Origin of the sequence: Vibrio sp. STUT-A16, from assembly GCF_026000495.1 — a bacterium.
Classification (GTDB): Bacteria; Pseudomonadota; Gammaproteobacteria; order Enterobacterales; family Vibrionaceae; genus Vibrio; species Vibrio diabolicus.
This window is the reverse complement of record NZ_AP026765.1, coordinates 1845490-1903160: the sequence shown is the minus strand read 5'-3', so window position 1 is coordinate 1903160 and position 57671 is coordinate 1845490. Positions and strand designations below refer to the sequence as shown.

Genomic DNA, 57671 nt, shown 5'->3' with positions numbered 1-57671 from the left:
TACGGCTGCTTTATGTTCGACATGTATTCATAAATCAGCCCGCTGACGTAGAGTTTTTCGCTGTGCGATTTCGCGGTGTGGTATCGATCTTGAAGCATGCTTAATGCTGAGTCAGGATTACTTCTCAATGTGGTTTGATAAACGGCGTGCCACTGCGTGATATTTTGTTCTGGCTCAATATCTTGAGTGTCACTAGCATATACCGGGGCGAGTAAGAGTGACGCAAGCAAAGGATAGAGCGTGCGCATATTTAAACGTGCCTTATGTTCTTTTGTTGCTTTGGAATTGGAGAATCATAGCGCTATTAATTAATCAGCGTTGTGATTGAGTTGGGTGTACGAAGAAAAAGAATAGGAAAACTATGCACTTGGTCGATATATCAAAAAAAGAGCATCAAAAGAAAGACCCCAACATAAAGTTGAGGTCTAGAAGTCGTTATGCAATGTAAAGCTTAGCTAGATCTTGAGGCTCCATTTCTTTGCCTTCTAGCTGATCGTTCCAGTTAGTACCAACAAGAACACCATCTTCTGCAAGAGTTAAAAGCCAATCTTCAACAAAGATATCTAGTGGGATTTCTAGTACAGTGAAGTCAGCCCATTCTTCAACATTGTGCGCTTCTGCATCTTCTTTCGAAGACCAGAAAGGCATGACTTCACTGTTTTCGAATTCAGTTGAATCGCAAGATAGCCAACCTTCTTCATTGCGTAAACCCCAAACCAGTTGGTTTTCTTTCGTTTCTGCAATAAAAAGGTCAAGGTTTGCTTGGATATCTGATGTAAGTTTGCTCATTTCAAAACTCTCGTTGTTATGACGCCGCTAGGGTAACACTAAAGTGCCGATTCCTAAAGCATAATACGGTTATTGCAATGAGTAAAAATAAAGGAGCCGAAGCTCCTTTTCTTATGTCGTCCTAGATTTATTAATGCTTGTTTGAACAAACATTAATACAGACATTTTTACCTTTCAGGGAGGGTAGTGAATATTGTCCACTCTTTTTTAATCTCGCCTTTATAACCAACGACAGAAGCAGTTACTCGGCGGTTTAAAGCGTGGCTGACTTCATCGGTACCTTGTTGCGCTAGGTGAGTATCTCCAAAGCCAACAATACGAACTCTGCTCGGTTCGATGTTGTAGCTCAATAGCGCCTCACGGACATTGCGTGCTCGTCTCTCTGATAGATCTTGGTTGTGCTGAGAGCCACCAACTTTACTCGCGTAGCCGTGCAGTTCGATCGACGTAGTAGGGTATTCTTTTAAAAAATCGGACAGTTCACGTACTTGTCTTCTGAATACGGGATTGATTTCATCAGAGTCATTGGCAAAAAGTATTCTCACTTGCATGTTATCTGATGCTTTAATGTATTCGCCGCAACCGTCATTGTCGACTTCTGAGCCTTCCGGTGTGCCAGGGCACATATCTCGAGCGTTGATGACGCCATCGTTATCTTCATCTTGAAGGTCAGCGATTTGCTCTGCATTTGGTACAGGTCGATAGTCATACTCGTCTTCAGCAACAACCTGTTGAGTAACGGCGAGAAGACTTAATATAAATAGAATTTTTATTGGTTTCATGATCAGTACTCCACCTTTTCATTCCATTCCGTAGGCACATCGACTCGCAAGGCATTTAACAATTGGCCGGTCGCATTCATTACACGGTATTTCGCGTATTGTTCTGAATATCGAGCATCCAAGTAGTTTTTTCTCGCTTCAAATAACTCGTTTTCAGTATTTAACAAATCCAGAAGGGTTCGTTTACCGATGCGATACTGTTTCTCGTAGGCGATAACAGTTTCAGATGCCGAATCTACGTGATCCGCCAGAAACTCTTTTTGCTGAAGCGTTAAATCTAGCGCGCTCCATGATAGACGAAGCCCTTCTTCAACGCTGCGGTATGCGCGTTCTCGTAAATCTTTGGCTTTGTTTAGTTGATAGGCAAAGTTTTCAGCATTGGCGACATCACTACCACCATTAAAGAGGTTGTAACGCATACGCAGCATCGCTGTCGTTTCATCACTGCTTCCTTCGATACCGCTTGCATCATCACGCCACGTTTGAGCCGCTTCTACAGATATCGTTGGATAGTAAGTTCCCTTAGATTGCTTATATTGGAACTTAGCTGAGTCTACATCTGCCATCGAAACTTTGATTACTGGATGCGATTCAAATGCCAAGTCAATTGCTTCATCTATGGTGTAGGGAATAAAGTTCTGGTCCGCTCGCGGAAAAATCAATCCTTGTGGGGACTGTCCGACAAGGCGTGTAAACGTGGTGTGGCTGTCATATAAGTTGTTCTGAGCCGCCACCAAGTTACCGTGAGCTTTTGCTAAACGAGCTTCTACTTGAGTTAGGTCAGCGGTAGACCCAAGTCCTGAGTTAACTCGCTTTTTAATGTCTTCGTAGATCTTCTTATGAACCTTCAAGTTGTTTTCTGAAAGTGTAAGAATTTCATAAGCTTTTACTGAATCTAAGTAAACCTTTGCCACTTCGAGTGCCGTGTCTTGAGCATCAGCGAGCAGTTGATAACGAACTGATTCTGCGTCAGCTGCTGTTCGATCCATATCGTTAAGTGTCGCAGAACCGTCCCATATCAGTTGGGTTAGTGTCACGGTGGCTTCTTTTCTTGTCAGATCCGTTGGATCTCGCCCTGTTTCTGCGGGGTTAATGCCTTCATAACCGATACCGGCGTCTAAATCTACGGATGGGAGGTAAGCACCGCCAGATGCTTCATTCACATACTGCTTGCTAACGAATTCATTGAACGCACTTTTGATGTCAGGATTGGTTTTTAATGTGTTTTCAACCGCTTGCTCTAGTGTTTGCCCAAAAGCATGACTAGCTGCGAACACACCAATGCAAAAGGCGTTGGCACGAGTCCACTTCACTGTGATTCTCCTAGATAATAATAAAATTTCTCGAGGTGAGAGGGCTTATAAGTGGGATACCTATAAGGGCGTCAATAATTTAGCGCACAATAACATTAATACACGATGAAGTAACCTGTTGATTCATTGTTCATTTGTTTCATTCTTGATAAATTAATTCATTTGGCGGGTCTAAATTTTGAATAAGGATCCCGATTTTAAAGTGAAATTGATGTTTAACAAGAGTTGAGCGTCTTTTATTAAAATAAGACAAATATGCGCCTGGATTCTTATTGATGTATGACACATAATTACTTAATTGAGCATCAAATTGCTGTTATTGCACTATATAATCAGGCAATATATAGCAAATTAGTATTGTTAGTCAAAAACTTGACAGTTATTTAGGGTTAAGATTTATATGGATCGTACAGCGTTAGTGTCACTCGGTAATCAAGTCGTCGTAATAGGTTTAGATGGGGAGCTGAGAGTCCTAACAGAAGGACAACAGCCCCTACCAGGTGAAGTGGTAGTGGCAACGACAGATGCTGCACCTCTAAATTTGAACATTCAACTAACTGAAGAGCAAGGCTCAAAAGATATTTCTGATGATGTGGCACGAATTATTGGTGCTATTGAGCAAGGTCAAGACCCTTCTATAGTTGATGAAGAACTCGCGCCGGCAGCGGGTGAAAACAGTGGTTCAAGCTTACAAAATAGTGCCACGATTGCACGGGATGGCACTGAAGTACTGGCCTCAACAAATTTTGAAACTATTGGCTTGGAATCCCTCGGTTTATCTGAAACACAAGCGTTGACCTTAAATGACTTTTTCGCAACAAATATAGAAACCAGTGGAGATGGCTCAAATAAACCGCTTACTAATTCTCCAGTGACATTAAGCGCTATCGAAGAAGATAGCGATCCCATCACGATAACTACCGAAGAACTACTATCAAATGTCGATATTGACGATGCTGATACTCTTATCGTTACAAACGTTACTATTGAGAGTGGGAATGGCACTTTAATTGATAACAACGATGGATCTTGGACTTATATACCAGAAGCTGATGATGATACTGAAGTGTCATTCTCCTATGACATCATTGATGACGATGGGGGTGTTATTAATGGCACTGCTAATTTAGATATTAAGCCTGTTAATGACGCGCCAATAGCGACTAACGATGCGATTCAAACTGACGAAGATTCCCAGGTTGTAATTGATGTGCTCGCTAACGACAGTGACATTGAAGGTGACGATTTAACCATTACCTCTGCTTCTGTATCAGAAGAGCAAGGTATCGTTGAGATTGTCGATGGTAAGCTTGTTTTCACTCCGGCTGAAAACTTCAATGGTAATGCAACTATTAGCTACACCATCTCAGATGGTGAGCTAGAGGATGAAGCTCAAGTCTCGGTAACAGTAAACTCAGTTAACGATGCGCCTATTGCCCTTAATGACACAACAATTACAGAGGAAGATACCTCAGTAACGATTGATGTACTGCCAAACGACACTGACATCGATGGCGATGCGTTAAGCATCGAATCGGCGTCTGTGCCGAGTGACCAAGGTCAAGTCGAGATTATTGACGGCAAGCTTGTATTTACGCCAACTGAGAACTTCAATGGCGACGCTGAGATCACTTACACCGTCACCGATGGTTCGCTGACTGACCAAGCGACGGTCACCGTCACCGTGAATGCGGTGAACGACACACCTGTGGTTGAAAGCAACATCGCAGACCAAACCTTGGCGGAAGATTTCACGCCATACACCATCGATCTAAATACCGCTTTCAGCGATGTGGATAACGCCGATGGCGAGTTAACGTTTAGCGTCTCTGGCAACAGCAACATTCAAGTGGCGATCGTCAATGGCATTGCTACGTTCACTCCAACCGCGGACTGGAACGGCTCAGAAATCCTAACGTTTACTGCCACTGATCCAAGCGGCGAAAGCGTTAGCCAAACGGTGAACTTCACGGTTGCGCCTGTGGCGGACATCGTGGCAGACAAAGCGACGGTTGTGGAAGACACGGCGACCATCATCAAGGTCTTAGATAACGACACGTTCGAAGGCGACGACAAAGTGGTGTCGCTTGATACCAATAACGGTCCAGCTAACGGCACGGTCTCGGTCAATCCTGATGGCAGCGTAACTTACACGCCAAACGACAACTACCACGGTACAGACAGCTTCACCTACATTGTCACGTCAGGCGGGGTATCGGAATCCACCACGGTGAGCGTTGATGTGACGCCAGTGAATGATGCACCAGTGGCAAAAGATGACACGGCGATTACTGACGAAGACACGCCAGTGACGATTGATGTCCTGCCAAACGACACCGATATTGATGGCGAGAAGCTGAGTGTTGAATCAGCCTCTGTACCTAAAGAGCAGGGCACGGTTGAAGTGGTGGATGGAAAACTCGTCTTCACTCCGGCAGAAAACTTCAATGGTGACGCTGAAATCACCTACATCGTTACGGACGGTGAATTGACCGACGAAGCGAAGGTGACCGTTACAGTAAATCCAGTAAACGATGCACCAACTATCAAAGTTGATGCCGTAGAAAGCATCACTGAAGATGCAGTGAACACGGATACGGTAGTCGCAACCTTAACGGTTCGTGATACTGATACGCCAGAAGACCAATTAACCGTTTCTTTAGAAAACAACTCAAACGGTTACTTTGTGTTAGTTGGCGATGAAGTCAAGCTGACTCAAGCAGGCGTCGATGCGGTTAACAACGATGAACTTAACCTAAAAGACCTGACTATCAGCGCGTCAGTATCGGATGGTGTTAATCCAACGGCTAACGACAGTGATAGTTTGATTGTGAATCGTGTTAACGATGCGCCGACTGTTGATAATGTCATCTCAGATCAAGTGCTATCGGAAGACTTCGCGACCTACACGATTGATTTAAACAACGCATTTAAAGACAGTGACTCCACACTTAACTTCTCAGTGTCCGGTAACAGCAACGTGTTGGTTTCGATTGAAAACGGCATCGCGACCATTTCACCAACAGCAGACTGGAACGGTTCAGAAACCCTAACGTTCACTGCTACCGATCCAAGTGGTGAAATCGTCAGCCAAGCGGTGAACTTTACGGTTGCACCGGTAGCTGACATTGAGGCAGACAGTGCGGATGTAGTCGAAGACACACCAACCATCATTAACGTCTTAGGTAACGACACGTTCGAAGGCACTGATAAAGTGGTGTCTTTGGACGCCGATAATGGTCCTAAAAATGGCACCGTCATTGTGAATAACAACGGCACGGTGACCTACACACCAGATGACAACTACGTCGGCAAAGATACGTTTACTTATGTCGTGACATCAGGCGGTGTATCCGAATTCACTACCGTTGAAGTCAATGTGACGCCGGTCAACGACGCGCCAGTGGCGAAAGATGACATCGCGACGACACAAGAAGACACTGTGGTTACTATTGATGTTCTGCCAAACGATACTGATGTGGATGGCGACAAGCTGAGTATTGAATCAGCCTCTGTACCTAAAGAGCAGGGTACGGTTGAAGTGGTGAATGGCAAACTGGTGTTCACACCGGCAGAAAACTTCAATGGTGATGCTGAGATCACTTACACCATCACCGACGGTGTGCTGACTGACCAAGCGAAGGTGATCGTTACCGTTAACCCAGTAAACGATGCACCGACTATCAAGGTTGATGCCGTGGAAAGCATCACTGAAGACGCAGTGAGCACTGATACGGTAGTGGCGACGTTGGAAGTCGCTGATTCTGATACGCCAGAAGACCAATTGACCATTTCTTTAGAAAACAACTCAAACGGTTACTTTGTGTTAGTTGGCGATGAAGTCAAGCTGACTCAAGCGGGTGTTGACGCGGTTAACAACGACGAACTCAACCTTAAAGATCTGACTATCAGCGCGTCAGTATCGGATGGTGTTAATCCAACGGCTAGCGACAGTGATAGTTTGGTTGTGAATCGTGTTAACGATGCACCGACTTTAGAAAATGCCATTGCAGACCAAGTGTTAGCGGAAGATTTCGATGCATACACGATCGACTTTAATGAAGTATTCAAAGATACTGATTCCTCGCTAAACTTCTCAGTGTCTGGCAACAGCAACGTGTTGGTTTCGATTGAAAATGGCATCGCGACCATTTCACCAACCGCAGACTGGAACGGCTCAGAAGCGTTGACGTTTACTGCCACCGATCCAAGTGGTGAAAGCGTCAGCCAAACGGTGAACTTCACGGTTGCACCTGTGGCGGATATTGAATCTGACCGCGCGACGGTTGTGGAAGACACGCCAACCATCATTAAGGTTTTAGGTAACGACACGTTACCAATAACGGTCCAGCCAACGGCACGGTCTCGGTCAACCCTGACGGCAGCGTGACTTACACGCCAAACGACAACTACCACGGGGCAGACAGCTTCACGTACATCGTTACCTCCGGTGGGGTCAGTGAGTCCACCACGGTGAACGTCGATGTCACACCAGTGAACGATGCGCCAGTGGCGACCAATGACAATACCGTTACTGACGAAGATACACCAGTGACGATTGATGTCCTGCCAAACGACACCGATATTGATGGCGATAAGCTGTCGATTGACTCGGCATCTGTGCCGAGTGACCAAGGTACAGTCGAGATTGTTGATGGCAAATTGGTCTTCACACCGGCAGAGAACTTCAATGGCGACGCCGAAATCACTTATACCGTTACCGATGGTACACTGACCGACCAAGCGACGGTCAACGTCACCGTGAATGCGGTGAACGACACGCCAGAGGTTGAGAGCAACATTGCAGACCAAACCTTGGCGGAAGACTTTACGCCATACAGCATCAATCTGAATACCGCTTTCAGCGATGTGGATAACGTGGATGGCGAGCTGAGCTTCAGCGTTTCTGGCAACAACAACGTGTTGGTGTCGATTGAAAATGGCATCGCGACCATTAGCCCAACCGCAGACTGGAACGGCTCAGAAATCCTAACCTTTACGGCTACCGATCCAAGCGGTGAAAGCGTCAGCCAAACGGTGAACTTCACGGTTACCCCTGTGGCGGACATCGTGGCAGACAAAGCGACGGTTGTGGAAGACACGCCAACCATCATCAAGGTTTTAGGTAACGACACGTTCGAAGGCGACGATAAAGTGGTGTCGCTGGATACCAACAATGGTCCAGCTAACGGCACGGTCTCGGTCAACTCGGATGGCAGCGTAACCTACACGCCAAACGACAACTACCACGGTACAGACAGTTTCACCTACATCGTTACCTCCGGGGGCGTCAGTGAATCCACCACGGTGAACGTCGATGTGACGCCAGTCAACGATGCGCCAGTGGCAAAAGATGATACCGCTGTTACTGACGAAGATACTCCAGTGACGATTGATGTCCTGCCAAACGACACCGATGTGGATGGCGATACGCTGTCTATCCAATCAGCGTCTGTACCTGAAACACAAGGTACAGTCGAAATTATTGATGGAAAACTGGTGTTCACACCGGCAGAGAACTTCCATGGCGATGCTGAAATCACTTACACCGTCACCGATGGTGCGCTGACTGACGAAGCGACGGTCAAAGTTACGGTGAATGCCGTGAACGATACGCCTGTGGTTGAGAGTAGCATTGCAGACCAAACCTTGGCGGAAGATTTCACGCCATACACGATCGATCTGAATACGGCCTTCAGCGATGTGGATAACGTTGATGGCGAGCTGAGCTTCAGCGTTTCTGGTAATAGCAATGTAAATGTCTCAATAGAGAATGGTATTGCTACCATCAGCCCAACGGCAGACTGGAACGGCTCAGAAACACTGACCTTTACCGCCACCGATCTAAGCGGCGAGAGTGTTAGTCAAACCGTGAACTTCACAGTTGCCCCTGTGGCGGACATCGTGGCAGACAGCGCGACGGTTGTGGAAGATACGCCGACCATCATCAAGGTTTTAGGTAACGACACGTTTGAAGGCACTGATAAAGTGGTGTCTTTGGGCGCCGATAAGGGGCCTGAAAATGGCACCGTCATCGTAAACAACGACGGCACGATAACCTACACACCAGATGATAACTACGTCGGTAAAGATACGTTCACTTATGTCGTGACATCAGGCGGTGTGTCTGAATCCACTACCGTTGAAGTCAATGTGACGCCGGTCAACGACGCGCCAGTGGCGAAAGATGACATCGCTACGATACAAGAAGACACCGCAGTTACTATTGATGTTCTGCCAAACGACACTGATGTGGATGACGATACGCTGAGTATTGAATCAGCCTCTGTACCTAAAGAGCAGGGTACGGTTGGAGTGGTGGATGGAAAACTCGTTTTCACTCCTGCAGAAAACTTCAATGGTGACGCTGAAATCACCTACATCGTTACGGACAGTGAATTGACCGACGAAGCGAAGGTGACCGTTACAGTAAATCCAGTAAACGATGCACCAACTATCAAAGTTGATGCCGTAGAAAGCATCACTGAAGATGCCGTGAACACGGATACGGTAGTGGCGACGCTGGAAGTCGCTGATACTGATACGCCAGAAGATCAATTAACCGTTTCTTTAGAAAACAACTCAAACGGCTATTTCGTGTTGGCTGGCAATGAAGTCAAGCTGACTCAAGCGGGCGTCGATGCGATTAACAACGATGAACTTAACCTTAAAGACCTGACTATCAGCGCGTCAGTGTCGGATGGTGTTAATCCAACGGTTAGCGACAGTGACAGTTTGATTGTGAATCGTGTTAATGATGCACCGATTGTTGAAAATGCGATTGCAGATCAAGTGTTATCGGAAGATTTCGCGACCTACACGATTGATTTAAACGACGCATTTAAAGACAGCGACTCCGTGCTTAGCTTCTCAGTAGCCGGTAACAGCAACGTGTTGGTTTCGATTGAAAATGGCATCGCGACCATCTCACCAACGGCAGACTGGAACGGCTCAGAAATCCTAACCTTTACTGCCACCGATCCAAGCGGTGAAAGCGTCAGCCAAACGGTGAACTTCACAGTAGCGCCTGTGGCGGACATTGAGGCTGATAAAGCGACGGTTGTGGAAGACACGCCAACCATCATTAAAGTTTTAGGTAACGACACGTTCGAAGGCGACGACAAAGTGGTGTCGCTGGATACCAACAACGGTCCAGCCAACGGCACGGTCTCGGTCAACCCTGACGGCAGCGTGACTTACACGCCAAACGACAACTACCACGGTACAGACAGCTTCACCTACATCGTTACGTCTGGTGGGGTATCGGAGTCCACCACGGTGAACGTCGATGTCACACCAGTGAACGATACGCCAGTGGCAAAAGATGACGCGGCAACAACACAAGAAGATACCGCTGTCACGATTGATGTTCTGCCAAACGATACTGATGTGGATGACGATAAGCTGAGTATTGAATCAGCCTCTGTACCTAAAGAGCAGGGTACGGTTGAAGTGGTGGATGGAAAACTCGTCTTCACACCGGCAGAAAACTTCAATGGTGACGCTGAAATCACCTATATCGTAACGGACGGTCAATTGGCCGACGAAGCGAAGGTGACCGTTACCGTTAATCCAGTGAACGATGCGCCAACCATCAAGGTTGATGCCGTAGAAAGCATCACTGAAGACGCAGTGAGCACTGATACGGTAGTCGCAACCTTAACGGTTCGTGATACTGACACGCCAGAAGACCAATTAACCGTTTCTTTAGAAAACAACTCAAACGGTTACTTCGTGTTGGTTGGCAATGAAGTCAAGCTGACTCAAGCAGGCGTCGATGCAGTTAACAACGATGAACTTAACCTTAAAGATCTGACTATAAGCGCGTCAGTATCGGATGGTGTTAATCCAACGGCTAACGACAGTGATAGTTTGGTTGTGAATCGTGTTAATGATGCGCCAACAGTTGATAATGTCATTACAGATCAAGTGTTATCGGAAGATTTCGATGCATGCACGATCGACTTGAATGAAGTATTCAAAGATTCTGATTCCTCGCTAGAATTCTCAGTCTCTGGCAATAATAACATCCAAATTTCTATTGTGAATGGTGTTGCTACCATCACTCCGACTGCGGATTGGAATGGCAAAGAGACAATTACGTTCACAGCTAAAGACCCAAGCGGTGAAAGCATTAGTCAAACGGTGAACTTCACGGTTGCGCCTGTGGCAGACATCGTGGCAGATAGCACGACGGTCGTGGAAGACACGCCAACCATCATTAACGTCTTAGGTAACGACACGTTCGAAGGCGACGACAAAGTGGTGTCGCTTGATACCAGTAAAGGCCCAGCTAACGGTACAGTCTCCGTCAACCCTGATGGCAGCGTAACCTACACGCCAAACGACAACTACCACGGTACAGACAGCTTCACCTACATCGTTACGTCAGGCGGGGTATCGGAATCCACCACGGTGAACGTCGATGTGACGCCAGTCAATGACGCGCCAATGGCGAAAGATGACACGGCAACAACACAAGAAGATATCGCTGTCACGATTGATGTCCTGCCAAACGATACTGATATCGATGGTGATACGTTACGCATTGACTCGGCGTCTGTGCCGAGTGACCAAGGTACAGTTGAGATTGTTGACGGTAAGTTGGTGTTCACACCAGCCGAGAACTTCAATGGTGACGCCGAAATCACTTACACCGTTACGGATGGTTCGCTGACTGACCAAGCGAAGGTCAACGTCACCGTGAATGCGGTGAACGATGCACCAACTATCAAAGTTGATGCCGTAGAAAGCATCACTGAAGATGCCGTGAACACGGATACGGTAGTGGCGACGCTGGAAGTCGCTGATACTGATACGCCAGAAGATCAATTAACCGTTTCTTTAGAAAACAACTCAAACGGTTACTTCGTGTTGGTTGGCGATGAAGTCAAGCTGACTCAAGCGGGTGTTGACGCGGTTAACAACGACGAACTCAACCTTAAAGATCTGACTATCAGCGCGTCAGTATCGGATGGTGTTAATCCAACGGCTAGCGACAGTGATAGTTTGGTTGTGAATCGTGTTAACGATGCGCCAACCATCGATAATGTCATCTTAGATCAAGTGCTAGCGGAAGACTTCGCGAACTACACGATTGATTTAAACGACGCATTTAAAGACAGCGACTCCGCGCTGAACTTCTCAGTGTCTGGCAACAGCAACGTGTTGGTTTCGATTGAAAATGGCATCGCGACCATTTCACCAACAGCAGACTGGAACGGTTCAGAAACCCTAACGTTTACTGCTACCGATCCCAGTGGTGAAAGCGTCAGCCAAACGGTGAACTTCACGGTTGCACCAGTAGTCGACATCGAGGCGGATAGTGCGGATGTAGTCGAAGACACACCAACTATCATTAACGTCTTAGGCAACGATACGTTTGAAAACACTGATAAAGTGGTGTCTTTGGACGCTGAGAATGGTCCTAAAAATGGCACCGTCATCGTAAACAACGACGGCACGATAACCTACACACCAGATGATAACTACGTCGGTAAAGATACGTTCACTTATGTCGTGACATCAGGCGGTGTATCTGAATCCACTACCGTCACGGTCAATGTGACACCAGTAAACGACAAACCTGACAGTGAAGACTTTACGCATGTGGCCGATGATCAGCTTACGCACGTTGTGTTTGATACCGATACGAAACCTCTGGGTAGCGGTGACTCTCAAGATCATATCGCGGATGTTGAAGACGATTTAAAAGGCAACGATCTACATGTCCGGATTACTGAACTGCCAACCTCAGGTACGTTGTTCTTTAAAGATAGTGATGGTGAGTTGCACGAAATTAAAGAAGTAAGCGATACGCTTTATGACAAAGACAGCCTTTACTATGAAGCTGATAATGTTGGCTTCTTATTAGGTATCAAAGATCGTCCTAATACGCCTAATAGCTCGGAATCTACAACAGATTTCAATAACTGGGGATTAAGTGAGGATGGTGGTTCATCACATTCCCGTACTGAGCATTTAGCAAATGGAGCTTCTATCACCATTTCTTCTGATAGCGGTGAGCTTGCGCAGTACAACCGCCAGGTGTCACACATCGGCAATGGTATCGCTGACAATGATGGGCAGGGTATTGAGAAAGGTGAAACGATTACGATCGATTTGTCTAATAATCCTGTGGGCAGCGTAAACCTTGGTCTAGATGGACTAGGTGGATTGTTTGATTACGGTGATGACAACGCAGCACTTATTACGGTTACATACTTAGATTCAAATAATGTCCAACAGACTCAAACGTTCGAGTTTTTGAAGCCTGAAGGCAACTTCATGCTATTCCAAGAAACAAGCGTTGGTTATGGGAAAGATCTAGCTCTTCCTGAAGGTTCGGTCATTACTCAGTTAGATTTTTCTACGAAAAATGAAGGTAACTGGGAGTTACGTTATGTAGAAGGTGTTCCTGCCGAAGACAGCTTTGGATATGTGGCAGTCGACTCTGAAAGTGGCGTTAGCGATCCATCTACAGTCAATATCGTTAATGAAATGCTAGATGGTAATATTGCTGAAAATGGGCCAAGCCTGTCTGTGGTCGGTGATAGCGTGACTGAGGGTGACAATGTCACGTTTTCGGTTGTTCTAGATGAAGTCACCAGTACTGCTGTTAAGTACCAAGTTGATATGCTTGTTCAAGGTTCTTCAGTTGATAAGAATGACGTAAATCTATCAAATGCAACCTACACAAATGGTGTTGTTTTCTTAGGTGGTTACTTGATTGTTCCTGCAGGTATAAGTAGCTTCGAAATATCGATTCCGACTATTGATGACTTGGTTGTGGAAAGCAGCGAAACGATCGTTCTTGAGCTCGGCGGTGAAACGGGGACGGCAACAGTTCTTGATAATGATAGTACAGAACTTAGCGTAGTAGATGCCGGCGATGTCATTGAAGGAACTGACGCAATATTTACCCTTTTACTCTCTAACCCTGTTCAAGAGACCGTTGTCGTCAATCTGAAGTCAACAACAAATGATAGCTATACTGCGGAAGATGTTGATCTAGGCACTATGGTAGTGACCTATGTGGATACTCATGGTCAAACTCAAACATTAGATATAGCGCCTAATGGAGACGTTACCATACCTCCAGGTGTCGCTGAAATTAAAGTCGCAGTCCCGACCAAACTAGATAATGTCCATGAAGGTGATGAGAGCTTTGGTCTGACGGTTACGGAAATCGGTAGTGTCACCAGTAATGGTATTGCAACTGGTAACGCAAATATTGTGGATTCTGAACCTGCACCTTTAGTTAGTATCAGTGCCGATCAAAACAGCGTAAATGAAGGTGAAACGGCAGGCTTTACGCTGACACTTGATAAAGTTGCAGATGAGAGTGTTACGGTTCATGTCGAATATAGTGGCGTGGCCCAAGATGGAAAAGATTTTGTTGGCGTTCTGAGTGTTGAAGTTCCTGCGGGTCAATCTTCAGCTGCTCTTGACTTACTGACGCTCACCGATGGTATTTATGAGGGCGCAGAATCTTTCACAGTAACCATTAAAGAGGTGGATGGCGCTGATGCGAGCATTGCTTCAAATAACAGCGCAAGTGTTGTGATCGTTGATGCCCAAAGTGCACCGAAAGTGACTATTAGCTCAGATCAATCCTCAGTTGATGAAGGTAGTGATGCAAAATTTATCGTCAACATTGACCAAAAAGCAGATGAAGATGTACTGGTAATATTCACAATCGGCGGGAATGTTGATGACAAAGATTATATTGCTCCAAGTACGTACACAGTCACGATTCCAGCGGGTAAAACGTCGGCGCCGATTGATATAAAAACTCTCTATGATGGTATTTACGAAGATCTTGAAAACCTAACTGTGACTCTAATTGATACGGTTGGTGCAGATTCGACGCTTGCAAGTGACTCGAATGAAGCAACAGTCTCTATTATAGATGCTCAGCACGCTCCAGAGTTTATTTCTGGCGGCGATAGTGCTGGTGACAAACCAAATGATGATGTTTACGACTTCGGGTCAGTTAACGAAAACACGGTGAGTGGGTCCGTTATTGGTACGGTCGTTGCTGAAGATCACGATAATGATGTGCTTGTATACCGCTTTGCAGATGGCTCGACCACTAATGGTATTTTTGATATCGACCCGACAAGCGGAGAGATTTCATTGAACAAGACAATCGATGATGTTGACTTGGGCGATTATACGCTTCAGGTTGAGGTTATCGATGGAACTGGCGGGATTGATACTGCCGAGGTCAATGTTTCTCTGGTAAATGTGAATGATGCTCCTGAATCTTCGCCTTCCGCGGTTGAGATGAGTGAAGATACCCAAGTGATGCTTGATTGGTCATCATTCGGTATTAGCGATGTGTCGGATAGGCGACACCTGTTACCAGATGCCGCCCTCCTAAGAACCGTACGTGCAACTTTCACTGCATACGGCTCAAGCCTCCACTAAGGCGTTATTGTTACCCAGCAACTCACAAAGCAGTGGCGACAGGATCAAACCATGAGTTACGACCTGTATTTTTCACCTTACGTTCATTGAGAAAACCTTCCCAAAAAGGATCGAACAGGGTCGCTTGACTCATGATTTTTACATGTCGCTTGATTGGCACTTGACCAATTTGAAACAGTCGGATCACGCCATACAGTCCATCCTTTTTAAACCAGCCATGGAAAATCCATTGCCCTTGATAGTTTAGAAAGTACTTGTGTGCGATCCATTTACGTCCCTTGTTTGGGTGACGCCTGACTGACCATCGCCATAACGCTAGAAACATCTGATGACCAACATAGCCGAAGGTTTGTTTAGCAACACAGTGGCGATAGTAATTCGCCCATCCTCGTAGCTTTGGATTCATCATCTTAATGAGATCGGCTACTGGGATTGTTGCGTGTTTTCTAATGAGGTCACGCATGTTTCGTAAGAATGATAATACGTTGGATTTGCTCGGTTTAATGAGCAGTTTCCCTTTGTACTTTCTGGCGTTGAAACCAAGAAAGTCAAAACCATCATTGATATGAGTAACGTGCGTTTTCTCTTCAGAAAGCGCTAAACCTCTTTCTTGTAAGAAAGCCATCAGTTGCGGCTTAATGTCATTCACTAGGACTTCCTTTGAAGACCCCGTGATAACAAAGTCGTCAGCATAACCTATAAAGTTTACTCTGCTGCCTGTCTTGCGAGCGATAGACTTAATTAACTTTTCTAGTCCGACAAGAGTGAGCAACATCAGGGTGGGTGAAATTATCCCTCCTTGTGGTGTTCCCTCTGCCGTTTTGTAGAATAGCCCTTTGTCTATATAACCACATTCCAGCCATTGCTTGAGCATCCTTTTGTCTGTCGGTACATTATCAAGTAGCCACTGGTGACCTATCTTGTCGAAACAAGCTTTGATATCCCCCTCAAGAACCCATTGTGCTGCTCCCTTTTTGCACAGGCATTTGAAGCACTGCTGTATTGCATCGGCTGCGCTTCGGTTAGGTCTAAAGCCATAGCTGTTAGGGTCGGCAATTGTTTCCGATATAGGTTCTAGTGCTAGAAGATGTAACGCTTGTTGCGCTCGGTCTATCATACACGGGATACCTAATGGTCTAAGTTTGCCGTTTTTCTTCGGGATATAGATTCTTCTGAGCGGTTTAGCTCGATAGCCTTTTCTGATCAGTAAGCTGACTGCCGCCATTCGACGTGCATCGGTGTTCCAGATGTCGCCGTCAATTCCTGGCGTTTTACTGCCTTTGTTTTGTGATACTCGACGAACAGCGAGAAGTTTTGCTGCTTTCGAGTGAGTCAGTATCCACTGTAGTGCTTTCGCCTTACCGTGTTTACCTTCTCGGATTGCTTTTGCAATGCGCATCTGGAGCCTTAACACATGGCGCTCAACCGCTTTCCAGTCGATGGATTGCCATTGGGCGCTGCCAGAAGGGGCACTCACTTCATGAGAAGAGATCATCTGCGTTCCTTCTTAAATAAAGTTTTCCAAATCATCTTGCAATGGGAGACCAGTTGGAAGTGGGCACACTTTCGTGTCAAACATCCGTTTGTATCTGCATCATTACAATGCAGCATTCGCTTTTTCCAACCTCCTTTACCAGCACCGCTATCGGCTCTCTTCACAGACAGCTTTCCCGAAGGAACGATACTGGCTTACCGTGTTCCGCATGTCGCGCAATATCAGGGTAGATGCCCACTATAGTGCGAGGAGCCTATCGATCACGAAAGAGTATTGTCCAACCTCTTTCCTACTCCCATCGCCGTTTGGCCACAGCGTATTAACCACTTCCGCTGCTTCACGTATAACGCACCTTACATGGATTCACTTTCGTTCATCATACTGATTCCCTAGCACTCACCCAATTCGTGGTTATCAGGAGGAGCATTCCCTCACGGTTCTGCTCCCGTTTGGCACAGTGCCAAACTTCGTTACATTGTCAGGCTCGCTGCTTTATTCAGAGCCTTAGGGTCGTCTGGTGATACAAACGGTTCACTCTTATCGCGGTGAACAGCGCTTCATGCGACTTCACGTCGCACGGACTCTAACGTATCAGAGCTCTCCGTCCAAATCACAACGCTTCCTAGCGATGGGTCATTAGAGTATAAAGATTCGCAAGGCGATTGGCAGTCTGTCCAAATCGATCAAGTGCTTGATAAATCGCTCTTTGATGAAAACAGTGTTCGTTTTGTACCTGAATTAAATGAGTCTGGCAGTGCCAGTTTCGGCGGAAATCAAGTCGGAGACCAGGAGTCTAGTTACGCTCAAATTGGCTTTAAACCAACTGATGGACAGAGTACCGGTCAAGAGTCAACACTGACAATAGACGTAAACCCTATCGCTGATAAACCGAACTTGATCGCAGTGACGCACGAGAACTCATTACCCCAACAAGAGTTTAACGTTACGACATGGAGTAATGTTCAAGTTGGTTCTAGTGATGGTATGGGGGTCAATGGAGAGACTCTAATCTCAGCGATCAACGCTCTTGATGAAGCCGATGGTACTCGATTGAGTTTGGCAAATGTAGAAGATTTAGGTACTAATGCGACCTTAGCAAATGAGGCCGTTCTCGTTACATCTCTTGTTTATCTGGAAGCTGGTTCGAGTTACGACTTTGTCGGTCAAGCCGATGATAGCCTTGCAATCAAGTTGGGTGGTACGTTACTTGATCAAGCTCGTTGGGGTAGCGACAGTGGTGATATTAAGGGTGCTAGCTTTACACCTTCGGTATCTGGCTTTTATCCAATTGAAATCTATCACCATAACCAAAGTGGTCCGGGTAACTTTAATGTGGATGTATCCATTAATGGACAAGCGCCTGTCAATCTGAGCAATAGTAGTCTTTACGTAGTTAGTGATGAAAGTGCACTAGAAGCAACTGATATCAGAACGTCTGAACTACAAGAAGTTAATGGTGTTGCGTTTTACGAAACATATCAGCTGAACGAAGGGTTACAAGATACAGCGATACCGCTCTCTGAAATTAAAGCAAGCTTAAATGATACAGATGGCTCTGAATCACTTAAAGTCACGCTAACTGGCTTACCTGTAGGTGCGATCCTTTCAGATGGAAACAGCTCTATTACTGTAGCAACCATTGATGAAGAACTGGACGTGACAAGTTGGGCATTAGATGCACTTACTGTGACTCCACCAGCGGGCTCCCATGATGACTTCACAATCAATTTGAAGGCAACGAGTACAGAACGCGCGAATGGTGATTCAGCAGAGTCTAACTTAGCGATCAATGTTGTAGTACATGAGAACTTACCGACGGAAACGGAAAGTGATATTGGGAAGACCAACGAAGATAATTCGCTACAGGGTAACGTATTGCGTAATGACTTTGATGACGACAACACCCTGATGGTTGATCACATTACTATTAATGGTACTGACTATGCGGTAGGTCAAAACGTATCTTTGACCAGTGGCACTTTATTAGTAAACCAAGATGGTAGTTACGTATTTGAACCTACCGAGCACTGGTCAGGTGATGTTCCGTTAATTAGTTACACCACAAATACTGGCGCAACAAATACGCTTGATATCAACGTTGTCGCAGTTGCAGATGCCCCTGCGATCACGATTAATGTGGGAGAGTTAGTAAAAAGAGATGCTGTTGATCCTAATCACAACTTAGCTACTTCTGCGATAGATAAAACGCCTACAGAGAATGAACTCGTCGCTGCTGATCTTGGTTTGGATGATGTCGTGCAAAAAAATCACTCATACGCCGGAGTGATGCTAGGAGACAACAACGACAGAAGTGATACCGATAGCTTATTCGTTGGGACTGATTACAATGACACCTTCTATGGTGGCGGCGGTGATGACGTATTTATTGGCGGTGGTAATAACGACTCTTTCTATGGTGATGATGCGTCCACTATTACAGATTATGATGGCCAAGATACGGTTTACTTAACTGGAAACTTCAGTGACTACAAAATGACCTTCAAAGACGATCATGGAGGTCAAGTTCCATATTGGATTTTGCTAGATAATCGTTCTATCGATTCGGTAAACGACCACACAGGTAGTGATGATCGTGGTGATCACTTATATGAAATTGAACGAATTGTTTTTGCAGACAAAGTCGTTGAATTGAAGCCCGACGGCACCTATGAAGTGCTTCAAGAGCGTTGGATTCCCGTTGATATTAACGTTGATTTGGTTGATGTCGATGGAAGTGAAAGCTTGGCGCAAACTGTTTTTGTGGAAGGTTTGCCGGATGGTGTAGAGCTGTATATCGATGGACATGCCGTTAATCAGGACGCAAACGGTAATTATCTTGTCACCCTGGATGCTAACGGTAAGGTCTCTTTAGATATCAGAGTACCGTTTGATTATGAAGGTAGTCTAGAGTTCCCACTAAGCGTTACCGCGACGTCGGTTGAAGAAGCAAATAATGATGCCGCTTCAACAACAGAGTCTGTTGAGCTTACAGCTCGTGACTATGTTCTAGAGTCGGGTTCACATGGGAACGATCAGATAACGGGCAGTGACGATCACGATATTATTGTTGGCGATGTCCAAGGGTTGGAGATCATTGCCGGTCAGGACTACAACATCGCCTTTGTTTTGGATACTTCGGGGAGTATGGGTAACTGGGTAGGAACTGCGAAGCAAGAAGTGCTAGATGTGTTTGATGAACTGTTAAGTGCTGCAAATCAGGGTGAGAAGCCTGGAACAGTGAATATTCACCTCAGTGAGTTTGCTTCAAGTGCGTCAGCAGTTATTTCCGTTGACTTGAGTTCTCCAACAGCAAGAGATGAGTTTGTAAAAGAACTGAATAGTGCTATAGGTGATGAGGGTGACGGCGGCACAAACTATGAGGCGGGTTTACAGTCAGCTGTTGAATGGTTTAGCAGTCAACCTAACCCTAATGGCCAAAATATCACGTACTTTGTTACTGATGGTCAACCAAATAGAGCAACGCATCTCTACCATTTAGCGCAGAATGAATTCTCGAAAGTGATTTTGGATGTCGATGATTCTGGCAAGCTTGTTACCCTGCAAGATATAGTTAGTAGCAATAATTATTCATACGGACAGACGGTTATCTACAAAGGTGATGTCGTTATAGATAGTTACGGTCAGGTATATTCACCGCTAACAGGCAGAACTCTAGGGGATATCGACAGATATTATGGTTCTATCCGTTACGATGATGAACGTGGCAGCTCAACACAAGCTCAACATATGTATCAAGTATTAGCAGCATTGTCTTCAGTAGAGTCGATAGGTCTTGGTAGTGGTGTTGATGAACAGACACTTAAGCAGTATGACACTGATGGTGTGGTAGAGTCAGATATCGATGTTACTAAGCTTGCTGAAACGATATTGGGTCAAGATGTGCCCCTAAAACAAGGCTCAGACACTATTCAGGGTGGAGAAGGTGACGATATCTTGCTGGGTGATTTAATTGAATTTGGCGGTAATGAGCAAGGTTTGAGTGCGATTCAATCACATGTGGCACAGCAAACGGGTCAAGATGTTTCTACCATTGATGGTGAAGACATCCATGAATACGTTAAAAATAACCTAGAAGAATTCAACCAATCTCACCAAGGTGATAAGTCGGATAACTTATCTGGTGGTGCTGGCAACGATTTACTGTTTGGTCAGGGTGGCAACGACATACTCGTTGGTGGTGAAGGTGATGATATTCTGATTGGTGGTTTGGGTAATGATATCTTAACGGGAGATGAGGGCTCTGACATCTTTAAGTGGAGTGAAGTGACCAACGAGGTTGATACCGTTACTGATTTCAACAAAGATGAGGATACTTTAGACTTCTCCGATCTGTTTGATGACTTATCTAAAGATGAAATTGGAGAGCTTCTTAATGATCTTCAGTCCGGTGATCATACTGGTGATGTCGGAGAGTATCACGTAGAAGTGGCACCAGATGGCGGCTCGGAAGCGAACTTGAGTATTACGAAAGGTGGCTCGACATTAGACATCCATTTTGATGGTGCAAGTGTCGATGATGTGACTCAAAGTCTGATTGCAAGTTTAGAAGCGCAATACAAAGACATGTAGCAGCCTAGCCACAGGTAAAATTGAACATCAAAAAAGGTCTAGCATTTTGCTAGACCTTTTACTTTTAAACTCCGTTCATTGCGATGTTAGCTCTTAGGAAGTGTCGTGAAAACGGTCCACTCTTTCTTCACTTCACCTTTGTGGCCAATCACCGTTGCGGTGACTCGACGGTTCAACGCATGGCTCACTTGGTCGGTGCCTTGTGTTGCAAGTACTGTGTCTCCGTAGCCGACAATGGTGACTCTATCCCCACTAATGCCATTCTTCAGGAGTTCTTTTCTAACGTTCTCAGCGCGGCGCTTGGATAAGTCGAGATTGTGCTCTGCAGTACCAGTCCGACTAGCATAGCCCTGAATCTCGATAGACGTATTTGGGTACTCCTTCAAGAAGTCGGACAACTCACGAATTTGTTGTGTAAAGATAGGATTGATCACGTCGGAATCGTTCGCGAACAGAACTCGAATTTGCATTTCTTGCGAGGAGTCGACATACGAACCGCAGCCATCGTTATCTATCTCGGCACCTAAAGGAGTACCCGGACACAAATCGCGCTCATTAATGACTCCATCAGAATCATCATCTATATGATCAGCCCACTGATCGGCAATTGGCGTATCAATATAATCATATTCATCGCCTTTATCGGATGAACTGCATGCCGAAATCATCAATGAGAGTGCAATAAGAGTTATGTGTTTCATAATTAATACTCCACTTCTTCTAGCCATTCTTTAGGCATTTCGACCCTTAAAGCACTCAACAGTTGACCTGTTGCGTTCATCACTCGATATTTGGCGTACTGCTCTGCGTATTTAGAATCTAAGTAGTCTTTACGTGCCTCAAAGAGTTCGTTTTCAGTATTCAATAGATCAAGCAGCGTTCGCTTACCAATGCGATATTGTTTTTCATACGCAATAACGGTTTCAGATGCCGAGTCTACATGATCTGACAGGAACTCTTTTTGCTGTAGGGTCAAATCCAGTGCGCTCCATGAAAGCCTTAACCCTTCTTCAACATTGCGATAAGCACCTTCACGTAAGTCTTTCGCTTTGTTTAACTGATAGGCAAAGTTTTCTGAGTTTGCAGCGTCACTGCCGCCATTAAATAGGTTGTAGCGTAGACGCAGCATGGCAAGTGTCTCATCACTTCGACCTTTTAAACCATCAGCGTCGTCACGCCATGTTTGCGAAGCTTCAATGGAAATGGTTGGGTAATTAACACCTTTAGACTGTTTGTATTGAAACTTAGCAGAGTCCACGTCTGCGAGCGCGACTTGAATGACAGGGTGCAGCTCAAATGCCAAACCTACCGCTTCATCAATGGTGTATGGAATGAAATTCTGATCCGCTCTTGGAAAGATCAACCCTTGCGGGGTTTGACCCACTAAACGAGTGAACATAGTGTGAGAGTCGTACAAATTATTTTGAGCAGCTGCCAAATTACCGTGTGCTTTTGCCAAACGTGCTTCTACCTGTGTTAAGTCAGCGGTAGAGCCGATACCCGAGTTGACTCGTTTTTTAATGTCTTCGTAAATATCTTTGTGAACAGCCAGGTTGTTTTCAGACAGCTTGAGTATTTCGTAAGCTTTTACTGCATCTAGATACACTTTGGTGACTTCAAGTGCTTTATCTGATGCATCGGCTAAAAGTTGAAATCTTACTGATTCAGCGTCAGCTGCGGTACGATCGATATCATTTAAGGTTGCACTGCCATCCCATATGAGCTGAGTTAGTGTTACCGAAGCTTCCTTTCGAGTGTAATCTGTATCCCCACGTCCCACCTCGTCAGAAGGGTCTAATCCTTCATACCCAATTCCCGCATCTAGATCAATAGAGGGCAAGTAAGCACCCGAAGAGGCTTCATTTACGTATTTTCTGCTCGTAAATTCATTAAATGCACTCTTAATGTCAGGATTGTTTTTTAACGTCAATGCCACTGCTTGCTCTAAAGTTTGACCGAAAACGGGTATAGACACCATTAAACTACAGCAGCAAGCAATATTTAGTCGGTTCCATTTCACGGTATTTCTCCTAAAAATTCGTGTTGCTTTTTGCTATTTCATCTCATAACTGAGACGAAACATCATAAATAACAGTGCTTGAGTAAGGGATTTATCAACCTACTGTTAAAACAAAGCTTTTGTTTCAAAAATCCAAGATTTCGCCTTTTAAAACCTTAGCACATATGTCGAATGTTGCTTAGCAACATAGCAAGTTTAGCTCGGAGAAAAGCTTGAATTCTTAATATCATAGCGTTTCACGGCCTGTGTCACTCTGCGCTTTTTTGTAACTCTGCCCCTAGAGTTATCAAACGTCCTACAAGCTACACATACAACGAAAATATGATGATTTTGACTAAACTATAGACGTAAATGTAGAGGTGACAAACTTTTGACTTGGTTTGAAGTGGGGCGAGGTAGATATGGATCGAGTAACTTTGAGCTCATTGATGGGCAACATCGTGGTTATCGGGCTGGATGGGGAAATCAGGACCCTAGAAGAGGGACAACTACCTCAACCAGGAGAGTTAATAATTGATGAGGTATCAGATACTTCTGAGCTTGTGATCGAGCAGGTGACACCACAAGGAAGTTCGATAAACGTAACTGATGATATCACAGCGTTAATTGAAGCAATTGCTAGTGGGGAAGACCCGACTGAGCTGGGTGAAGAGTTTGAGCCTGCTGCAGGTGAAGGAAACGGGTCTAGCCCACAGAATACGGGAGCTATAGCTCGCACAGGTGCTGAATTACTCGCCAGTACCAATTTTGAGACAGTGGGAACTGACGGAACAGGATTTTCAAGTACTCAGGTAGAGACGCTACTCGATATTTTCCAAATACAACCACCAGAACCAACAGCAATTCCCGTTCCTGCAACGATAATTGTTCAAGAAATATCTAGTCCGACTATCAACGAAGGTGATCAGGTTGTATTCGATATTACTTTAAACCAAGCAACAGAGGACAATACTGATGTCACTTTGTCGCTACTTGATGGCACCGCAAGTGGCGGTTCAACTGACGAGAGCGGAAGTGACTACGTTAATGAGCGTGTTCTCATAACATTTTCCGATGGCACAACAGAAGACATCTCAGTTGATGATAATGGTACTTTTACAGTCTCGGTCCCATTAGGTGAAAGTGGGTTTACGGTTTCTCTCGACTCTATAGATGACTCTATATTCGAAGGCCCAGAAACATTTACGCTTTCTGGCAACACAGAAGAACAAAGTACACCTGCAACTGGGATTGCAACCATTGTTGATGATGGTAGTGGGCCTGGTTTAAGTCCTGATGATGATCGTCCAACGGTAACGGTGAGCGATGCAGGGACGATTAATGAAGGTGAGTTAGCCAGCTTTAAAGTGTCTTTATCGAATCCATCAGCTACAGATGTTGAGGTCGAACTAAGTCTCAACTTAGGCGATACCGAAGCCGGAGATTTAGGCATCTTGGAATACAGCACGGGAAGTGGTTGGTTCACAGTACCAAACGATGGTGTGGTAATGGTGCCAGCCGGACAGACCGAATTTGATGTGCGCATTGCTTCTATTGATGACGCCGTTTATGAAGGTCCTGAAGATTTCAGTGTGACGGTGACTGGCATTGGGGCGGTACAAGGCAGCGATACGGGTACAGCTACGATTGTGGATGACGGCAGTGGTCCAGGACCAGATCCCGATGATGACCGTCCAAGCGTGACTATTACGGATGCTGGCACCATTAATGAAGGTGAAACAGCTAACTTCAAAGTGACGTTATCGAACGCCTCTGAAGCGGAAACGCAAGTGGAGTTGGGTCTTAATCTCGGCGATACCGAAGCCGGTGACTTAGGTACCTTAGAATACAACACGGGAAGTGGTTGGGTTGCAGTGCCAAACGATGGCGTGGTGACCGTATCTGCCGGACAGACCGAATTTGATGTGCGCATTGCTTCTATTGATGACGCCGTTTATGAAGGCCCTGAAGATTTCAGTGTGACGGTGACCGGTATTGGCGCAGTACAAGGCAGTGATACGGGGACGGCGACGATAGTGGATGACGGCAGTGGTCCAGGACCTGATCCGGATGATGACCGTCCGGTTGTTGCGGCAATTAGTGATACAACCGTAAACGAAGGTGAGTCTGCTACGTTGGTTGTCACTTTGAGTAACCTAAGCACTACGGATACTCTCGTTAATCTGACACTTAATGATGGCACAGCAGAGGGAGGGGTAGATTACACCAAATCGTCTGTTACTGTTACCTATGCAGATAGTTCATCAGACGTTATCCCTGTGAACCCTGATGGTACATTTAATGTGTCCGTACCAGCTGGTGATATGACCTTTGACGTTGTGATAAGTACCACCGACGATGAGCTGTTCGAAAGCGATGAAAATTTCACATTAATTGGACAGACCGAGATACAAACAACTCCGGTTATAGGCACGGTAACGATTCTTGATAACGATACAGTCAGCGTTGCCTCTATTTCTAGTGAAGTGGTTAATGAAGGTGAACCTATCATTTTTGATGTTACTTTAAGTAACCCTAGTGATAGTGAAAGTTTGGTCAATATGGTGCTCGCTGATGGTAGCGCAGAGGGGGGCATAGACTACATCAATACATTGGTTACAGTTACCTATGCGGATAACTCAACAGATGTCATTACTGTCAACGCAAACGGGACATTTGATGTTTCAGTTCCCGCGAACGACGTCTCATTCAGCGTCACAGTCAATACTATTGATGATGACCTATTCGAAGGCGCAGAGACTTTAACACTCTCGGGTAAAACTGCCACTCAAATTACATCTGCAATGGGTACAGGGACTCTTCTTGATGATGGTTCGGGGCCAGGACCTGATCCAGATGACGATCGCCCAACAGTGGCAGCGATTACCTCTACAACGGTAAACGAAGGTGATATTGCAACACTAGATGTAACGTTGAGTAATGAAAGCACCACCAACACCACTGTCAATATGATGCTGACTGACGGATCAGCAGAAGGCGGTGTGGATTACACCGATACTTCAGTAACAATTACTTATGAGAGTGGCGGCATAGAAGTCGTTACGGTGAATCCAGATGGCAGCTTTATTGTCGATGTGCCCGCAAATGATACGACTTATAGTGTTTCTGTAAGTACAACAGATGATGACTTATTCGAAGGACCTGAAACCTTTACGTTATCAGGTAACACTGATAACCAAGTTGGTTCTGTGATTGGTACCGGTACTATTGTTGATGATGGTAGTGGCCCAGGACCAGATCCTGATGATGACCGCCCGACTGTAGCAGCGATTACGGATGCCATAGTTAGTGAAGGTGAGCTGGCAACGCTTGAAGTCACTTTAAGCAATGCAAGTACCACAAACACCGTTGTTAATATGACATTAGCAAATGGGACAGCTGAAGGAGGTTCGGATTATACAAATACGACGGTAACCGTTACCTACGCTGATAGTAGTACCGATGTTATTTCAGTGAACCCAGATGGTACGTTTGATGTCATTGTACCAGCGTTAGACACAACATTTAGCGTTACTATGGTGACGTTAAACGATGATATTTATGAGGGTGATGAGAACTTTACATTATCCGGTGCCACTACTGTGCAAACAACTGCTGCTGTCGGTACCGTAACGATTAACGATAATGCAGACATACCAACTGTCACTGAAATTACGGATATTCAAGTGGTGGAAGGTAACGATGCGAAATTTAACGTTACACTGAGTAATGCAAGTGCGGTTGCGATTATGGTTAGTATGTCTCTCTTAGACGGAACCGCTGTCGCTGGAGATGATTTTAACGCTACGAGTGTGACCATTACTTATGCTGACAACACGACGGAAGTTATTGCGGTAAACCCTGATGGAACGTTTAATGTCTCCGTACCTGCGAGTGATACTAACTTTAGTGTTACGGTAAACACTGTTGAAGACCAGATTTATGAATCTTCAGAAAACTTTGTTTTAACTGGTTCGATTCAAGGGCAATCACCTGCAGCGTCAGGCCTTGGTACGATTATTGATGATGACAATACACCTCCGACAGTAGAAGACTTTGGCATTTCGGTTGACCTTAGTGTGGGAGGAGACGCTTTAATTGACTTTGCACCACATGCGCAAGACTTTGAAGATGACTTTGATCTTCAAGATGATAAAGAAACGAGCATCTGTGTCACGACGCTTCCAGACTATGGCTATCTCTATTACTTGGATGATCAGAACAATGAAGTCATATTGGACATTGGTGATGTGATTCCAGAAACTACGGAAGTCAGATATGCACTAACGGAAGATTTCTTTGATGAGCAAAGCTTTGATTCCCAAGATTTACTCGATGAATTTTCTAAAGACTTCATTGCCGATTCAGTCGATGTTAACGGTTTAAGTTTCTTTGGAGGAACCATTGATGGTAATGGTGACTTTGTCAATAATGCTCAAATCAAGGTTGACTTTGCCTCTCAGCAGGTAGGTTTAGTTGTAGTGTCACCGGGCGAAACTGGCCAAGGGGATGAAATTAGTACGAGTGAGTTCATTGCAATTGAATTAGATGAAGGGCTTGAAGCTAAAGAAGCAAGGTTAAACCTAGCAAGCTTGAATGATAGGTTTAACAGTGGCGGCGCTTGGATTCAAGCATACTTTTATATGGGCGATACTCTTGTTGATATACAAACCATACACACCAGTGACATCGTATTTACTGGTAATCAAGAAGGTTACGCTGACGTATCGCTAAGTAATGGCAGTTTTGATGAGATTCGCTTGTTCCCTGAAACAGACAGTTCAAGTGATAAAGCCAGCTTTACTCTAGTTGGTACTCAGATTACAAGTTTTAATAATGTAAACGACTCGTTTGATTACAAAGCGATAGACTCAGATGGTTTAGAAAGCGATACCACTGCAACCGTTGATATTGATTTTAACAATGTCTCTTTTGAAACAGTGACCGCTTTCGGTACACAGACTGCTTCGTTACAGCAAGAGCCTAATATCATCATGGGAACAGACCAAGATGATGTTCTTGTAGGCACCGATGGCAATGATATTCTAATTGGTGGTCTAGGTAATGATATTTTGACTGGTGGCGGAGGTGATGACATCTTCAAGTGGACAGAGATGCAATCCGCAACTGACACCGTGACGGATTTCAGTGACGGGGATCAGCTCGATTTTACCGATGTATTTGATGATATGAGTGGTACTGATATTTCCACATTACTTGATGATCTCGGCTCGGGCGATTATCACGGCAGTGTGGATGACATTTCCGTTGAAGTGACTGAAAGTGGAGGTAACTCGACGTTGACCATCAACAAAGATGGACAACAGCTAGAGGTTAACTTTGATGGTACCTCTGCAGCCGATATTGCCAATAGTCTGATTTCTAATCTCGAGCAATTACGAGAATAAATGGCCAAAAATAAAAAAAACGGAGCGTTTTTTCGCTCCGTTTTTTATTTAATAATACGGTAAACTAACACTGTGATTACAGAACTTTACATGCAAAACCTTTCAGGTAGAAACCTTCCGGGTATGCTGTATCGGTTGGGTGGTCAGCAGCTTGTTCAAAGCGCTCCACAAACTTTACTTGGCGGTTAGCATCTAAGGCTGCGTCAGCAATGATTTTCTGGAACAAAACTTGATCCATTAAGCCAGAGCACGAATAGGTCAGTAGCGTACCGCCAGGTTTTAGGATTTGCATTGCTAACATGTTGATGTCTTTGTAACCACGACATGCGCCGTTTAGTTGGGCTTTACTGTCTGCAAACTTAGGTGGATCCATGATAACTACATCGAACTGAGTTCCTTGGTCACGATACTCACGAAGCAGTTTAAACACGTCTGCGTTTAGGAACACGGCGCGCTTCTTCGAGATATCAAATTCATTCAGTTCTGCGTTGAACTTCGCAGTGTCTAGAGCAGGTTGTGATACGTCAGCGTTTATCACACGCTTTGCATCACCTTTCAGAGCGTAAAGTCCGAAGCCACCTGTGTAAGAGAAGCAGTTAAGAACTTCCTTGCCTTTCACATATTTCATCGCTTGCTGGCGACTATCACGTTGATCTAGGTAGAAACCTGTTTTATGACCGCCAACGATATCTACACTAATTTTTACGCCATTTTCTTCGATGACGACCGATTTAGGTGGCTCTTCGCCGTGCAGTACACCAGTGGCTTCTTTCAAACCCTCTTTCTTACGTACCGCGACGTCAGAACGCTCGTACACATTACAATCAGGGAAGCACTCAACTAGAGCATCAACAATGGCCTGTTTATTGTGTTCTGCGCCAGCACTGAGAAGTTGACACACAAAGAAGTTTTGGTAACGGTCAATCGTAACGCCTGGCATACCATCAGACTCTGCCGCGATAAGGCGGTAACCCGTAAGGCCATCACGTTCGATAATGTCTTCACGAAGAAGTTGTGCGTCTTTTAATCGTTTTACGAAAAACGCGGTGTCGATTTCTTCTTTATCAAAACTCCAAATACGAGCACGAATTTGTGAAGCTGGCGAATATGCCGCTTTAGCTAACCATTTACCGTCGTGAGTGAATACATCAACCGTTTCGCCAAGAGCGGGTTCGCCCTCAACTTTGTTGATGCCTCGAGAGAAGATCCAAGGGTGCTTGCGCTTGACCGATTTCTCACGACCTTTAACCAAATAGATAGCAGCTGTCATTTCATTAGCTCTTGTTGAATTTTGAAAGGGGCGTATTGTCCGGGATGTGAATGGTAAAAGCAATATCCCTCGGCAATCCAGTACATTGTAGTGACTTTTAAATACAAAAAAGGGTCACTAAAGTAACCCTTTTATTTGAACTGGTCGTAACAGATTACGTTGCTACGCTTTAAGTCCAGTAAGGAGCGACTCCATGGTGTCGCTTTGCTTACGCAGTTGATCCACGTTTTGTGAAGTCGTGCTGATCATATTGCACACGTTATCTGCTTGAACTCGAATCTCTTCAACGCTTGAGGCGATATTGTCAGCGACTACACCTTGTTCTTCAGCCGCTGTTGCAATTTGAATGCTACTGTCGGAGATAGTTTGATTTTTATCTGCCAAAGAGCCGATTTCGTGATTCACTTCCGTCATGAGGTTTTGTCCCTCATTTGCATTGTTGACAGTCACTTCCATCAGTTTAGTAAGTGATTGACTGTTACACTGTAATGATTCGATCATCGTTTGGATTTCAACCGTCGCTTGCTGAGTGCGTCCCGCAAGAGCGCGAACCTCATCCGCAACGACCGCAAATCCACGACCTTGCTCACCAGCGCGTGCTGCTTCAATGGCTGCGTTCAATGCAAGTAGGTTAGTTTGCTCGGAAATCCCATTAATGGTTGTCACGACTTCATCAATTTGTGCGGCATTGGCATCTAACTCCGCTACTGCTTGAGACGCAGATTGAATCTCATTAGAGAGGTTCGAAATCGAGTGAAGCGTATTCTCTACTTTTACTTGTCCAGACTGAGCCACGCTGCGCGCATCATCGGTTTGCGCGCTTGAATCGTGAGCTAATGTCGCGACTTCTCGAATCGTTGATGCCATCTGTTCCGTTGCACTCGCAAGAGAGTTGAGGTGCTCTTGTTGCGTCGCAGAAATATCTGAACTGTGATGAATTGATTGATTCAGGTCTGAGCTAATTTGTTGCATTAACGCCACAGACTCTTGAATCGACAGCACCATTTGTTGCTCTCGTTCTGCAACTTTGTCTATCGTAATAGCAATTTCACTAAACTCGTCGCGAACTGGGAAGAAGTTCATTCTCGCGGTTAGGTCACCATCCGCTAGGGTGTTTAATGCTTTATTCATCGTGAACATTGCGCCGCCGATAAACGTCATGATGTAGTAAACGCCAAGCGCGAGAATAAACAAGCTCACACAGATGATGCTCACTTGAGTCGTTGATAGGGCAGTCCATAGAGAAAGTTCATGGTTTGCAACCAAGCTGTACGCACCATTTAGAACAGACACGGATTGCGGACCAGAGCCAAGAGAAACGGTTTCTGAACCAGCTATGAGGTTTGCTACTTGCGATTGAGAAAGGTTGCCTGCCTCTATCAGACCTTTCATAAGCATGAGCTCTTCTTGGTACATACTTGAGATCAACGTATTAGCCGCGCTATTAAGGACGAGAGTGAGAATGACTAAAGCAAGAAGAGGGAGAACGAAGAGCAAATAGAACTTTTCTTGAATCTTTAAGTGAATGAGATACTTATCAATCCAGCGGAATGGAATTTCTTTCATAATTATAATAACCGTGCAAAAACCCACTATCCTTAGTGGGGTGAATAGACGAAAAGAATATATCACTCAGTAAAAAGAAGCGGTACAAAGATGAACGTAAAGTGTGAGAGATTTATAGTAAAAGGTCACGTTCAAGGCGTCGGCTTTCGTTACCATACTTCCCATCAAGGATTGAAACTGGGTTTGACGGGTTACGCGAAGAACCTAAACGATGGTGATGTTGAAGTGATGGCGTGTGGAACAGACGCACAAATAGTTGCGTTTTCCGAGTGGTTGAAAGAAGGCCCGCGAACGGCAACAGTAGAGAGTGTGATACAGGAGTCTGCGTCATATAAGCCGTTGCGCGGTTTTAAGATTTTGTAAATTCTACAAGCATTTAGCTGGCTTTGGTAGGCCGGCTAATTTAGTCGCTTGTTTGGCTGGCCCCTTTTTAAACAGCTTGAATAGATACTTACTGTTACCTTTTTCTGGGCCGTGCGCTTTTTCCATTGCTTTGACAAGCATACGCACAGCAGGGGAAGTATTAAACTCTTCATAAAAATCTCGCACAAAGTGCACAACTTCCAAATGAGCATCCGTAAGCTCGATGTCTTCTTCTTTTGCTAAAAGCTCAATCATACCTTCTTCCCATTGAGTATGATCCAGTAAGTAGCCTTGAGCATCAGTTTCAATTTCTTTGCCGTTGTAAACGAACATAACGTTTTATCCGTTAAGTGAACATGGATGTTTATAGATTAGCGACAGGTGAGGATGTTCTCAACAAAAGAATCTCGAAGTAGTGCCGAGCGAAGCAAAAGCGTACAAAATGGTGAGTGCTTTTTGACTGAGCCAGGTGCTTTGATACAAATGCTCTTTTATTCAAATAAATAGGAAACTATTCAGTTTGTTAGAAATTTTTCGGGGTGAGTACTCGGGAATTTGCATAGATATACACAAACGTCTCAATTTGTGATTGGTTTGTCAGTTAAATTGGCCGTTTTAGATAGGTCAATCACAACGAGCGTAAACAAGGTTAAAATCAAGAGAATAAATTTTAAAGAATCGTTATGTTTTTGAGGGTTTAATAATGACTGGGAGCTATTAAACCGGATATGGAATGGTCGGATCTTTTAGTTTCAATTGGATGGGCGTTGTTGCAAGCCAGCTTTACGATATTCTCTTTTCTCTGTTTGATGGGAGCTGTACAACATAAACCTTTAAAAAAGAAATATGCTTGGCTGCGTTACTTTTACGGACCACTCCTTTTTGTGAGTTGGGGAGCCATGCTACTGACGCCAGCAATATCAGCATATAGGCTATTTAGTGTCGCTGAGGAATCACTCGTCTGGTTACCTGCGCTCAAGATGTTCAGTTACTGGTGGATTGCGTTTGGAGTATTTTGCATTTTGTTATCAGTTGATGAGCGACTACGAGCTTAAGATCAGTTTTCCTTAAATAAAACACCTAAATACAAAATTGCCAGTTGAGCTTACTAACTGGATATAGATGGCAGAGCAGTTTTATCGAAGAATTTGTTTGAATTAGATGTCTAATAAGTGCAATTTTATATGCGAGTGAATAGCTTACGACGTTGTGTTTGCTCTTATAGACCGATATTCTCTTGGTTGATAAGCAACCTACATTCAGGTTGTAAACAATAACGATGACAAGGAGTTAGTCATGTCGAAACAACGTTACATTGAAATAAATGACAACATAAAATCCATTTGGTCTATCGAGCGTATTTGGGATCTCGCGGAGTCCCTACCTGTAGAAGAAATTGCTATTGATGATATCAAAGGCCCTAATGAAGTGACCTGGTTTAGTGATGATGGACCACAGCCAACCTGTCGTGAGATCGCGAAGCATTGCCAACGCATCAACAATGCCGATTTGTCGTATCCCGTAATTTTAACCAATGATTACCGCGTTTTTGATGGTATGCATCGAATCGCCAAGCAAATCATGTTGGGTGAAGATACGATTAAAGTGAGACGTTTTAGAGAAAATCCTGAGGCTGATGAAGTTATCGAGTTAGCAGTCGAACAGGCGTAATGCACTTAACCACTAACAAAGAAAAAGCCCGAAGGAGTTACCTTCGGGCTTTTAGTATTCACCTTAGAGCGAACGATTAATCGTCGTTCATAATACCTAGAATGCTTAGTAGGCTGATGAAGATGTTGTAGATTGATACATACAAAGTCACTGTCGCAGAGATGTAGTTTGTTTCACCGCCACGAATAATGCTTTGTGTTGTCATCAGGATCGCCATCGTAGAGAAAATGATAAACAAGCTGCTCAACGCCAAGTGTAAAATGGTTGATTGAATAAAGAAGCTTGCAATCATACCCACAACAAGCACAACAAACAGCGATAGCATCAAGCCGCCCATCATAGATAGGTCACGTTTTGTTGTTAGTGCATAAGCTGATGCCGCCATGAAAGATAGCGCCGTACCACCTAGAGCGGTTAATACGATATCGCCCATCCCAGCACCGATGTACATGTTTAAGATTGGACCAATAGTGTAGCCTAAGAAACCAGTGAATAAGAACGTAAACACAAGGCCAAGGCTGTTGTTACGGTTTTTCTCTGTTAAGAATAACAGGCCGTAGAAACCAACCAACATTAGGATGATTCCTGGATGTGGCAGGTTAAATGCCATTGCTACGCCAGCAACGACTGCCGACCATAAAAGCGTCATTGAAAGTAGTGCGTAAGTATTACGCAACACTTTGTTTGTTTGTAGAGCACTTTCTTGTGTTGAAGTGCGGGTAAACATTGGACTGTTCATAATCTTCCTCGATAAGAGACTTTCTTTTAAGTACATTTATGGGATTGAAAGTTCAAAAAATCAAGCCCTAACCATGCGTAACTTAGATAAAATAATAATAGAAATAAGATGTTATGTATTTGACAACTTGTAACACAATATTACTGCAGAGCAAAGTCATAGTGATTGTCACACAGAATTTTGAATTTACTAACAAAAAGCACTGACTTCATTGAAATCAGTGCTTTTATTATGCCAATTGCAAAAGATCTTAGTGATGTAAGATTTGCGCTAGGAAATTTTGAGTTCGATCTGACTGAGGGTTTTCAAAGAAATCAACAGGGTTGTTCTCTTCGATGATCTCTCCTGCGTCCATAAATATCACGCGATCGGCAACCTCTTTCGCAAAGCCCATTTCATGTGTCACACAGAGCATGGTCATGCCTTCCTCGGCGAGCTCGACCATTACATCCAACACTTCGCGAACCATCTCCGGATCAAGTGCTGATGTTGGTTCATCAAAAAGCATGACTTTAGGGTTCATACACAAAGAGCGAGCAATCGCCACGCGTTGTTGCTGACCACCAGACAACTGACCAGGATATTTCTCTGCTTGGTCCGGAATTTTAACGCGTTCCAGATATTTCATCGCGACCGCTTCTGCCTCATCTTTAGGCATCTTCTTCACCCAAATAGGCGCGAGCGTACAGTTTTCCAGTACGGTTAAATGAGGGAAGAGATTAAAGTGCTGAAAGCACATGCCCACTTCACGGCGCACGGCTTCAATATTTTTCAAATCTTCAGTTAATTCCGTACCGGAAACATAAATACTGCCAGCTTGGTGCTCTTCGAGGCGGTTAATACAGCGAATCATCGTTGATTTTCCTGACCCTGATGGGCCACAGATTACGATTTTTTCCCCGCGCTTAACATCGAGGTTAATATTTTTTAGTACGTGAAACTCACCATACCATTTATTCATGTCCTTCAATTGGATCATATAGTCTTGTTGTTGCGTCATAATACGTCCTTGAGCTTGATGAGTTATCGTTTGTGACCGGTATGAAGTTTGTTTTCAAGCCATATCGAATAACGCGACATGCCAAAACAAAATACCCAAAACACCAACGCGACAAATACATAACTTTCAGTAGCAAAGCCTAGCCAGTCAGGGTCGGTGTTTGCTGCTTGTCCTATACCTAGTACGTCAAACATACCAATGATAAGAACCAAACTGGTGTCTTTAAACAATCCGATAAACGTGTTCACGATAGAAGGGATCGTAATCTTCAGCGCTTGCGGCAAGATAATAAGCCCTGTTTTTTTCCAGTAACTTAACCCAAGTGCGTCGGCAGCCTCATATTGGCCTTTTGGAATCGCTTGTAAGCCGCCCCGTACCACTTCGGCCATGTACGCCGAGGCAAACATCACCACACCAATAAGAGCGCGAATAAGTTTGTCTGTCTCTGATCCTTCGGACATAAACAAAGGCAGCATAACGGAAGCCATGAACAGAACGGTAATCAGTGGCACACCACGCCAAACTTCAATATAGACGGTACAAATACTGCGAATGATGGGCATCTCTGAACGTCTACCGAGCGCGAGTACCACACCAATCGGTAATGAAACGACAATACCGACTAACGCAATGATGAGCGTAACGAGTAATCCGCCCCATTTGTGTGTATCGACCACTTCTAGCCCAAATATCCCACCGTATAACAGCCCAGCGATAATGAATGGGTAGATGTTTACGAAGAAAAGCCAAATCCAAATCCGTTTCGGTGTCTTTTCATACGCTAGCAACACAGTAAATATAGCCAATGTGATGTAGAAAAGGCGAGGGCGCCACAGTTCAGACTCAGGATAGAAACCGTACATGAACTGCTCCCAGCGCACGCTGATAAATACCCAGCAAGCACCTTCTCGGCTGCAGTCGTCACGCGTCGAACCAATCCAGTCCGCGTTGATAAACGCCCAATCAACGATATGCCAAATTGCACTAAAGACAAGATAAGCAAGAATTACGGTAACAATGGAATTGACAGGTCCATTAAATAGGTTTTTCCGCATCCAACCAACAAAGCCGACGGTATTGGCTGGTGGCGGGAGATCCGGTTGAAATTGATGAGTACTCATATTATCTCTCCACCAGCGCGACTTTACGGTTATACAAGTTCATTAATGCAGACGTAATCAAACTTAAGGTTAAGTACACGCCCATCGTCATCGCAATGATCTCAATCGCTTGCCCAGTTTGGTTCAGGGTAGTACCAGCAAAGACAGAGACAAGATCTGGATAACCAATCGCCATCGCTAACGATGAGTTTTTGGTGAGGTTGAGATATTGACTGGTTAAAGGTGGAATAATAATTCGTAACGCTTGCGGAATGACAACAAGCTTTAAAGTTTTCGCGCGTGGTAAGCCCAGCGACATCGCCGCTTCCGTTTGACCATGGCTAACCGCATTAATACCAGAACGTACAATTTCGGCAATGAAGGAGGCGGTATAAACGCTCAATGCCAAAAGTAGTGCGGCAAGTTCAGGAATAATGCTAATACCACCTTGGAAGTTAAACCCTTTCAGTTCAGGATAATTTAGTGAAATTGGCATACCAGCAAGGAAGTAGACAATCAGCGGAAGGCCAACGACTAAGCCTAAAGCTATTCTTCCCATTGGCGTTTGTTGCCCAGTTAGGCGTTGCTTGTTATTCGCCCATACATTAATCAGCAAGCTGGCGATCACCCCGAAGATTAATGAAGCAATAACAAAGCCACTGCCTGGCTCCATGTCTGGTGCTGGAAAATATAAACCACGAACATTCAAGAAGATGGCTTCGCCAAGGCTCAAGCTTTGACGAGGTGAGGGTAATGCTTGAAGAACAGCGAAATACCAGAAAAATATTTGTAGAAGAAGTGGGATATTTCGGAACGTTTCGATATAAACAGCAGCCAAGCGACTCACTAACCAGTTAGAAGAAAGGCGAGCGACCCCCATTGTAAAACCAATCACGGTAGCCAGAATAATACCTAATACGGAGACCAGCGCCGTATTAAGAAGGCCAATAATAAACGTTCTGCCGTAAGAGTACGTTTCATCGTATTCAATTAGCGTCAGCCCGATACCAAACCCGGCTTCTTGATTTAAAAAACCGAAACCCGTAGCGATCCCACGAGCATCTAAGTTGTTCAGTGCATTATTTATAATCGTGTAAAAGAAAAATACCAGTGCAGCTATGGCAATGATCTGGAAAATAGCAGAACGAAAGGCGGGATTATAAATCAAGCTCTTGCTTCCGCTCGGTTTGGACATCGTACTTGGCGATGCATCTTTTGTCGGTTTCATACAGCGATAACCTCAAACCTTAGTTATAGATATCTGCCTGTATAAATAGTCACGTCCTTGCTGGTCGAAGCATGTTTTCACCAGAGCTAAACGGCGATATTCGAGTTGAAATAGCCTATCTAAGCGAATACTTCTTGCCATTCAATGAGCGGTCCTTACTCATACAGATGGATAAAATCAAGAAAAAGGGCGGCATGAACCGCCCTGATTAACTCGTTCTATCGGATTGGTGGCGCGTACATAAAGCCGCCTGCATTCCATAGCGCATTAACGCCACGAGAAATTTCTAACGGCGAACCAGTACCGACTGTGCGTTCGAAGCTTTCACCATAGTTACCGACTTGCTTGATAACTTGGTAGCCCCAGTCATCACGAATACCCAAACCTTTGCCTTTCGGACCGTCAACACCAAGAATACGTTTGATGTTTGGATCTTTCGATTTCAGCATTTCATCCGCATTTTTCGAACTAATACCATACTCTTCGGCGTTAATCATTGCTGATAATGTCCACTTCGCAATGTTGAACCATTGGTCATCACCTTGACGAACGACGGGACCTAGTGGTTCTTTAGAAATGATTTCCGGAAGAACGGCTGCAGAAGAGGGATCTTTCAGGTTCAGGCGCAATGCATAAAGACCAGATTGGTCAGTCGTTAACACATCACAACGTCCTGCATCGAAACCTTTTGACGTTTGGGCTGCCGTATCAAATACGACCGGCTTGTATGACATACCGCTGTTACGGAAGTAGTCAGCAAGGTTAAGCTCAGTTGTTGTACCGGACTGTACGCAAACTGATGCACCATCAAGCTCTTTTGCGCTTGAGATGCCAAGATCTTTCTTCACCATGAAGCCTTGACCATCGTAGTAGTTTACCCCTACGAAGTTGAGGCCAAGTGCAGTATCACGATGCAGTGTCCAGGTGGTGTTACGAGAAAGCACATCAATCTCACCTGATTGAAGCGCAGTGAAACGTTCTTTCGCGGTTAGGGGTACATATTTAACTTTCGTTTTATCCCCAAGAACGGCTGCAGCCAGTGCTTGGCAATATTCTACGTCGATACCTTCCCATTCACCTTTTGAGTTAGGGTTAGAGAAACCAGGTAGACCGGTACTTACGCCACAAGTAAGAAAACCTTGTTTTGTGACTTTGTCCAGAGTAGTGTCTGCTGCTTGAGCTGATGTTGCCATCATCGCAGTAGAAGCCGCTACGACGGAAGCAAGAACTGTGAGTTTATTTGCCATTTGTATCCTTCCTGTATGATCCATGTTTAATCAGGAGTGACCTGAAATAACGTGTCCAATTCGTTAGAGTTATCGTCCTACGTGATTGATTTTCGAAGAAACGGTATTCGATAGATCAACCAGTTATAAGCGTAGGAAAGGATCTGTTAATTCTCAAATATATAATTTAAATGAAGTTTTGAGAGAACTTACAAAGCGCCTTGAGATTTAGAATGACGAAATGTTAATTGTTTGTAAATAGTGCAAATCATGGACAATTTGGTGCATCAGAACAATCAATAGAAGAGTGAACAATACAAGAGAATAAAAAGTTGTTATTAAAACTGTCATTAGCTGAGCTTGGTGAAGTTCAGTAAAAATTCGAACAAAAATTATTTGTGATACCGAAACAGGGTGATGAGCTTGCCCCATTTTTGGTAGCATGGTCTGCAACAGCTAATTAGGGTAATCATGGATTGAAATGCGATATTTTCCTCTGTTCTTAGATTTAATCAATAAACCCGTTCTTGTCGTAGGCGGCGGTGAAGTGGCAAGCAGAAAGGTGGAAGCTTTGCTAAAGGCAGGGGCGGATGTCACTATCGTTTCTCCAACGTTGGTCGATTTTCTCTCTAAGCTTGCTGCAGAGCATCAAGTGCGTTGGATACAACGTTTCTATTCAAGTGACATTGTCACTAAAAACTTTGTTCAAGTGTGGGCCACGACAGATAATCCTGAGCTAAATCACCAAGTGTATAAAGATGCGAAAGAATTAGGCATCCTAGTGAACGTTGTTGATGATAAGCCTTATTGTGATTTCATTACGCCCTCTATGATCAATCGTGGCCGCATACAAATTGCTATTTCTAGTGGCGGCGCCTCACCAGTTTTAATTCGCAACATCCGTGAAAAGCTTGAATCGATACTGCCACAAAACATGGGGTTGATGGCGGACTTTGCTAACTCAAAGCGTAATTCGATTAAAGAAGCACTACCTAGCGTCGATTTACGTCGTAAGTTTTGGGAGCAATTCTTCTCGAATCCTGAGGTTGAAAACGCGAGAGATAATAGAGAGTTAGAAACGATTTACCAAGCGACCATGGCAACACCTTTGGATGAAAAGGGAAGTTGTACTTGGGTACAGGTAGGGAAAGACGTTGAGATGTTGCCAATTAAGGCCGTGCGCTACATGCAACAAACCGAGCTAGCACTTTACTCAACTCGATGCGAAGCGAACGTGTTAGAGCTAATACGAAGAGATGCAGAGCGAGAAGCTTTCTCCAGCGCAGCTGAACTCTCTGATATGTTGACCAAGGCTAAATCTGAAAAGCTTCGAGTTTGCGTGTTTATCCCTAAAGGGACGAGCGAGTTCTTATTGCTGCAAGGGCAGGACTTGGTGATATAACCACGTTAAAAAGTGGGCACTTGGCTTGCTCGATTAAAAGGCCAACAAAAACGCCAGCGAACTATGCGCTGGCGTTTTTAAACTAAGTTACTTCTCAGACAGATTAATCACGGAAGTTGTTAAACTGGAATGGTAAGCCCATCTCTGCTTCACGAATCGCTGCCATTGTCGCTTGCAGGTCATCACGTTTCTTACCAGTAACACGTACCTTGTCGCCTTGAATAGAGGCTTGTACTTTTAACTTTGCGTCTTTGATAAGTTTCACTACTTTTTTGGCTGTTGGTGTATCGATACCTTGGCGGAAAAGCAGAGTTTGGTGCCAGTTCTTACCAGTTACATCTGGGTCCTGTGCATCCATTGCGTTTGCATCAATATTACGCTTTGCCAAGTGGCCACGTAAAATATCGCGCATTTGCTTAAGTTGGAAGTCACCTTCCGCAGACATTTTTACGTTTTCTTCTACTAGCTCAAAGCTCGCATTAACGTTGCGGAAATCGAAACGAGTAGACAATTCACGGTTAGCATTATCAACGGCGTTACGTAGTTCAACCGTATCGATTTCAGAAACAATATCAAACGATGGCATGAAGATTCCTTGATTATTTTGTTATAGGGACTTTCGGGATTTAACGGCGTTTGCCAGCATATCTAGCATTGTAGCAGTATCTTCCCAGCCTAGGCATGGGTCTGTAATAGATTGACCATACGTTAGGTTGTTGATGTCAGTCATTGGCTGATTGCCTTCAAGAATAAAGCTTTCAGCCATGATACCCGCAATACGAGTACTGCCTGACTTAATTTGGTTACAAATGTCTTGAGCAACGTCGATTTGTTTTCTGTGCTGCTTCTGACAGTTTGCGTGGCTGAAATCCACAACCAAACGTTGTGGCAAGCCAAACTCGGCTAGAGCATCACACGCTTGTTTTACTGACGCTTCATCAAAGTTAGGGCCTTTCTCTCCGCCGCGTAAAATAATATGACCATATGGGTTACCACTTGTACGGTAAACCGTCATGCGGCCATTCTTATCTGGAGAGTAGAAGTAATGCGAGGCTTTCGATGCGCGAATTGCATCAATTGCAATTTTTACGTTGCCATTTGTGCCATTTTTGAAACCAACTGGGCAAGACAGCGCCGATGCCATTTCACGGTGAATTTGCGATTCTGTTGTACGAGCACCGATCGCGCCCCACGTGATCAAATCCGCGATGTATTGACCCGTAATCATATCAAGAAACTCAGTAGCAGTCGCAAGACCAAGCTTGTTGATATCCAGTAGTAGTTTACGTGCTTTATGGAGACCAGCTTCAAGCGCGTAAGAGCCATCTAGGTTAGGGTCGGTAATTAAACCTTTCCAACCAACTACTGTACGAGGCTTTTCAAAGTAAGTACGCATCACGATAAACAGTTCGTCTTTGTACTTGTCTTGGATTTCACTCAGGCGAGTGGCGTAATCAATGGCAGCTTCAGTGTCGTGAACAGAACACGGACCTACAATCGCAAGAAGGCGATCGTCTTCACCCGATAAAATGTTTTCAATCTGACGACGAGATTGAGCGATACGGTCTGCAACGTCATCCGTAATAGGATGTACACTACCTAGCTCTGCTGGGGTAGGCATTGGACCCAAAGGTTGGGTTCTCAATTCATCTGTTTTTATAGGCATGTTATAGCTTTATTCTCTATTGCGAAGGGGTAAAGATAACGGAATTACAGGCAGGAATAAACCGTTTCACGGGAATCTTCGCCAGGAAATACCGAATTGTATACAAAGGTGTAGGTATTCATTTAAATGACTTATGTATAAATGACAAAACTTGATCATTAAATCAATATATATACATTTGAATTTATAACCATTTCATCTATCTCACCGTTAGGCAATCAAGATAACTGCGGCAAACCTCATGTTTATCTGTGTGACAATGTCACTAAATTAGTGGCTAAATAACTCGTGAGATCGAGCTTTTGTTAACATTTCTTTGACATCTATTTCTTTCGTTGATTAACTGGTCTGACTAGATTGGTAAGGAGACCAAAATGTTATCAGCTGTACGTCGTGCAAATTTGTACCTAAATCTATTTGGCTTTTCTAAAGTGCCTCTGATTTGGCTTTGTCACCCTAAGATCATTGCGATAGATAGCGAACACGTTGAGGTTCGAATCCCTTTGCGAAGAAGAACAAAGAACCATTTGAATAGCATGTATTTCGGCGCTTTAGCGGTTGGGGCGGATGTAGCTGGTGGTTTTCTTGCTATGAGCAAGGCGCAAGAAAAAGGAGAAGCGATCTCTTTAGCATTTAAAGGCGTCAAAGCCGAGTTTTTAAAACGTCCGGAAGCGGATGTACACTTTGTGTGTAACGATGGTCATGTCATTGATGAGATGCTCGATCATACGTTGGCAACGGGTGAACGAGTGAATCGCGATGTAAAAATCGTCGCGTTGTGTCCTAGCTTACATGGTGACGAACCTATGGCTGAATTCTCGTTGACTCTTTCGATAAAAAAAGCAGCCCAACAAAGAAAAGAGGCTGCTTAGTGGTTTGCTGTTTTTAAAGAATATCGCTTTAATTGAGTTCAATCTGCTCAATCGAGACGATTTTGGAGCGGTTTAAGACCACTTTCCAACGATAATAAACAGGCTCATCTGTGTGGTTGTCCTCTTTGACAATCACATTGAGCAAATGACGTTTCTCTACTGACTCTTTGGTCACTTGCCCTTCATTTAAACGATAAACTCGGTTTGAGCTTTTATCCATCAAGCGGATGATAGGGCGCAAACTGATGTTCAGTGTTTCTCTTGTTTGCTCATAACCACTCAAGAATAGAGAGGTCGCCATTTCGGTTTTCTCGTGATAATGAAGTATCTGCTCTTCGCGCTGCACGACGCGCTTCTTACGTATTCTTTGAATCTTATCTGGCAAGCTACTTAACGTACGATAATCGAGCCACTCTAATTTTCTGCCGACCACTTTTTTCGTTGTTGGATCAACATACTTCTTACGCCACTTTGGCTTGCCTTTACGGATCCATCGCCACATCGCATCGCGCAAATCATCTTTAAAGATTTCTCGTAGAGCATAAATAAATGACATCGCGATAATGAAGGACGCGGAAATTTCCCCAAGGTAATCGCGAGCGAGAATCACGGTTGAGGTCACGACAACCATCACCAAGCCAGTAGCAATACCTTTGATAGCACGCTTGATGTTGTTACCCATTGATATGGTTTCTTCACGAAGCACGATAGGGTGTTCAATCAAGCGTCTTAGCAAGCGCATTTTGTTAGATAGGCGAGTAACGTCTTCAACGACTCTTGGAGAGTTGTACTTGTTGAGTTTTCGATGGGCTTGCTCTTTTTCACAGAGCGTGATCAAGCGTTTCTTAATCGTGCCATAATCGCCTTCACGCGGGAGATGAGCCACTAGAGATAAAAACTTCTGCTCGGTATACCAAGACAGGTAGTTATCGATGTTAACGTAGTACCGTTTTAAGTTCTCTTCATAAGGAATAGAACGTCGCAAGCGCTTTAAGATCTCAAGCGTGAGCTCGATAACTTCGTCTACTTCATCTTCCGTTACGGAGTTGTTCTGATGCTTGTTTAAACTTGCCACCGCTTTGTCTAGCGCAATAACGTATTGGTACGCGAACAAACTCAAACTTACTCGGTATTGTTGATTCGACAGGCGTCCACGTTTGGCAAGTCGACTGTGTACTAGCGGTAGAAGGATTTCAGTACTGTAATAAGAGCGTTGCTGTGTGATTGAAGTGTAATAAAATTCGGATTCACTGATGATATCGGCGTTTAAACCAAGCTCACCAGGTATAAAAAAGTAAATATCTAGGTCGACACTTTTGCTCTTTGCGAGTGCATGACTGATTTTTAATGTTATTGAGTCTTGTTTATCGACGGTGACCAAAGAAAGCTCCTGACTTTGTTAAAGCATTCTTAACTTATGCGTACTGTTGAGCAGGTAAGCATAAAAGTGCTAAAAGAGTGACTGGGGCATATAGCTGAACGACAACAGCATAACAGAGCACTATGCTTTTCTCTCTGATTTTCTTGTTAGTTTAGGTATAATTCCACGTAAATTTAAAAAGAGACAAAATCAATGATTAAAATTGGTCAAATTAACAGCTTAGAAGTCATTAAAAAGGCTGATTTTGGCGTATTTCTGGATGGTGATGATTACGGTTCTGTTCTACTGCCTAATAAGTATGTACCAGAAGGTACTGAAATTGGTGATCATGTAGACGTATTTTTGTACTTCGATTCAGAAAGCCAGCTTGCTGCGACCATTGAAAGACCTATTGCCCAAGTGGGTGAATGGGGCTTAATGAAGATTGAGGGCGTCAACGCGACAGGTGCTTTTGTAAATTGGGGCATCAAAGAAAAGGATCTACTTATTCCTTTTAGTGAGCAACGTACTCGCTTCTCTGCGGGACAAACTATTCTTGTCTATGTATATACTGACAAAGCGTCAGGCCGCATTGTTGGTACGACTAAGTTCAACAAATGGTTAGACAAAACTCCGGCGAATTATGAAGTTAACGAACAAGTTGATTTGATCATCGCAGAGCGCAGTCAACTTGGCTACAAAGCGATTGTTAACGGTAAGCATTGGGGCATGATTTTCCCATCGGATGTGTTTGGTAAGCTTTACATCGGTAAGAAACTGAAAGGCTTTATTAAGCAAATTCGTGAAGATGGCAAAATCGATCTCGCGCTACAAAAAGTCGGCGTGGCAAAAATGGACGATCTTTCTAGCAAGATTCTTGATCTGTTAGAGAAGAAAGGCGGCTTTTTACCTTTGAACGATAAGTCTTCTCCTGAAGCGATTTTTGACGCTTTCCGTACAAGTAAAGGTACTTACAAAAAGACCATTGGTGGATTGTACAAGCAGGGCAAGATTGTTATCGAGAAAGACGGTATTCGCCTGGCGTAGCCCAAACTCACGTATAGCGGATCTGCAGCCAAAAAAACGGCCCAAACTTTTCCTTTTTTTGGGCCTAGGGGAAACGGCTCCGCAGAGCCTGCGCTAAACTTTTTCCAACAATAATTTTGTTGGTGAACATAGAGAGAAATGCCATATCAAAGCATTACTTTGATACAACTAGTTTAGTACAGCGTATCCGGATCGCTAGCGAGCCCAGTTGCTTTCATACTTACGAATTAAAAAGCCATCGCAAATACGATGGCTTTTCATTTATTTATGATTCGTTACTTCTTTAAAATAAGTTCTTATCTCGTACTAATTCGCGAGGAAGACCATTCTTTATTCTGTTGCTTACCCACTTTCCAAGGCCAATGACTGCGCCTTGATAGGTGACAAGCACTTCGCCTTTACCTGTTTTCATATCCTCAGGAATGATTTGAGGGCGAACATCGCGTCCCATGTACCATTCGCGCGCTTCTTCAATGGTTAGCTCGATGGCGTTTGCCTCAGAGCCTGTCGCTAAGGCCGTCGCCACCTGATGCTGCCAACGGTAGCCATTTTTATGGGCTTCCGCGATCTTTATACCCATACGAGAGAAGCGTAATTCGCCGATCATTGGCTCTAAAGAATTAGGGAACAACCAGACATCTTTATCGCGAAGCCATACAGAACTGTCATTCGGAAGTTCAATACCTAACGCACTTTGCAGCTGTTGGGCAATTTCAACCGATTCTTTTTTCGATGCTTTGGTAAACGGGAACTTGCCCATGCGCTTTTTGACCTTTGGTGGTTCAACAGCTGCCTGTTTACGAATTCTTGCGACAAAGAATCCTTCGCAGTCGTAGACCTGTGGAAAGATATGCAAAAAGCCTTCTTCAGTTAGAGCAGCATTTGCGTTTTCAAACAAGGTCTCAAGGCTTTCAAACTCAACGGCATCACCAAAGGTTTCTTTCAAGTGATGACAAACTTGTTGGTTTTCTTCGGTACTGAGTGTGCACGTTGAGTAAACCATCACACCACCGGGCTTTAGTGCATGGAAGGCGCTTTCAATAAGATCTTTCTGTGTGTCAGCTATGTCGAGCACGGAAGCTTGCGTCCAGTTTTTCATTGCATCTTCGTCTTTGCGAACGGTGCCTTCGCCGGAGCAGGGCGCGTCGAGCAGAACCGCATCAAATTGTTCTGGTAGCCAACCGCCAAAAACGCGCCCATCGAAGTTACTTAGTGCGGCGTTACGTACACCACAACGTTCCACGTTGGCATGCAGCACTTTTACACGACTTGCGGCGTATTCATTAGCCACGAGAACGCCTTCATTGTTCATTAAAGCCGCGATTTGAGTGGTCTTTGATCCTGGTGCAGCTGCTGTATCTAACACGGCATCGTAAGATTCGTCATTCATAAACAGCGCAGATACTGGCATCATTGAACTGGCTTCTTGAATGTAGAATAAGCCTGACATGTGCTCTGCAGTGTTGCCTAATGGTACAACTGACTCGTCCGCTTCAATCCAAAACCCTGTGTCACACCAAGGCACAGGAGAAAGCTTCCAGCCTTTTGCGTCTGCACGTTCTAGAAACGCTTCAACACTGATCTTCAACGTATTAACACGAATACTTTTGCGCAGTGGCTTTTGGCACGATGCGATAAAGTCTTCCATGTTGAGGTGAGCAGGAAGGATAGTTTGGATTTTTTCCAGAAACGCGTCTGGGATGTAAACATTAGGATGCAATGTGGGATCTCGTTTGCAGAATTTGTGGCAAATAATATACGAAAGCGAAGCAGAAACGAATAGTGACAAGGACCGAGCAATAAAAAAGAGCAGCGATTGCTGCTCTTTTAAGGTAATCAAACTTCAATTGTATGTGAATTGAGCTTTATTCTACGGCTTAGGAATCGCAGTACGCCATTGAGTCCAGCCTTCTTCAGCTTGTGGATATAAAAAGAAAGATTGCCCACTTTTTGCCGCTGGTGGAATAGTCGATTGCTCTGGCGTTGAAAACGCAATTCCTCCGCGAACTAAACTATCAAATGTGCCCGCTTTGATGTTCGCACCAGTAATTCCGATGGAGACATCTACTCCTGAAACATTCCAAAACACACTGTTTTGACGAACGAGGTAAGCATATTCAGGCTGTATCTTGATGGTCGTGACGACGCGATCGGCAAATTCTCCTAGGCTCACGTCGGTTACTTGGCCGACTTCCATCTGGCGGTAAAGAATAGGCGTTCCGACTTGTACTGAGCCTCGTTGTTCACTTTGTAAAGTAAACATCATGCCCTGAACACGTTCTGAACCGTTTTCCAACTGAAAATCAAATTTAGCTTTACCTTTACCTGGCTCAACACTGATGGATTTCGACACCAATGCGCCAAGGTTTTTCACGCCCCCTAAGCCAATCTCTGGCTCAGTTAGCCAAAAATGTGAGCCTTCCACCGCAATGTTTTCTACGTATTCAGGTAGGATTCTTGCGGTAATTTCAACCATATTGCGACGAAAATTCGGTACAACCAGTGTGACTTCACCAACTTTGACGCCTTGATACTCTATCGGCATTCCTTTGGCAATTTCTTGTGAGCCGTCTGTTTCTAACGCAATAACGCGTCCAAATTTGCGTGCGGTTTTTTGATCTGTATATAACTTCCAGTTGTCTCCAATTTTGTTTTCAACGCCAGGAACAGAGTCAAAAGCGATGCCACCTTCGATTAATGATTTTAAAGGGTGAGCTTTCACACTCACACCGGCTAGCGATGCATCTATCTCTATCCCTGAACGGTTCCAAAAGACGGTTTTCGGCGTTACGAGGTAAGCAAAGCGGTTTTCGATGGTTGCTTTAATTAACACACCGCCATCAACCAATTGGAAATCGGAGACGTTACCAACAGGAAGATTACGATAGAGCAGAGGGCTGCCTTTGGAAATCGGCGGCAATTCAGAAGCAAACAGTGTGAGTGCTCTAGAGCCACTTTGGTTGTACTGTGCTAGTTCTGCCAATGATTCGTTTTGGAACAGTTGATACTCTTTTTGAATATCTTGCTTGCCTTCGCTTACAAAGCTAATGGACCCAGTTAACAACTGTTTTGCCGGAGGAACGGTAACGCTGAGGCCCGATTCCGTTAACTCTGCAGAGGCACTTCCGGTTACATAAAAACGGTTGTTTGATTTGATCAGGTGTTTGTATTCATGATCAATCAATACGTCCATAAATACTTCATGTTGTGATTTTTTACCTTCTTCAACTAAGCCTACGTTGATAATTGAACCGACCACGATGCCTTTGTAAAGTACGTTGGCACCGCTATCTAGGCCAAACGAGTTGTCAGACACTAAACGAATAGCGATGGACTTTTCTTGCTGTTGGTTAAAAACGTTTTTACGAATGGCAGTAAAGCGGCGAGAGCGTTCACCGGCACCCGGCACAATGGTTAAGAAGTTTCCTCTCACGAGATTGGCAATGTTTTCAACACCAGAGAGGGACACTTTTGCTTCTTCTAAGACGAATCGGGTACCTGTCGTCAGCATGTCACTGAAAGCTGGTTGAATTGCCGCTGACGCTAATATCACTTCTCGCCCTTCGGATAGGCTTAAGTCTGTAACTTGGCCAATCTCGATTCCGCGATACATAATGGGTGCGCCTTCGCCACTGATTTTACTGTCATCAGGGAGGACGATTTTAACAGCGATACCTCGACCTGCGGTTTTCAAATCTTTATACAGACGGAATTCAGTATTCTCTTCTACAGGCTCACCGTCATCCGGAGAATCGACGGCGATCGCGCCTCCAAGTAGAGCACTCATGCTTTCTAGCCTTACATCGACGCCTTCAAAACCGATGCTGGCACCGATTCCACTTACGTTCCAGAACCGACTGCGGTTGTTAATGATATGTCGGTATTGATCCTGAATGTTGGCTTGAATCGTGATAGATTTTGCGTCTTCATCCAGCTGGTAGCTGTAGACTTCACCGATTGGAATTTTCTTATAAACAATTTGAGATCCAATCGACACACCACCTAAATCGCGGCTTTTGAGTTTAATGTTCAAACCTTGTGAAACGCGCAAATCTGTTGGTGCAGAGTCTAACGCATGGAACGTTGTTTCAAACTCTTGACCATCTCCAGGTTGAATCGAAATGTAATTACCCGACACGAGCGCATCGAGCCCAGAAACTCCTGTTAGGCTTGCTGTTGGTTTTACCAGCCAAAAGCGAGTTTTATCGTTCAGCAATTTTGCCGCTTCAGGGTAGATATCGGCATCAACATAAATACTGCCGAGATCTTCAGTGAGGTTAATGTCTCTCACCATACCGACTTCTAGCCCTTGGTAACGGATAGTGGTTCGCCCGGCAACCAAGCCAGCAGCGTCAGAAAAATAGATTTGCACCCGTTGTCCTGCATCGTGTATCGACTTCACCACAAGCCAGCCAGCTAAGACCATGGTCAAAATTGGCAAAAGCCAAAGAGGAGATATGCCTTTGCTCCGCTTTACATCTGGTACGTATGACGTTTGAGAACTGTTCTGATCACTCATTCATTGACTCTTTTTCTGATTGTGTTGGGCCTGTTTGGTCCCAGATTAGCCTTGGATCAATACTTTCCGCTGCAAGCATGGTCAATACCACGACAACACCAAAGGCCACGGCGCCATATCCTGGTGTGAAATCAAGTATCTGACCACGATCGACTAAGGTCATCATGATAGAAATAACAAACAAGTCCATCACAGACCATTTACCGATCCATTTAACAACAAAGTAAACCATCATTCGTTGTCTCTTAAACACCGAACGTTTGAATTGAATGCAAAGCATGATGTAGGCAAGGCCAAGTATTTTTACAACTGGCACAACAATACTGGCCACAAAAATGATCACTGCGATGCCATACATACCGCTTTTTACCAACCCAGCTACGCCTGAGAAAATAGTATCTTCCAAACGTTTGCCATTGGTCAGCAAGATGGAAATAGGAATCAAGTTGGCTGGGAAAATCGCTATCGTTGCCGCAATGAGGTAAGCCCATGTCTTCTGAATGGAGTTGGGCTTGCGATGATATAACTCGTGGTGACAACGCCGACAATGGTCACCTTCAGGTTGAGACAGGTGGCATTCATGGCAATGCACGTCTTTGTGTTCAAAGGAATAAAGACGTTCTGGCTTCCAGGCTTCCCAGTAACGACGCACACTGATTCGAGAAACTAACAAAACGGTAAATATCTGCAAAAGAACCAGACCAATTAACCCTGGGCCTACAAAAATGTCGGAATAATCTTGGAGTTTGAAGCAGGAAATGGCGATGCTAACTAAGAACACATCCAGCATTACCCAATGTTTCAAATGTTGAATTAGCCACAGTGAAACACGAAGCCCTCGAAACCACCGTTGATGTAGCGAGATATGCGCCGTAACCACTGAAACACAAACCGTCAGCGGCGCTAGAGAGCTACAAAATAGAATAAGCAGTGAAAGAAGAACAAAGCCTTCTTCCATCAATGTGATCATCCCCGAAGGTAGGGTTGCCGGAATCATCACACCAAAAAGTCGGATACTAATAAAGTTAAAAAAGTGTGATGGAATAAATAGCAGGATACAGGTTATCGCGACGGCTAAATTACCTGAGAGGCTAGGGCTACCGCCTCGATACAACTGTGTGCCACAACGAGGACAGTGTGCATTTTTTCCATTGGGTAAGTCGACGATATCGACAGGCAATTCGCAACCTTGGCACAAGCGCACATTATTTGGCTGCATGGCGTGCTTAGACAGAGAGGTCATAACGACCTCTCTAACTTGAACGATTTAAGCGTGGGACTGTATGCCCCCATATAAGGTTTGATATAAGCCTTCTTGCTCAACTAACTCACCATGAGTACCTGTTTGCGTCACTTTTCCATCTTCAAGCACGTAGATCAAATCGGCTTGTTTTACGGCTGATAGACGGTGCGCAACGATTAATGTTGTTCTACCACGTAAGAATTCAGTCAATGCTTTGTGCAATGCCGCTTCAGTAGCGGTATCAAGCGCAGACGTGGCTTCATCTAAAATAACAAATTGAGGATTACTCAGCACCATTCTTGCGATGGCAAGGCGTTGTCGTTGACCACCTGACAAACGAATGCCGTTACGGCCGACTTGAGTATCCAAACCGTGGTTCAGTTGAGAAATAACATCTTGCAGCTGAGCAACTTCAAGCGCTCGCCAAAGTGACATTTCGTCAAAATTCCCACCGAGCGTTAGATTATGCCTCAAGGTGTCGTTAAATAGTATAGGTTGCTGTAATACCACGGCAATTTTGTCGCGAATTACTTCAAAACCAATATCTTCTGTTAATTCATCATTAAAGCGAATGCTACCGGAGTTTTGACGATAAACCCCAATAAGTAGTTGTATTAAGGTCGACTTACCGCCTCCGCTCGCACCAACTAACGCCACTTTCTTTCCTGCCGGTATATGTAAAGAAAGGTTATCTAGAACTTTGTTTTCATTATTATAAGAGAAGTCTACGTTTTCTACTTTAACATCGACTTCTCTGTCTTCTTTGAAAGGATTTACCTTAGGTACCGGTCTTTGTTCTTCTTCTAATACTAGTAAGTCGTTGATGCGTTTTAACGCAGCTTTCGCGCTGTACCAAGAAAACTGAATGCCGAGCAGCTCTTGAACAGGAGACAACATAAACCATAGGTAACCAAAAACAGCAAAGATTTGACCAATAGTGAGGTCACTAAACATGACCATCAGCATGGCGACGGCTCTGAATAACTCAAAACCGATTAAGAAGAGTAGGAAAGAGACGCGACCTGCCGCCTCTGATTGCCACGCATACTTGTCTGCATCCACGCGAACTTGGTTCGCACTGTCTTTGAGTTGCTGGAGAAATTCTCGCTCTTTATTGGCTGCGCGCAGCTGGTAAATGCCATCTAATGTTTCAACTAAACGATTTTGGAAAATTTCAAAAGAATGATTTTCCTTCCGTTTCAGATGTTTAACCATACTTCCTAGTTTACGTGAGAAGTAAATGACAATAGGGTTAACTAGCAGAATAAATAGACCAAGTCGCCAGTCGAGCCAAAGCAGAACGATGGCAGTACCAATGACCGTTAAAAAACTGATAACGAATTTTGCTAACGTAGAACCAATAAATTTATCGATGGTTTCAATGTCAGTGATAAGGTGGGCGTTGATGCCTCCGCTGCCTTTGGTTTCGTATTGGCGGATGCTGATACGACCAAGCTTGTCGATCATTTTACTGCGCATCTCAAACGTGATCGTTTTAGAAACAAGTGTAAATTGTCGGCTTTGAAGGATATTTAACCCCTGACTTGCAGCTCGCATCAGGACGACCAAGAAAAGGGTGAAAAATATATAACCCGTCGGAGTGTGCCACGCTTCAGGGAGAATGGCATTCATAGCAGCTAAGCCTTTTGCTGGTTGGTCCAATAAAACCTCATCAACCATCAACGGCATGAGAAGGGGGATTGGAACACTAATCAAGGTTGCAAGCACCGCTATCAAGTTCGCTATGATCAGCTTGGACTTGTGCTTTTTTACTTGTGTTATCAACCAAGAACGGCTAATAGTGTCATTTTTCAGAAGCATTGTAATTGAGAATAAGTCCTATTATAAAGTAGGGCTGCATTTTAGCGCCATACAGTGAGAATGGAAGCTTTTATAGTAAGTAGGAAGTTAATATGAACATAGAACAATACCATAGACTAACCAAACAAGCCGTTGCTCTAATTGAGTCTGAGCCAGACTTTATTGCTAACCTAGCAAACTTGAGCTCACTGCTTTTCATGGAATTGGACGATCTTAACTGGGCTGGCTTTTACCTAGCAAAAGGTGAAGAGCTCGTTCTTGGTCCGTTCCAAGGAAAACCAGCTTGTGTCCGCATTCCTATGGGGCGCGGTGTCTGTGGTACTGCTGCAAAAACTAACACCATACAAAGAGTATACGACGTTCATGAATTTGAGGGACATATAGCGTGCGATGCAGCGAGTAATTCGGAAATTGTGATTCCGTTTTCTATCAATGGAGAGGTGGTTGGTGTCCTTGATATTGACAGCCCAAGTATTGGTCGATTCAATGAAACAGACGAAGAAGGTCTCACTCATTTCATGGCTGAAGTAGAAAAGCTGCTTAATTCACACGCGAACGACGCATAAATTAGCCCTCGAGTGTGGTTTTTCCTTGGCATGTCACTATAATACGAGAATATTTTTTCTTAATGCTTCGCGGAAATCCGCTCAAATCAGGAACCCTCATGACTGAAAAGTTAAAAAACAGCAAAGAAGTTATTGCATATATTGCTGAATGTTTCCCTAAGTGCTTTACTTTAGAAGGTGAAGCAAAACCTCTGAAAATTGGTATTTTTCAAGATCTTGCGGAACGTCTAAGTGAAGACGAAAAAGTAAGCAAAACACAGCTTCGTGCAGCGTTAAGACAGTACACTTCATCATGGCGTTACCTACATGGTGTAAAACCAGGTGCAGTACGCGTAGACCTAGACGGCAACCCTTGTGGTGAGCTAGAAGAAGAGCACGTTGAACACGCGAAAGCGACACTTGCAGAAAGCAAGGCAAAAGTTCAAGCTCGTCGTAAAGAACAAGCACAAAAAGCTCGTGAAGAGGGTAAGGCGAAAGCGAAACCAGCGGCTAAAAAGCCTCAACAGCCTCGTCGTACTAACAAACCAAAAGTACAAAAACCAACTAAGCCTGTAGAAACGCGCGCTCTAAATGCTGATGAAATCACAGTAGGTAACGCAGTTAACGTGAACATGGGCAAAGGAAACATGGCAGCGACCATTGTTGAAATCAATAAGGATGATGTACGTGTTCAACTTGCTAACGGCCTACAAATGGTTGTGAAAGCGGAGCACTTGCGCGCATAAAGGAGATACTCCTACGCATGAATTGCCGTTCAAAAGTGACACTGATTGCTGCTAGCTTATGGCTAGCAGCATCAGCTCAGGCTCTCGAAGCCAAACTACATAAAGATGACTTGCCGGTTCTCGCTCCTGAAGTTCAGCACGAAACAGCTAGCAAACGAGTCACCTCTCGATTTACCCGCTCTCATTATAAGCATTTCAGCCTCAATGATGATTTCTCCAAAGCGATCTTTGAACGCTATGTAGAATTGCTTGATTATAATAGAAATATTTTTACTCAAGCGGACATCGACTCTTTTAAAGACTGGTCAATTGAGCTTGATGATCAGCTAAAGGCTGGTAACAACCAAATTGCTTTTGATGTTTATAACCTCTCAATGCAAAAGCGTTTCGAGCGCTTTGCTTATGCGTTAACGCTACTCGACGAAGAGATCAAGTTTGATACTGATGACGAGATAGAGTTAGACCGTTCTGAAGCTGCATGGCCAAAAGACGAAGCGGAGCTCAACGAGTTATGGCGTAAGCGCGTGAAATATGACGCGTTAAATCTGAAACTGACTGGCAAAGAATGGCCAGAGATTAAAGAAGTTTTAGAGAAGCGTTATAACAACGCGATGAAGCGGATCACACAGACTAATAACGAAGATGCATTCCAGTTATATATGAATGCCTTCGCCCGACAAGTCGACCCTCATACTAGCTACCTTTCTCCACGTAATGCTGAGCAATTCCAATCGGAAATGAACCTTTCTCTGGAAGGTATTGGTGCCGTTCTGCAAATGACTGACGATTACACAGTAATTCGTTCACTTGTTGTTGGTGGCCCAGCGTCGAAGAGCAAGCAACTTGGCGAAGGGGATCGAATCATCGGTGTTGGACAAGACGGTGAAGAGATTGTCGACGTGATCGGTTGGCGTCTAGATGATGTAGTTCAATTAATCAAAGGCCCAAAAGGCACAAAGGTTAATCTACAGATCTTGCCAGAAGGTAACGATGCGAAGAGTTACATTGTCACAATTGTTCGTGACAAAGTTCGTCTAGAAGATCGCGCAGTGAAGTCGGAGATCATCGAAAAAGATGGTAAGAAGATTGGTATTTTAGAAGTGCCAAGTTTCTATGTCGGTTTATCGAAAGATACCGATAAACTGCTTGCTGAGTTAAAAACCAAAAACGTTGACGGCGTAATCGTTGATCTACGTAACAACGGTGGTGGTGCATTAACGGAAGCGACAGCATTAACAGGGTTATTCATTAAAGAAGGTCCTGTTGTTCAAGTTCGTGACAGCTATGGTCGTATTAAGGTGAACGCCGATACTGACGGAAAAGTGAGCTACGATGGTCCACTGACGGTGTTGATTAACCGCTACAGTGCTTCAGCGTCTGAAATTTTTGCAGCAGCAATGCAAGATTATAATCGTGCAATTATTTTAGGTGAAAACTCTTTCGGTAAAGGTACGGTTCAACAGCATCGCTCACTGAATCATATCTACGATCTTTTCGATAAAGAGCTAGGCTACGTTCAGTACACGATTCAGAAGTTCTACCGTATTGACGGTGGAAGTACGCAAAATCGTGGTGTTGCACCCGATATTTCGTACCCAACACCAATTGAAGCTTCTGAAACGGGTGAAAGTGTAGAAGACAATGCACTACCTTGGGATCAGATTGATAAAGCAAAATATCAAACCTTCCCAAGCAACGAAGCATTAGTTGAAAAACTCACCGCTCTTCATAACAAGCGTATTTCTGATGAGATGGAATTCCGTTTCATCAATGAAGACATAGAGAAGTATCGTAAAGAAAAAGACGATAATATGTTGTCTTTGAACGAGAAAGTTCGTAAGGCTGAATCGGATAAAGCGGAAGCACTTCGTTTGCAACGCATCAATGAGCGTCAAGCTGCTTTAGGTAAGGAAGTATTCAAAACATTGGATGATATACCTAAAGATTATGAAGCGCCTGATGTTTATTTAGATGAGTCTGTCGCGATTATGGTTGATCTACTCAAGCAGAAAAATCAGTCATAATAACTGGCAATTCAAAGTAAAAAGAGTGAGTCTTTCAGGCTCACTCTTTTTTTATGTCTTTTCATCTTTGTTTGTATTGAGTATCAAGTAAGATATTCGCTTATTTTTTCCCAATAATTTACGTGATCTACATCTAAAATTTCGCGAAAGTGAGGACTACTGCCTAAGCTAAAAGAAAACGATAAGGATGCCGATATGAAATGGTTCTTTATTTTACTTAGCTTTTGCTGCTTTAGTGTGTTTAGCGGAGAAAACACCAGAGAAGATGAATTAAGTCACTTTGACACGCCGTTTCTCATCGGAGACTGGTATTTAATGAACCCAAACCCCGAAGAGTCGGCTGAAAATTTTCGTGCGATAAAACTGTCACTGGGTTCCGACTACAGCTTTTCTATTGATATTCAAAAGAAAGATTATTCTGTCGATCATTGGGAAGGATTGTATAACGCCAATGAAGACACCATCGTTCTTGGCTTAAACACAGATGAGCCTCAAATTTATGCCTATCGCAATAATCACAATACGCTTGATCTTAATGGTGTGACTTTTACTAAAGGGTTGTCTAACTCGCTAGCGGGCATATGGTCTAGCTCTTATGTATCCGGAGATGGCCTTGTGGCAAACAACATCAACCATATGGATCTGATACTTCAACCTGACTTCGTGTTTATGTTTCGGGTATCCAACGAAGAAGGGGATGAGTCAATCAAGCAAGGTGTTTTCTACACAGAAGATGAATATTTAGTCTTGCTCTATGAAAATGGCGAGCACGGGACCACCTATAAGCTCAACAAAAATGAATTAACGATCGAAGATTCAAATGGCGATATGTACGCGGTACTTAATCGGGTAACGCCTTGATAGCTTATCTTGCTACGACAAATTACGCGAGCATACGGTAAATTGTCAATGTTGTTTAAATGTTAATCAAAAAACGGAGCTAGAGCACTAAAAGCTCCGTTTTTTGATGGAAAGACTTGTATTCTGATACCACAACCCCTACAAATAGCTTATATAGTGATACCAGAACTGCATTTTTGATCATGCAGTCTGGTATTTTTGTTGTTCGACATACAAGGATTTATGCTCATGTCCCAAGCTCCCCAGGCCAAATATCGTAAAGATTATCAAGAGCCATCTCACGCGATTACCGATATCGATCTTACGTTTGATCTTTATGACAATGACACCATCGTTACGGCGATATCAAAGGTTGCTCAAAAAGGCGATACAACAACGCTAGAACTCGATGGCGAGGGGCTTGAGCTGCGCGCTGTAAAAGTAAACGGTGAGGATTGGGCTCATCACGAAGTGAAAGAATCATCGCTTGTACTGACCGATCTTCCATCCGAGTTTGAACTTGAAATCGTCACCAAAATTGATCCTGAAGCGAATACAGCACTCGAAGGTTTGTACAAATCAGGCGGCGCATTTTGTACTCAGTGTGAGGCCGAG

37 protein-coding genes and 1 pseudogene (2 of these 38 only partly in view) are annotated in these 57671 nt (G+C 44.2%); 16 read left to right on the top strand and 22 right to left on the bottom strand.

Annotation, left to right across the window (positions count from 1 at the left end):
• From OO778_RS09170 to OO778_RS09155, 4 genes are all read right to left on the bottom strand, one after another.
• Positions 1 to 248: the 5' portion of a diguanylate cyclase gene (locus OO778_RS09170; protein WP_258633771.1), read on the bottom strand. It extends 1726 nt beyond the left edge of the window; 248 of the gene's 1974 nt are visible here — the first part of the coding sequence; the start codon lies at positions 246 to 248; its stop codon lies beyond the left edge, outside the window.
• Positions 249 to 435: 187 nt separating this feature from the next.
• Positions 436 to 789, bottom strand: coding sequence for a DUF2750 domain-containing protein (locus OO778_RS09165; protein WP_258633767.1), 354 nt, complete (start codon positions 787 to 789; stop codon positions 436 to 438).
• A 167-nt stretch (positions 790 to 956) separates the two neighbouring features.
• The gene (locus OO778_RS09160) at positions 957 to 1571 is read right to left on the bottom strand and encodes an OmpA family protein (RefSeq protein ID WP_258633764.1); all 615 of its coding nucleotides are present in this window, start codon (positions 1569 to 1571) and stop codon (positions 957 to 959) included.
• Positions 1572 to 1573: 2 nt separating this feature from the next.
• Positions 1574 to 2884, bottom strand: a complete 1311-nt coding sequence (locus OO778_RS09155) for a TolC family outer membrane protein (protein WP_258633761.1) — start codon at positions 2882 to 2884, stop codon at positions 1574 to 1576.
• 511 nt (positions 2885 to 3395) lie between these two features.
• Here OO778_RS09155 and OO778_RS09150 point away from each other — a divergent pair.
• Together OO778_RS09150 and OO778_RS09145 are read left to right on the top strand one after the other, a co-directional pair.
• Positions 3396 to 13744: pseudogene (locus OO778_RS09150) on the top strand (tandem-95 repeat protein); the annotation flags it as partial.
• 159 nt (positions 13745 to 13903) lie between these two features.
• On the top strand, positions 13904 to 15316 hold the full coding sequence (locus OO778_RS09145; RefSeq protein WP_264911384.1) for a Calx-beta domain-containing protein: 1413 nt from the start codon (positions 13904 to 13906) through the stop codon (positions 15314 to 15316).
• A 22-nt stretch (positions 15317 to 15338) separates the two neighbouring features.
• Here the strand turns inward: OO778_RS09145 and ltrA are convergent, their stop codons facing one another.
• The gene (ltrA, locus tag OO778_RS09140; RefSeq protein ID WP_264909311.1) at positions 15339 to 16811 is read right to left on the bottom strand and encodes a group II intron reverse transcriptase/maturase; all 1473 of its coding nucleotides are present in this window, start codon (positions 16809 to 16811) and stop codon (positions 15339 to 15341) included.
• Positions 16812 to 17498: 687 nt separating this feature from the next.
• Here ltrA and OO778_RS09135 point away from each other — a divergent pair.
• A complete protein-coding gene (locus tag OO778_RS09135) occupies positions 17499 to 21401 on the top strand; it encodes a VWA domain-containing protein (RefSeq protein WP_264909310.1) in 3903 nt (1300 codons plus the stop codon).
• A gap of 86 nt (positions 21402 to 21487) precedes the next feature.
• Here the strand turns inward: OO778_RS09135 and OO778_RS09130 are convergent, their stop codons facing one another.
• The gene (locus tag OO778_RS09130; RefSeq protein WP_264909309.1) at positions 21488 to 22102 is read right to left on the bottom strand and encodes an OmpA family protein; all 615 of its coding nucleotides are present in this window, start codon (positions 22100 to 22102) and stop codon (positions 21488 to 21490) included.
• Between the two features lie 2 nt (positions 22103 to 22104).
• Positions 22105 to 23421 (bottom strand): TolC family outer membrane protein, encoded by a 1317-nt coding sequence (locus tag OO778_RS09125; protein ID WP_170891452.1) that lies wholly within the window; start codon positions 23419 to 23421, stop codon positions 22105 to 22107.
• Between the two features lie 401 nt (positions 23422 to 23822).
• Between OO778_RS09125 and OO778_RS09120 the strand changes: the two genes are divergently transcribed.
• The gene (locus tag OO778_RS09120; protein WP_264909305.1) at positions 23823 to 28808 is read left to right on the top strand and encodes a Calx-beta domain-containing protein; all 4986 of its coding nucleotides are present in this window, start codon (positions 23823 to 23825) and stop codon (positions 28806 to 28808) included.
• 76 nt (positions 28809 to 28884) lie between these two features.
• Here the strand turns inward: OO778_RS09120 and OO778_RS09115 are convergent, their stop codons facing one another.
• Together OO778_RS09115 and OO778_RS09110 are read right to left on the bottom strand one after the other, a co-directional pair.
• Positions 28885 to 30078 (bottom strand): class I SAM-dependent methyltransferase, encoded by a 1194-nt coding sequence (locus OO778_RS09115; protein ID WP_167713295.1) that lies wholly within the window; start codon positions 30076 to 30078, stop codon positions 28885 to 28887.
• A 162-nt stretch (positions 30079 to 30240) separates the two neighbouring features.
• Positions 30241 to 31644 carry a methyl-accepting chemotaxis protein gene (locus tag OO778_RS09110; RefSeq protein WP_264909302.1) on the bottom strand — a complete coding sequence of 468 codons (1404 nt, stop codon included), beginning with the start codon at positions 31642 to 31644 and terminating at the stop codon, positions 30241 to 30243.
• A 90-nt stretch (positions 31645 to 31734) separates the two neighbouring features.
• Between OO778_RS09110 and yccX the strand changes: the two genes are divergently transcribed.
• Positions 31735 to 32007: an acylphosphatase gene (yccX, locus tag OO778_RS09105; protein ID WP_176319437.1), complete on the top strand. Its 273-nt coding sequence runs from the start codon at positions 31735 to 31737 to the stop codon at positions 32005 to 32007.
• 3 nt (positions 32008 to 32010) lie between these two features.
• On the opposite strand, the gene OO778_RS09100 is transcribed toward yccX, so the two are convergent.
• Positions 32011 to 32340, bottom strand: a complete 330-nt coding sequence (locus OO778_RS09100) for a TusE/DsrC/DsvC family sulfur relay protein (RefSeq protein WP_005377396.1) — start codon at positions 32338 to 32340, stop codon at positions 32011 to 32013.
• Between the two features lie 395 nt (positions 32341 to 32735).
• Here OO778_RS09100 and OO778_RS09095 point away from each other — a divergent pair, with 395 nt between their 5' ends.
• Positions 32736 to 33062, top strand: a complete 327-nt coding sequence (locus OO778_RS09095) for a hypothetical protein (RefSeq protein ID WP_104969429.1) — start codon at positions 32736 to 32738, stop codon at positions 33060 to 33062.
• A 241-nt stretch (positions 33063 to 33303) separates the two neighbouring features.
• Entirely contained in the window at positions 33304 to 33678 is a 375-nt protein-coding gene (locus OO778_RS09090) for a chromosome partitioning protein ParB (protein WP_104969430.1), read from the top strand.
• Positions 33679 to 33754: 76 nt separating this feature from the next.
• Here the strand turns inward: OO778_RS09090 and OO778_RS09085 are convergent, their stop codons facing one another.
• The 4 genes from OO778_RS09085 to OO778_RS09070 all read right to left on the bottom strand — a co-directional run bounded on the left by OO778_RS09085 (position 33755) and on the right by OO778_RS09070 (position 37745).
• Positions 33755 to 34417, bottom strand: coding sequence for a Bax inhibitor-1/YccA family protein (locus tag OO778_RS09085; protein ID WP_005396571.1), 663 nt, complete (start codon positions 34415 to 34417; stop codon positions 33755 to 33757).
• Positions 34418 to 34667: 250 nt separating this feature from the next.
• Positions 34668 to 35417, bottom strand: coding sequence for an amino acid ABC transporter ATP-binding protein (locus tag OO778_RS09080; protein ID WP_005377400.1), 750 nt, complete (start codon positions 35415 to 35417; stop codon positions 34668 to 34670).
• A 23-nt stretch (positions 35418 to 35440) separates the two neighbouring features.
• The gene (locus tag OO778_RS09075) at positions 35441 to 36538 is read right to left on the bottom strand and encodes an amino acid ABC transporter permease (protein ID WP_012841798.1); all 1098 of its coding nucleotides are present in this window, start codon (positions 36536 to 36538) and stop codon (positions 35441 to 35443) included.
• 1 nt (position 36539) lies between these two features.
• On the bottom strand, positions 36540 to 37745 hold the full coding sequence (locus OO778_RS09070; RefSeq protein ID WP_258487280.1) for an amino acid ABC transporter permease: 1206 nt from the start codon (positions 37743 to 37745) through the stop codon (positions 36540 to 36542).
• A gap of 71 nt (positions 37746 to 37816) precedes the next feature.
• Here OO778_RS09070 and OO778_RS09065 point away from each other — a divergent pair, with 71 nt between their 5' ends.
• The gene (locus OO778_RS09065; RefSeq protein WP_005396568.1) at positions 37817 to 37957 is read left to right on the top strand and encodes a hypothetical protein; all 141 of its coding nucleotides are present in this window, start codon (positions 37817 to 37819) and stop codon (positions 37955 to 37957) included.
• Positions 37958 to 37963: 6 nt separating this feature from the next.
• Here the strand turns inward: OO778_RS09065 and OO778_RS09060 are convergent, their stop codons facing one another.
• Entirely contained in the window at positions 37964 to 38992 is a 1029-nt protein-coding gene (locus tag OO778_RS09060; RefSeq protein WP_005396567.1) for an amino acid ABC transporter substrate-binding protein, read from the bottom strand.
• Positions 38993 to 39452: 460 nt separating this feature from the next.
• Between OO778_RS09060 and OO778_RS09055 the strand changes: the two genes are divergently transcribed.
• A complete protein-coding gene (locus OO778_RS09055) occupies positions 39453 to 40373 on the top strand; it encodes a bifunctional precorrin-2 dehydrogenase/sirohydrochlorin ferrochelatase (protein WP_258487279.1) in 921 nt (306 codons plus the stop codon).
• A gap of 103 nt (positions 40374 to 40476) precedes the next feature.
• On the opposite strand, the gene OO778_RS09050 is transcribed toward OO778_RS09055, so the two are convergent.
• Both OO778_RS09050 and OO778_RS09045 read right to left on the bottom strand, forming a co-directional pair.
• Positions 40477 to 40959, bottom strand: a complete 483-nt coding sequence (locus OO778_RS09050; RefSeq protein ID WP_258487277.1) for a YajQ family cyclic di-GMP-binding protein — start codon at positions 40957 to 40959, stop codon at positions 40477 to 40479.
• A 21-nt stretch (positions 40960 to 40980) separates the two neighbouring features.
• Complete coding sequence (locus OO778_RS09045) at positions 40981 to 42039, bottom strand: 3-deoxy-7-phosphoheptulonate synthase (RefSeq protein WP_006743262.1); 1059 nt, start codon at positions 42037 to 42039, stop codon at positions 40981 to 40983.
• 374 nt (positions 42040 to 42413) lie between these two features.
• Here OO778_RS09045 and OO778_RS09040 point away from each other — a divergent pair, with 374 nt between their 5' ends.
• Positions 42414 to 42911, top strand: coding sequence for a DUF4442 domain-containing protein (locus OO778_RS09040; RefSeq protein ID WP_005396564.1), 498 nt, complete (start codon positions 42414 to 42416; stop codon positions 42909 to 42911).
• A 28-nt stretch (positions 42912 to 42939) separates the two neighbouring features.
• Here the strand turns inward: OO778_RS09040 and OO778_RS09035 are convergent, their stop codons facing one another.
• Positions 42940 to 44292 (bottom strand): hypothetical protein, encoded by a 1353-nt coding sequence (locus OO778_RS09035; protein ID WP_006743263.1) that lies wholly within the window; start codon positions 44290 to 44292, stop codon positions 42940 to 42942.
• A gap of 192 nt (positions 44293 to 44484) precedes the next feature.
• Here OO778_RS09035 and OO778_RS09030 point away from each other — a divergent pair, with 192 nt between their 5' ends.
• Positions 44485 to 45318, top strand: coding sequence for a S1-like domain-containing RNA-binding protein (locus OO778_RS09030; RefSeq protein ID WP_005396561.1), 834 nt, complete (start codon positions 44485 to 44487; stop codon positions 45316 to 45318).
• A gap of 283 nt (positions 45319 to 45601) precedes the next feature.
• On the opposite strand, the gene rsmF is transcribed toward OO778_RS09030, so the two are convergent.
• The 4 genes from rsmF to OO778_RS09010 form a co-directional block, all read right to left on the bottom strand.
• Positions 45602 to 47038, bottom strand: a complete 1437-nt coding sequence (rsmF, locus tag OO778_RS09025; protein ID WP_264909261.1) for a 16S rRNA (cytosine(1407)-C(5))-methyltransferase RsmF — start codon at positions 47036 to 47038, stop codon at positions 45602 to 45604.
• 150 nt (positions 47039 to 47188) lie between these two features.
• Positions 47189 to 49837, bottom strand: a complete 2649-nt coding sequence (locus OO778_RS09020) for an MlaD family protein (RefSeq protein ID WP_264909260.1) — start codon at positions 49835 to 49837, stop codon at positions 47189 to 47191.
• Positions 49830 to 51080, bottom strand: a complete 1251-nt coding sequence (locus OO778_RS09015) for a paraquat-inducible protein A (protein WP_006743266.1) — start codon at positions 51078 to 51080, stop codon at positions 49830 to 49832. Before OO778_RS09015 ends, OO778_RS09020 begins: the two co-directional genes overlap by 8 nt.
• Before the next feature lie 24 nt (positions 51081 to 51104).
• On the bottom strand, positions 51105 to 52901 hold the full coding sequence (locus tag OO778_RS09010) for an ABC transporter ATP-binding protein (RefSeq protein WP_006743267.1): 1797 nt from the start codon (positions 52899 to 52901) through the stop codon (positions 51105 to 51107).
• A 92-nt stretch (positions 52902 to 52993) separates the two neighbouring features.
• On the opposite strand from OO778_RS09010, the gene OO778_RS09005 reads away from it, so the two are divergent.
• The 5 genes from OO778_RS09005 to pepN all read left to right on the top strand — a co-directional run.
• Complete coding sequence (locus OO778_RS09005; RefSeq protein WP_065646467.1) at positions 52994 to 53467, top strand: GAF domain-containing protein; 474 nt, start codon at positions 52994 to 52996, stop codon at positions 53465 to 53467.
• A 98-nt stretch (positions 53468 to 53565) separates the two neighbouring features.
• Positions 53566 to 54192, top strand: coding sequence for an RNA chaperone ProQ (gene proQ / locus OO778_RS09000; protein WP_005396555.1), 627 nt, complete (start codon positions 53566 to 53568; stop codon positions 54190 to 54192).
• 17 nt (positions 54193 to 54209) lie between these two features.
• Positions 54210 to 56216 carry a carboxy terminal-processing peptidase gene (prc, locus tag OO778_RS08995; protein ID WP_074190114.1) on the top strand — a complete coding sequence of 669 codons (2007 nt, stop codon included), beginning with the start codon at positions 54210 to 54212 and terminating at the stop codon, positions 56214 to 56216.
• A 195-nt stretch (positions 56217 to 56411) separates the two neighbouring features.
• Positions 56412 to 57077, top strand: coding sequence for a hypothetical protein (locus OO778_RS08990; RefSeq protein ID WP_005396553.1), 666 nt, complete (start codon positions 56412 to 56414; stop codon positions 57075 to 57077).
• A gap of 228 nt (positions 57078 to 57305) precedes the next feature.
• Positions 57306 to 57671, top strand: the 5' portion of a protein-coding gene (pepN, locus tag OO778_RS08985) for an aminopeptidase N (protein WP_074190115.1). The gene runs 2241 nt beyond the window's last position; the window shows 366 of its 2607 coding nt (coding positions 1–366); the start codon lies at positions 57306 to 57308; its stop codon lies off the right edge, out of view.

Coding starts and splice junctions, on each gene's coding strand:
- OO778_RS09005 (WP_065646467.1), top strand. CDS start 52,994: ATGAACATAGAACAATACCATAGACTAACCAAACAAGCCGTTGCTCTA.
- OO778_RS09045 (WP_006743262.1), bottom strand. CDS start 42,039: ATGCCTATAAAAACAGATGAATTGAGAACCCAACCTTTGGGTCCAATG.
- OO778_RS09040 (WP_005396564.1), top strand. CDS start 42,414: ATGTTATCAGCTGTACGTCGTGCAAATTTGTACCTAAATCTATTTGGC.
- OO778_RS09080 (WP_005377400.1), bottom strand. CDS start 35,417: ATGACGCAACAACAAGACTATATGATCCAATTGAAGGACATGAATAAA.
- OO778_RS09020 (WP_264909260.1), bottom strand. CDS start 49,837: ATGAGTGATCAGAACAGTTCTCAAACGTCATACGTACCAGATGTAAAG.
- OO778_RS09015 (WP_006743266.1), bottom strand. CDS start 51,080: ATGACCTCTCTGTCTAAGCACGCCATGCAGCCAAATAATGTGCGCTTG.
- OO778_RS09145 (WP_264911384.1), top strand. CDS start 13,904: ATGGTAGTGACCTATGTGGATACTCATGGTCAAACTCAAACATTAGAT.
- OO778_RS09085 (WP_005396571.1), bottom strand. CDS start 34,417: ATGAACAGTCCAATGTTTACCCGCACTTCAACACAAGAAAGTGCTCTA.
- proQ (WP_005396555.1), top strand. CDS start 53,566: ATGACTGAAAAGTTAAAAAACAGCAAAGAAGTTATTGCATATATTGCT.
- ltrA (WP_264909311.1), bottom strand. CDS start 16,811: ATGATCTCTTCTCATGAAGTGAGTGCCCCTTCTGGCAGCGCCCAATGG.
- OO778_RS09115 (WP_167713295.1), bottom strand. CDS start 30,078: ATGACAGCTGCTATCTATTTGGTTAAAGGTCGTGAGAAATCGGTCAAG.
- yccX (WP_176319437.1), top strand. CDS start 31,735: ATGAACGTAAAGTGTGAGAGATTTATAGTAAAAGGTCACGTTCAAGGC.
- OO778_RS09120 (WP_264909305.1), top strand. CDS start 23,823: ATGGATCGAGTAACTTTGAGCTCATTGATGGGCAACATCGTGGTTATC.
- OO778_RS09030 (WP_005396561.1), top strand. CDS start 44,485: ATGATTAAAATTGGTCAAATTAACAGCTTAGAAGTCATTAAAAAGGCT.
- OO778_RS08990 (WP_005396553.1), top strand. CDS start 56,412: ATGAAATGGTTCTTTATTTTACTTAGCTTTTGCTGCTTTAGTGTGTTT.
- OO778_RS09065 (WP_005396568.1), top strand. CDS start 37,817: ATGTTTTCACCAGAGCTAAACGGCGATATTCGAGTTGAAATAGCCTAT.
- OO778_RS09010 (WP_006743267.1), bottom strand. CDS start 52,901: ATGCTTCTGAAAAATGACACTATTAGCCGTTCTTGGTTGATAACACAA.
- OO778_RS09050 (WP_258487277.1), bottom strand. CDS start 40,959: ATGCCATCGTTTGATATTGTTTCTGAAATCGATACGGTTGAACTACGT.
- OO778_RS09165 (WP_258633767.1), bottom strand. CDS start 789: ATGAGCAAACTTACATCAGATATCCAAGCAAACCTTGACCTTTTTATT.
- OO778_RS09095 (WP_104969429.1), top strand. CDS start 32,736: ATGGAATGGTCGGATCTTTTAGTTTCAATTGGATGGGCGTTGTTGCAA.
- OO778_RS09090 (WP_104969430.1), top strand. CDS start 33,304: ATGTCGAAACAACGTTACATTGAAATAAATGACAACATAAAATCCATT.
- OO778_RS09070 (WP_258487280.1), bottom strand. CDS start 37,745: ATGAAACCGACAAAAGATGCATCGCCAAGTACGATGTCCAAACCGAGC.
- prc (WP_074190114.1), top strand. CDS start 54,210: ATGAATTGCCGTTCAAAAGTGACACTGATTGCTGCTAGCTTATGGCTA.
- OO778_RS09060 (WP_005396567.1), bottom strand. CDS start 38,992: ATGGCAAATAAACTCACAGTTCTTGCTTCCGTCGTAGCGGCTTCTACT.
- OO778_RS09055 (WP_258487279.1), top strand. CDS start 39,453: ATGCGATATTTTCCTCTGTTCTTAGATTTAATCAATAAACCCGTTCTT.
- OO778_RS09160 (WP_258633764.1), bottom strand. CDS start 1,571: ATGAAACCAATAAAAATTCTATTTATATTAAGTCTTCTCGCCGTTACT.
- OO778_RS09075 (WP_012841798.1), bottom strand. CDS start 36,538: ATGAGTACTCATCAATTTCAACCGGATCTCCCGCCACCAGCCAATACC.
- OO778_RS09110 (WP_264909302.1), bottom strand. CDS start 31,644: ATGAAAGAAATTCCATTCCGCTGGATTGATAAGTATCTCATTCACTTA.
- OO778_RS09100 (WP_005377396.1), bottom strand. CDS start 32,340: ATGTTCGTTTACAACGGCAAAGAAATTGAAACTGATGCTCAAGGCTAC.
- OO778_RS09130 (WP_264909309.1), bottom strand. CDS start 22,102: ATGAAACACATAACTCTTATTGCACTCTCATTGATGATTTCGGCATGC.